General features: G+C 46.5%; 48 protein-coding genes and 1 other annotated feature (2 of these 49 running past the window's edge). Of the genes, 7 read left to right on the forward strand and 41 right to left on the reverse strand.

All coding sequences use genetic code 11. The features are described 5' to 3' along the window. On the forward strand, positions 1-929 hold the 3' portion of the coding sequence (locus EGM68_RS15895) for a glycoside-pentoside-hexuronide (GPH):cation symporter (RefSeq protein WP_129549561.1). 436 nt of this gene lie to the left of the window's left edge; the window shows 929 of its 1,365 coding nt (coding positions 437-1,365); the start codon falls outside the window, past its left edge; the stop codon is at positions 927-929. Between the two features lie 431 nt (positions 930-1,360). On the opposite strand, the gene EGM68_RS15900 is transcribed toward EGM68_RS15895, so the two are convergent. The 4 genes from EGM68_RS15900 to EGM68_RS15915 form a co-directional block, all read right to left on the reverse strand. Continuing rightward, positions 1,361-1,648 carry a stage VI sporulation protein F gene (locus tag EGM68_RS15900; RefSeq protein WP_013371835.1) on the reverse strand — a complete coding sequence of 96 codons (288 nt, stop codon included), beginning with the start codon at positions 1,646-1,648 and terminating at the stop codon, positions 1,361-1,363. A 111-nt stretch (positions 1,649-1,759) separates the two neighbouring features. Beyond that, entirely contained in the window at positions 1,760-3,808 is a 2,049-nt protein-coding gene (gene recG / locus EGM68_RS15905; protein WP_064962888.1) for an ATP-dependent DNA helicase RecG, read from the reverse strand. Position 3,809: 1 nt separating this feature from the next. Then, a complete protein-coding gene (locus EGM68_RS15910) occupies positions 3,810-4,676 on the reverse strand; it encodes a DegV family protein (RefSeq protein ID WP_013371837.1) in 867 nt (288 codons plus the stop codon). 48 nt (positions 4,677-4,724) lie between these two features. After that, on the reverse strand, positions 4,725-6,509 hold the full coding sequence (locus tag EGM68_RS15915; protein WP_058829809.1) for a DAK2 domain-containing protein: 1,785 nt from the start codon (positions 6,507-6,509) through the stop codon (positions 4,725-4,727). Between the two features lie 498 nt (positions 6,510-7,007). Here EGM68_RS15915 and rpmB point away from each other — a divergent pair, with 498 nt between their 5' ends. Then, entirely contained in the window at positions 7,008-7,196 is a 189-nt protein-coding gene (gene rpmB / locus EGM68_RS15920) for a 50S ribosomal protein L28 (protein WP_013310881.1), read from the forward strand. A 223-nt stretch (positions 7,197-7,419) separates the two neighbouring features. Here the strand turns inward: rpmB and spoVM are convergent, their stop codons facing one another. The 19 genes from spoVM to EGM68_RS16020 all read right to left on the reverse strand — a co-directional run bounded on the left by spoVM (position 7,420) and on the right by EGM68_RS16020 (position 29,988). Next, positions 7,420-7,500, reverse strand: a complete 81-nt coding sequence (spoVM, locus tag EGM68_RS15925) for a stage V sporulation protein SpoVM (protein ID WP_010345573.1) — start codon at positions 7,498-7,500, stop codon at positions 7,420-7,422. A gap of 391 nt (positions 7,501-7,891) precedes the next feature. Next, positions 7,892-8,560, reverse strand: coding sequence for a ribulose-phosphate 3-epimerase (gene rpe, locus EGM68_RS15935; RefSeq protein WP_064962887.1), 669 nt, complete (start codon positions 8,558-8,560; stop codon positions 7,892-7,894). A gap of 4 nt (positions 8,561-8,564) precedes the next feature. Further along, on the reverse strand, positions 8,565-9,482 hold the full coding sequence (rsgA, locus tag EGM68_RS15940; RefSeq protein ID WP_025674955.1) for a ribosome small subunit-dependent GTPase A: 918 nt from the start codon (positions 9,480-9,482) through the stop codon (positions 8,565-8,567). A 73-nt stretch (positions 9,483-9,555) separates the two neighbouring features. Then, on the reverse strand, positions 9,556-11,835 hold the full coding sequence (gene pknB, locus EGM68_RS15945) for a Stk1 family PASTA domain-containing Ser/Thr kinase (protein WP_064962886.1): 2,280 nt from the start codon (positions 11,833-11,835) through the stop codon (positions 9,556-9,558). Continuing rightward, entirely contained in the window at positions 11,832-12,608 is a 777-nt protein-coding gene (locus tag EGM68_RS15950; protein ID WP_016822348.1) for a Stp1/IreP family PP2C-type Ser/Thr phosphatase, read from the reverse strand. Before EGM68_RS15950 ends, pknB begins: the two co-directional genes overlap by 4 nt. Positions 12,609-12,614: 6 nt before the next feature. Continuing rightward, complete coding sequence (gene rlmN / locus EGM68_RS15955) at positions 12,615-13,655, reverse strand: dual-specificity RNA methyltransferase RlmN (protein WP_025675760.1); 1,041 nt, start codon at positions 13,653-13,655, stop codon at positions 12,615-12,617. Between the two features lie 186 nt (positions 13,656-13,841). Beyond that, positions 13,842-15,257 carry a 16S rRNA (cytosine(967)-C(5))-methyltransferase RsmB gene (gene rsmB, locus EGM68_RS15960; RefSeq protein WP_129549562.1) on the reverse strand — a complete coding sequence of 472 codons (1,416 nt, stop codon included), beginning with the start codon at positions 15,255-15,257 and terminating at the stop codon, positions 13,842-13,844. Continuing rightward, positions 15,254-16,213 (reverse strand): methionyl-tRNA formyltransferase, encoded by a 960-nt coding sequence (gene fmt, locus EGM68_RS15965; protein ID WP_129549563.1) that lies wholly within the window; start codon positions 16,211-16,213, stop codon positions 15,254-15,256. The genes rsmB and fmt overlap by 4 nt, the downstream gene beginning before the upstream one ends. A gap of 6 nt (positions 16,214-16,219) precedes the next feature. Beyond that, complete coding sequence (gene def, locus EGM68_RS15970; protein WP_058710374.1) at positions 16,220-16,717, reverse strand: peptide deformylase; 498 nt, start codon at positions 16,715-16,717, stop codon at positions 16,220-16,222. Positions 16,718-16,849: 132 nt separating this feature from the next. Beyond that, positions 16,850-19,426: a primosomal protein N' gene (priA, locus tag EGM68_RS15975; RefSeq protein ID WP_129549564.1), complete on the reverse strand. Its 2,577-nt coding sequence runs from the start codon at positions 19,424-19,426 to the stop codon at positions 16,850-16,852. Beyond that, positions 19,426-20,730, reverse strand: a complete 1,305-nt coding sequence (gene coaBC / locus EGM68_RS15980; protein WP_090738807.1) for a bifunctional phosphopantothenoylcysteine decarboxylase/phosphopantothenate--cysteine ligase CoaBC — start codon at positions 20,728-20,730, stop codon at positions 19,426-19,428. Before coaBC ends, priA begins: the two co-directional genes overlap by 1 nt. A gap of 90 nt (positions 20,731-20,820) precedes the next feature. Then, entirely contained in the window at positions 20,821-21,024 is a 204-nt protein-coding gene (gene rpoZ, locus EGM68_RS15985; RefSeq protein WP_013371850.1) for a DNA-directed RNA polymerase subunit omega, read from the reverse strand. A 121-nt stretch (positions 21,025-21,145) separates the two neighbouring features. Continuing rightward, a complete protein-coding gene (gmk, locus tag EGM68_RS15990; RefSeq protein ID WP_013371851.1) occupies positions 21,146-21,718 on the reverse strand; it encodes a guanylate kinase in 573 nt (190 codons plus the stop codon). Between the two features lie 14 nt (positions 21,719-21,732). Continuing rightward, positions 21,733-21,993, reverse strand: coding sequence for an extracellular matrix/biofilm regulator RemA (gene remA / locus EGM68_RS15995; protein WP_005548256.1), 261 nt, complete (start codon positions 21,991-21,993; stop codon positions 21,733-21,735). A 56-nt stretch (positions 21,994-22,049) separates the two neighbouring features. Further along, positions 22,050-22,937, reverse strand: coding sequence for a YicC/YloC family endoribonuclease (locus tag EGM68_RS16000; protein ID WP_129549565.1), 888 nt, complete (start codon positions 22,935-22,937; stop codon positions 22,050-22,052). Between the two features lie 35 nt (positions 22,938-22,972). Then, positions 22,973-24,859 carry a bifunctional homocysteine S-methyltransferase/methylenetetrahydrofolate reductase gene (locus EGM68_RS16005; RefSeq protein WP_129549566.1) on the reverse strand — a complete coding sequence of 629 codons (1,887 nt, stop codon included), beginning with the start codon at positions 24,857-24,859 and terminating at the stop codon, positions 22,973-22,975. A 154-nt stretch (positions 24,860-25,013) separates the two neighbouring features. Further along, complete coding sequence (locus EGM68_RS16010) at positions 25,014-26,039, reverse strand: hypothetical protein (protein WP_129549567.1); 1,026 nt, start codon at positions 26,037-26,039, stop codon at positions 25,014-25,016. A 207-nt stretch (positions 26,040-26,246) separates the two neighbouring features. Continuing rightward, positions 26,247-27,080 carry a diaminopimelate epimerase gene (gene dapF, locus EGM68_RS16015; RefSeq protein WP_016822359.1) on the reverse strand — a complete coding sequence of 278 codons (834 nt, stop codon included), beginning with the start codon at positions 27,078-27,080 and terminating at the stop codon, positions 26,247-26,249. 109 nt (positions 27,081-27,189) lie between these two features. Continuing rightward, positions 27,190-29,988 carry a calcium-translocating P-type ATPase, SERCA-type gene (locus tag EGM68_RS16020; RefSeq protein WP_019687953.1) on the reverse strand — a complete coding sequence of 933 codons (2,799 nt, stop codon included), beginning with the start codon at positions 29,986-29,988 and terminating at the stop codon, positions 27,190-27,192. Positions 29,989-30,218: 230 nt separating this feature from the next. Here EGM68_RS16020 and EGM68_RS16025 point away from each other — a divergent pair, with 230 nt between their 5' ends. Continuing rightward, a complete protein-coding gene (locus EGM68_RS16025; protein ID WP_129549568.1) occupies positions 30,219-31,967 on the forward strand; it encodes an Rqc2 family fibronectin-binding protein in 1,749 nt (582 codons plus the stop codon). 95 nt (positions 31,968-32,062) lie between these two features. On the opposite strand, the gene EGM68_RS16030 is transcribed toward EGM68_RS16025, so the two are convergent. The 9 genes from EGM68_RS16030 to EGM68_RS16070 form a co-directional block, all read right to left on the reverse strand. Further along, positions 32,063-32,932, reverse strand: coding sequence for a PHP domain-containing protein (locus EGM68_RS16030; protein WP_129549569.1), 870 nt, complete (start codon positions 32,930-32,932; stop codon positions 32,063-32,065). A gap of 35 nt (positions 32,933-32,967) precedes the next feature. Further along, positions 32,968-33,885: a selenium metabolism-associated LysR family transcriptional regulator gene (locus EGM68_RS16035; protein ID WP_040103406.1), complete on the reverse strand. Its 918-nt coding sequence runs from the start codon at positions 33,883-33,885 to the stop codon at positions 32,968-32,970. Between the two features lie 202 nt (positions 33,886-34,087). Next, a complete protein-coding gene (locus EGM68_RS16040; RefSeq protein ID WP_013371860.1) occupies positions 34,088-34,525 on the reverse strand; it encodes a hypothetical protein in 438 nt (145 codons plus the stop codon). A gap of 227 nt (positions 34,526-34,752) precedes the next feature. Beyond that, positions 34,753-35,013, reverse strand: a complete 261-nt coding sequence (locus EGM68_RS16045) for a YlbG family protein (protein ID WP_017427798.1) — start codon at positions 35,011-35,013, stop codon at positions 34,753-34,755. A gap of 34 nt (positions 35,014-35,047) precedes the next feature. Next, positions 35,048-35,488: a YlbF/YmcA family competence regulator gene (locus EGM68_RS16050; protein ID WP_013371862.1), complete on the reverse strand. Its 441-nt coding sequence runs from the start codon at positions 35,486-35,488 to the stop codon at positions 35,048-35,050. A 107-nt stretch (positions 35,489-35,595) separates the two neighbouring features. Then, positions 35,596-37,581 carry a helicase-associated domain-containing protein gene (locus EGM68_RS16055; RefSeq protein ID WP_129549570.1) on the reverse strand — a complete coding sequence of 662 codons (1,986 nt, stop codon included), beginning with the start codon at positions 37,579-37,581 and terminating at the stop codon, positions 35,596-35,598. Positions 37,582-37,587: 6 nt separating this feature from the next. Next, complete coding sequence (locus tag EGM68_RS16060; protein WP_025675472.1) at positions 37,588-39,411, reverse strand: DNA repair helicase XPB; 1,824 nt, start codon at positions 39,409-39,411, stop codon at positions 37,588-37,590. A gap of 159 nt (positions 39,412-39,570) precedes the next feature. Further along, the gene (locus EGM68_RS16065; RefSeq protein WP_013371865.1) at positions 39,571-39,999 is read right to left on the reverse strand and encodes a CBS domain-containing protein; all 429 of its coding nucleotides are present in this window, start codon (positions 39,997-39,999) and stop codon (positions 39,571-39,573) included. A gap of 84 nt (positions 40,000-40,083) precedes the next feature. Beyond that, entirely contained in the window at positions 40,084-41,289 is a 1,206-nt protein-coding gene (locus EGM68_RS16070) for a M20 family metallopeptidase (protein ID WP_013371866.1), read from the reverse strand. Positions 41,290-41,537: 248 nt separating this feature from the next. On the opposite strand from EGM68_RS16070, the gene ftsW reads away from it, so the two are divergent. After that, on the forward strand, positions 41,538-42,800 hold the full coding sequence (gene ftsW, locus EGM68_RS16075) for a putative lipid II flippase FtsW (RefSeq protein ID WP_013371867.1): 1,263 nt from the start codon (positions 41,538-41,540) through the stop codon (positions 42,798-42,800). A 226-nt stretch (positions 42,801-43,026) separates the two neighbouring features. Here the strand turns inward: ftsW and EGM68_RS16080 are convergent, their stop codons facing one another. Continuing rightward, positions 43,027-43,392, reverse strand: a complete 366-nt coding sequence (locus tag EGM68_RS16080; protein WP_013310912.1) for an Asp23/Gls24 family envelope stress response protein — start codon at positions 43,390-43,392, stop codon at positions 43,027-43,029. 191 nt (positions 43,393-43,583) lie between these two features. Here EGM68_RS16080 and cax point away from each other — a divergent pair, with 191 nt between their 5' ends. After that, entirely contained in the window at positions 43,584-44,654 is a 1,071-nt protein-coding gene (cax, locus tag EGM68_RS16085) for a calcium/proton exchanger (protein ID WP_025675467.1), read from the forward strand. 230 nt (positions 44,655-44,884) lie between these two features. Here the strand turns inward: cax and EGM68_RS16090 are convergent, their stop codons facing one another. From EGM68_RS16090 to EGM68_RS16110, 5 genes are all read right to left on the reverse strand, one after another. After that, complete coding sequence (locus EGM68_RS16090; protein WP_007431028.1) at positions 44,885-45,175, reverse strand: Fpa/YlaN family protein; 291 nt, start codon at positions 45,173-45,175, stop codon at positions 44,885-44,887. A gap of 140 nt (positions 45,176-45,315) precedes the next feature. After that, the gene (locus EGM68_RS16095; protein WP_013371869.1) at positions 45,316-45,558 is read right to left on the reverse strand and encodes an HPr family phosphocarrier protein; all 243 of its coding nucleotides are present in this window, start codon (positions 45,556-45,558) and stop codon (positions 45,316-45,318) included. Positions 45,559-45,649: 91 nt separating this feature from the next. Beyond that, entirely contained in the window at positions 45,650-46,765 is a 1,116-nt protein-coding gene (locus EGM68_RS16100) for an aminopeptidase (RefSeq protein ID WP_013371870.1), read from the reverse strand. 76 nt (positions 46,766-46,841) lie between these two features. Beyond that, positions 46,842-47,663 carry a hypothetical protein gene (locus tag EGM68_RS16105; RefSeq protein ID WP_129550337.1) on the reverse strand — a complete coding sequence of 274 codons (822 nt, stop codon included), beginning with the start codon at positions 47,661-47,663 and terminating at the stop codon, positions 46,842-46,844. 169 nt (positions 47,664-47,832) lie between these two features. Beyond that, on the reverse strand, positions 47,833-49,818 hold the full coding sequence (locus EGM68_RS16110; protein WP_129549571.1) for a sensor domain-containing diguanylate cyclase: 1,986 nt from the start codon (positions 49,816-49,818) through the stop codon (positions 47,833-47,835). Between the two features lie 435 nt (positions 49,819-50,253). On the opposite strand from EGM68_RS16110, the gene rpsD reads away from it, so the two are divergent. Beyond that, complete coding sequence (rpsD, locus tag EGM68_RS16115; RefSeq protein ID WP_013371873.1) at positions 50,254-50,853, forward strand: 30S ribosomal protein S4; 600 nt, start codon at positions 50,254-50,256, stop codon at positions 50,851-50,853. 77 nt (positions 50,854-50,930) lie between these two features. On the opposite strand, the gene EGM68_RS16120 is transcribed toward rpsD, so the two are convergent. Then, a complete protein-coding gene (locus EGM68_RS16120; RefSeq protein WP_025675462.1) occupies positions 50,931-51,797 on the reverse strand; it encodes an AraC family transcriptional regulator in 867 nt (288 codons plus the stop codon). A gap of 196 nt (positions 51,798-51,993) precedes the next feature. Continuing rightward, on the reverse strand, positions 51,994-53,247 hold the full coding sequence (gene tyrS, locus EGM68_RS16125) for a tyrosine--tRNA ligase (RefSeq protein ID WP_013371875.1): 1,254 nt from the start codon (positions 53,245-53,247) through the stop codon (positions 51,994-51,996). Between the two features lie 65 nt (positions 53,248-53,312). After that, positions 53,313-53,579, reverse strand: a binding site (T-box leader). Between the two features lie 135 nt (positions 53,580-53,714). Here tyrS and EGM68_RS16130 point away from each other — a divergent pair. Beyond that, on the forward strand, positions 53,715-56,738 hold the full coding sequence (locus EGM68_RS16130; protein WP_129549572.1) for a transglycosylase domain-containing protein: 3,024 nt from the start codon (positions 53,715-53,717) through the stop codon (positions 56,736-56,738). Positions 56,739-56,861: 123 nt separating this feature from the next. Here the strand turns inward: EGM68_RS16130 and acsA are convergent, their stop codons facing one another. After that, a protein-coding gene (gene acsA, locus EGM68_RS16135) for an acetate--CoA ligase (RefSeq protein ID WP_025675459.1) crosses the window boundary here: on the reverse strand, positions 56,862-57,671 show its final stretch. It continues 906 nt past the right edge of the window; 810 of the gene's 1,716 nt are visible here — the last part of the coding sequence; the start codon falls outside the window, past its right edge; its stop codon occupies positions 56,862-56,864.

The raw sequence follows: 57,671 nt of genomic DNA on the forward strand, positions 1-57,671 counted from the left end.
AAGATGCTGCAGAACGAACCAAAGTCGTGACTGTCCCTCGTACGGTTGCAAGTGCCGGCTTATGGACGGTCAATGTCGTAGCGCTTCCCCTCGTCCATTTCTTCAACGGATGGGCTGGAGCCGTTGCTGTACTTTGTGGTCTGTTTTTCGTCTGCATGATGTTTACGGTGTTTGGCGTAAAAGAAAAACACGTAGTGCCTCGACATGAAAAACAAACGTTAAAAGGAGTACTCCGCCTTTTCTTCATCGAAAACCGACCTTTGCGGCTGTTGATCATCTCGTTTTTTATTATCGAAATGACTGCCAACATCCGTAATGCATTTACTCTGTATTATTTTAAATACAACCTAGGTGCCGAAGCATTCATTCCACTGTTTATGGGACTAACCGTGGGCTTTCAAATCGCAGGCAACGTCGCAGTTCCGTTCATTGCCAAGTGGATCGGCAAAAAAGGCACTAGCATAGCAGGGGTGCTAATCACCTCCATATCCATGATAGCTCTTTTCTTCTGCGGCAACTCTATTGTACTTGTCTTTATTCTCAGCTGTATCATTTCTTTTGGCGTGGGGCTGAACTATGTTGTCATGTCCACAATGCTAGCAGATTGCGTCGATTATGGAGAGTGGAAAACAGGAAACAGATCAGAGGGGATGGTTTTCTCAGCTAACGTTTTTCGGGCCAAATTGGCGGCCGCAATCGGCAGCGCCGTGGGTGGTTATGCGCTAGCGTTGGCGGGTTACCAGCCCAATATAGTCCAAACAAATACAACCCTTATTTGGCTCACACTACTATTTACGATTATTCCGGGGGTTCTGACATTTCTCTCTGTATTTCCAATGAAGAATTATGAGCTAACAGAAACAATGAACAGAAAAATTGTCCAGGAGGTTCGGGCAAGACGGGAACAAGGTGAACTATCCGTACAGTAACCGGATTTGGTCCTTCAGGTAAGGTTGAGGGTCGAATAAAGCTTTTCTTAAACACATCATTAAAGGAGTCTTCCATACGAACTTATCCAAGTCTGACAGAAGCTGAACTGCATACCTAGACCAATTTGACCGCTTTATCGAACGCAGCTACCGCCCCGTGCGGCGAATTCAATTGTCAGGCGCCTGGGGCAGGGAGCGCCTTCAGCACCGAACAACGGTACGTCTAGGTGCACAGGCCATGGAATGGTCTATCAAAATTAGCGGTCATTACAAATAGAATTTCACACTAAGACCACTGCCTATTGCCCGGGGAATGAAACACAGAAGCCTAAAATAAAGCCAAAAAGGATCGCCTAACATCAGGCAATCCTTTTTATCTATGCTTCACATAAAACATAGAAAGTGCTTTGAAGCACCCATTCGAACAGCAATCAACGGAACATCCCCCATAGCTTGATCAGATGGAACGTATTGGACGGATCAATTTTTTGTGCCAATACGAAGGCGGTCAGTTGCTCCTCCTGTGTAGCCGTCAATCGCTCGTTTAAAATAGCAGAAGTGGTCTTCACAAGATGGCGCACCTTAGCTTTGTTTTGCAGATCTGCTTTGGTCACGCCCTCAATCTGCTGCTTAACCCGCTCCTTGAGCACACGATTTTTCATTTTTAACTTAATCCGCTCCACCAGTTGCGGACTAATTCCATATTGCTGATAGCTCAATGTTGCCACACCTCCCATATCATTCGGTCATTCCCAAATATATGACGGCCAGCCTGTCCATTGTGCCTATCTGTTAAAAACGTTTAGAGCATTCTCATCATTCATCATGGGTCAGTCGATAAGATCCCCTTGGAAAATCTGCTCTTTTTGCAAATAACCGCGAAGTGCTTCATACTGCGGAGATGTCCAAAAAGAGGAGTCTTTGATCAGATCCGTTGCATCCTCACGTGCCTTTTCCAGCACCTCAAAGTCCGCTACCATATCTGCTAACCGAAACTCGGGCAACCCGCTCTGCTTGGTGCCAAAAAAGTCCCCCGGCCCTCTCAAATCCAGATCACGTCTAGCAACCTCAAAACCATCGTCCGTATCGGTCATAACCTTCATCCGTTCCTGACCAACCTCCGACTTAGGATCAGCGATCAGTACACAGTATGAGGCATGTGCGCCCCTTCCAACACGTCCACGTAACTGATGCAACTGGGACAATCCAAAGCGATCTGCATCCATAATGATCATTAGCGTCGCATTGGGCACATCTACCCCCACCTCTACAACCGTGGTTGAAACAAGTAGCTGAACCTCATTTGCATAGAAGGAACGCATAACTTCTTCCTTTTCTGCAGGAGTCATTCGTCCGTGCAACAGCCCAACGCGATAATGTGGAAAAGCCTGCTGCATTTGGATATGCAGATCGATGGCATTCTGTACGTCCAGCTTCTCTGACTCTTCAATCAACGGACAAATCAGATAAGCCTGCCGTCCCTGATCTACCTCACGAGAAATAAAACCGAGCACTCGATCCATCAGTTCGTGCTTCACCCAATACGTAGAAATTGGAATACGTCCCTTGGGCCGCTCTGATATCGTAGAAACATCCATATCACCAAAAGCAGTAATCGCCAGCGTACGCGGGATCGGTGTGGCCGTCATGGTCAGCACATCGGGATTGTAGCCCTTGCGACGGAGTACACTACGCTGGTTGACTCCGAACCTGTGCTGCTCATCCGTCACAACTAGTCCAAGCTGGCGGAAATACACATCCTCCTGAATAAGGGCATGCGTGCCCACCACAATATCCAGCAGACCCATTTGAAGAGCGGCAAGCAACTCCTTACGCTTCTTCCCAGTTGTACTTCCTGTCAGTAATCCCACGCTGATTCCAAAGGGTTCAAACAGCTTGTGAAGCGACCGCATATGCTGCTCGGCCAATATTTCGGTTGGCACCATCAGTGCTCCCTGAAAACCAGAACGTACTGTTGCAAATAAACCGATGGCAGCAACCACTGTTTTCCCCGACCCAACATCCCCTTGAAGCAGACGGTTCATACAATAAGGTGAGCGTAAATCATGCAGTATTTCAAGCTCAACCTTCTTCTGTGCATCCGTTAATTCAAAAGGCAAAGCCCTCACAAATTCACGGATCGTGGCGTTATCCACCGTATGCACCACCCCGTCCGCTCGACCACGATTTAACGCCCGGAATGCCTGCATTTTCAGCTGGAATAAAAATAGCTCCTCATACACCATTCGTCGCCGAGCCTCTTGTCCCTCTCGATTGTCCTGAGGTTGGTGAATACCTGCAATGGCCTGCTTGCGTGGCATCATGCTATACTTGCGTACCAGCAGATCTGGCAATATCTCGGGAATCATTTCACCAAACTGCTGGAGTGTCTGATTCATTGTTTTTCGCATCCAGCTCTGCGTAATCTTGCCACCTATAGAGTACACCGGTTGAAGTGTCCCTGAACGGGCCACTCCTTTATCAGGGAACTCAGAGTCTGCAACAGTCATCTGCATTCGCTTAAGATCCCATTTACCAGTCACCACAATTTCACGACCTGATGTTAGCTGATCCTTCAAAAAATGCCGATTAAACCATGTTGCAGTAAACATCCAATCCTCAGCCATCAATTTACAAGTCAACCTTGATTTGCGCCCGTAACGCTGAAGGACCGGAATGCCCATAATTTTCGCCTGTACTGTAATCTTATCTCCGTCCTTCACTTCGCTCAGCGAGCGCAGCCGGTAATCTTCATACCGAAACGGATAATATTCCAGCATATCTTGCACGTTAGAAATGCCAAAAGCGTGAAGCTCTCCCTCTTTGAGAGCACTCACGCCGTGTATTTGTTTTAATGGTATTTGATCCAATTGCAGCATATTACCTCTCATCTCCGGCCGGCCATGCAAAAATACCAATCGTTCCTGGTCCCACATGAGTTCCGATCACAGCGCCAAGTTCAGTATATATTTGATCGCCCAGCTCAAAATGCTCTGCCAGCTGAGCCACGAACGCTTCTGCCGCCGAGCGATCTGCCGTATGACCCACAGCAATATTAATTTTTTGGCCTTTTAAATCCCGCTCCAGCAGTTCAATAATTCGTGCTGTCGCTTTTTTATTCCCTCTCGCCTTATCAGCCGAATAAATAATACCTTCTTTGTCAATCGAAAGAATTGGCTTAATGTTAAGCAACGTACCAACCATAGCCGCAGCCTTGCCAATACGTCCGCCTTTTTGCAAGTATTCCAGTGTATCCACCAGGAAATACAAACAACGGCGTTCCCCAAGACGTTCCACACCCTGAATAATTTCAGTCGGGGATTGCCCGGCGGCCGCCAGCTCTGCAGCATAAACCACGAGCATACCGTATCCGTACGAGGCTGACTTGGAATCCATAACGGTCACTCTATCTTCATGCTTCTCCAACATGGATTTGCCCAGCAGAGCGGACTGGTACGTTCCGCTCACACCGGAGGATAAATGGATCGAGATAATCTGGCTCTCGGGGTATTGCTCCAACAGCTCCGTATACGTCTCCAAAAAACGGGCTGGTGATGGCTGTGACGTTGTAGGCAGTTCATCAGCCCGTACCAGTTCGCTGTAAAACTGTGCAGCTGACATCTCAATACCATCCAGGTAAGCTGTGCTACCGAACATCACTGTCAATGGTACAATGACTATGCCGAGACGATCTGCTATTTCCTGTGGAATATCAGCCGTGCTATCCGTCAAAATGATAGTTCTCATCAGTCAGACCTCCTTTGTAGTGGACTACCATGGGCGTGCTAAAGCACATCAGGTTTCCACTGAGAACAGATAAGGATAAATCGGCTGACCACCTTCATGAACTTCCACTTCAACATCCGAATAATTTTCTTCAAGCCACGCAACAAGCTGATCTGTCTCTTCTTGTTTTGCATCCGAACCTGTAAGAATCGTAACAATTTCATCGCCATTCACCAGCATTTTCGCCAGCAAAAGACGGGATGTTGCCATTAATTGCTCCTCAGTCGCCACAATTTTAGAATCCTGAATACCAATGTAGTGGCCCGCTGTAATATGCAGATCATCAAGTGTCGTATCCCGTACCGCATAGGTCACTTGTCCAGACTTCACACGGGTAACTGCGTCCCGCATATTATCTTGGTTTACCTCAAAGGCTTCTTCCTCTTGGTAAGCAAATGCTGCTGCAATGCCCTGAGGAATCGTTTTGCTTGGAATAACCGACACCAAACGTTCCACCTCTAGCAATTCACGCGCTTGTTCAGCCGCCAAGATTATATTGGAATTATTCGGCAGAATAAAAATATGTTGAGCCGCAATCGAGCGAGCCGCATTAACGAAGTCCTCTGTGCTCGGATTCATTGTCTGACCACCCGAAAGGACAACATCAACACCCAAGCTTCTGAAAATATCAGCAATCCCTTCACCAGAAGCCACAGCTATAAAGCCAAAGGGTGCCAGCTCATGAGCTGGAGGCTCAGATGGCTCCTCCTCACGTGCAGGCTCTGTTGGTATTTCAGCAAACCACTCAGGCTCAGGAGCACCATCCATACCTGCAGACAGCAAATCACGATGCTGCTCGCGCATATTCAAAATTCGAATCTGTGTAATTTCCCCATAACGCAGCGCAAGATTCAAGACTTCACCTGGAGCCTTAGAATGCACATGAACCTTGATAACATCATCGTCCGAAATAACGATAATCGAATCACCGTCTACTGACAACGCTTTCCGGAAAGCTTCCTCATCAAAATTTGTACCTTGCGCTTCGCCCAATTGTCGATTAATAAAAAACTCCATATCATACAAAAATTCAATATTCTCCGTTTCGAGCTTCGCCTGCGCAGAAATCGGCGCATCTGGGGACGGAGCAACAGGCGCAGAAGTAGGTCTCTCCGATACATAAGGAGCAAAAACCGGACGTACATTATCGCCTTTTGAAGTTGGAGATGTCACCAATCCGCTTCCAAGATGCTGCATAAACCCTTCATAAATATACACAAGCCCTTGTCCACCCGAGTCTACAACCCCTACTTGCTTCAGTACAGGGAGCATGTCCTGCGTCATGGCAAGTGTTTCCTTTGCTTTGGCAAGCACTTCTTCCATCAGTTCTGTGATGTCGTTCGTCCGGCGCGAGAAAAACACAGCATGTCTGGCCGCTTCCTTCGCCACGGTAAGAATTGTACCCTCCACCGGCTTAACCACCGCCTTGTAGGCCGCATCCACCCCGCTCTGCAATGCCGATGCGAACTGAAGGGTATTCAATTCCTCGTATGGGGCAGCGTAACGGCTGAAGCCACGGAACAACTGAGACAGGATAACCCCTGAATTGCCGCGGGCCCCCATCAGCAAGCCTTTGGATAAGATGCCGGACATGACACCGATGGAGGAAGAATCTCCCCTCTTCAATTCCGTTACGCCCGCGCTCATCGTCAGATTCATATTGGTTCCCGTATCACCATCTGGCACCGGGAATACATTTAGTGAATTGACATGCTCCGCATGCTGCTGTAATTGTTCCGCCCCGGCTAAAACCATCGCGGTAAAGTCTGTTCCATTCAAAGAACGATTACTCAAGAGAATTCCCCTTCCTAGCTTAATACAATTGTTTTACAATCCATCTTCACAACACTTGTTCAAGGTTTAATTGAATTATACTAAAGCCAGACGACGAATACGAATGTCACCCTTTCGTAAGCTTCCGTAACCATCCTCTGGTTTCTTTCCACAGCTCATATAATATGAAAAACCAGTCAACTACCCAACAAAAAATCATTGGCCGGAATAATGATTATGGTCCCGCCTCTGAACTGCCCGGCATGACTGGAATAAGAATTCACATTCCATTAAAAAACAAAATAGTCGCAGCAATAGCTATCCCATATTGTACTATAATGCGAAAGAGAAATAAATAAAGTTTTTGAATCAGTTGACGGAGCTTTTTTGACTATGATATTATATTTAAGTATTGTTTTGTTCAGGTTAGTGACTTATAAAGTCCGGCTGACCCAGTCGGCCTGAAGAGCGACCCATTCCATATGGAGTTTGGTTATTTTCAGAATAGGAGGTGGAATCATGTCTCGTAAATGTTCTGTAACAGGCAAAAAGCCTGGCAGCGGTAACCACGTATCTCACGCTAACAACCGTAATCGCCGTACTTGGGGCGTCAACGTACAAAAAGTTCGCATTCTCGTTAACGGTAAACCGAAACGCGTTTATGTCAGCACTCGTGCATTGAAAGCCGGTAAAGTGACTCGCGTGTAGTCGTAAAAAAATATCGTTATAAACAAAAGGCACCTCGTTTTAAACGGGTGCTTTTTTGATTATTCCAATAATATCCCACTGATTCAAGAGGACAAAATGTCAGGCACCTTCCCGCGCGTTTCTGTCGTTTACTGCCGAGCTATCAATCTGCTGTGCTCGGGAAGCGTGCCTCCTGTGTACCTTTGGCCTTCATCCTACATCCTGTGTTAACGTTACTTTGATTTCAGTTCTTCTGGAATGTATTCAAAATGGCTTTGACGAATCCACCCAGAAATTTTGGCAGCTTGATTGTGTAAAACTTCATGCCTCACCCTCCCCATCATCCTCCTGCATCCGTTCTCTGTAGTTTATGCAACCTGTCAAGGGTTGTTGCCCCACAAAAAAAAGGCTACATGAGAATCCCGCTCATGTAACCATATTTATGCACAACCATCCCAGGCTATACCATCAGACAAGTCCGTGAACATAGAGATATGCTGAGAGTATAAAAATAAACAAGATATAATAAAGCACACTACACACCACAAAACCGATGCGCAAACCACGCCGTTCATTTTTACGAAAATAAAACAGGACAATAAGAACAGCCAAAAGTGAAAGAATGGCATTCCAAGGTGTCTTCACTAGCGAGAAACAACTGAGGGTCAAACCGGTCATCATACTCGCTAAGGTCATCCACAGTGCTTCAGTTAGCTTCACTTGGACAAATGAGCGACACTATCCCGAATAGCAGTAATAGCCGCTGCACGGTCCGCTCTGCCGTATACTGCACTACCTGCCACTAATACGTCAGCACCTGCTTCAAATACGGCTGGTGCCGTCTCTTCCGCAATACCTCCGTCCACCTCGATATGTACGTCTGGACGACCCAATTCGTTCAACCAAGCACGGATTTGTCTGATTTTATTCAACGTCTCTGGAATGAAGGACTGGCCTCCAAAACCAGGGTTAACCGTCATTACAAGAATCATATCCACATTGGGCAGCACTTCTTTGATCGCGTATGGTGATGTCCCCGGATTGAGAGCCACTCCCGCCAGAGTGCCTTGCTGCTTGATCAAGTGAATGACACCATGCAAATGAACACAGGCCTCCGCATGAACCGTGATGATATTGGCTCCTGCCTTTACGAAATCACCGATATAACGTTCAGGCTGCTCAATCATCAGATGAACGTCCAGTGGGAGAGTTGTATGCGGCCGAATAGCCTGAACGATAGGGGGGCCCAGTGTAATATTGGATACAAAATGACCATCCATAACATCAACATGAATCCAGTCTGCCCCCGCTGCTTGGACTTCCGCGACTTCACTGCCCAAACGAGCAAAATCAGCGGATAAAATCGACGGTGCTATTTTTAACATATGCTCAATACCTCCGCTTTTTTTCTTTTAATTCCTGATAAAATTGCAGATAGCTATCATATCGTCCTTGTGAAATATGTCCCTCTTCCAAGGCCTCTCTTACTTTACAGCCAGGTTCGTGAATATGCGTACAACCTCGAAATTTGCATCCTTCTGCATATTGTTGGAATTCTCGAAAACAAGGCGATAACTCATCCACACCCAGCTCCAAAAAATCCAGTTGGCTAAACCCTGGTGTATCTGCTACAAACCCACCGTTGTCTAATGGAATCAGCTCCACATGACGAGTCGTATGTCTTCCTCGTCCCAGCTTATTGCTGATGGCGCTCGTCTCAAGCGTTAACCCGGGCTCCAAAGCATTTAGCATGGAGGACTTTCCTACACCTGACTGACCGGAAAACACGCTGATTTGGCCGGCCAACAGCTTCTTGAGCTCAGCCGTCCCCTCTCCGGTACGGGCGCTGGTTACCAGCACCTCGTAACCGATCTTCCGGTACATTTCCTGAACCTTCAGCACCGTATCATCCTCTGAAGGGCTGCCTTCATACAAATCGCGCTTGGTCAGACAGATAATCGTATCCAGCCCGGCGTGCTCAATATGGACTAAAAATTTGTCCAGTAAAGGCAGGTTTAAATCCGGCTCACGCAGGGAAAACAGCAACACAGCCAGCGTGGTATTAGCCACAGGAGGGCGAATTAGCTCCGTCGTACGCTTTCTAATCTCCTTGACCATACCTTCCCCGTTTTCAGTCAGTTCGTAAACGACCCGATCACCGACAAGGGGCGTAATCTCTTTTTTCTTGAAAAGGCCACGTGCTCTGCATTGTACCGTAGCTTCGCCGGATACCGGACGCCCATCCTGATCCAGGCTGGAGACATAATAATATCCGCTAAGCGCCTTGACGATCAGACCTTCAGGCATGTGTAAGATGTCCTCCTTCATAATGTTCAAGTTTCATTGTGTGGAACAGGTTAAGCTTCTTTCTCTAGTAAGTTTACTGATGCTGCACAGCCTCGATCACTTTGTCCTTCTTTTTGTAGGAACCGTGACCAGGGTTGTTCTTTTTGCTAACCGCTAACTCACTGCGCGTAACTCCTGCGGAATCGGTTCCTGGGGCAAAAGCAGAAGGGTCACCATCACCTTCTGTTCCCTCCTGGTTGTTAGAGTCGCCTCCACCATTACCGTTATCATTAGAAGATTCCCCGCTGTTTCCTTCCTCACCGTTTCCATTTCCATTCTGCGAGGAAGTACCACCAGATGAATCAGTCGGTGATGTTCCTGCAGGTGGAGCAATTTGAGGCATCGTCACCGTTCCATTTTTTGCATCAATATAAGAAACAGGATACGTGTCAACAAAAGCACCATCTCTAAATACGGAGACGACACTGTCTTTGTTAGGGGCCATCAGCAGGTTGATCGTAAACGTCTGTGTCGTATTAATCGTACGGCTGCCCCACTCCTGATTTTCTCCACGTGCATCTGTATAAGTGATACGAATTTTACTGTTCTTGCCCTCTTCCTTCGGCGCCACAGGTACATTAAACGGTAATGTAATTGCTTCTGGCGGATAACCCGTACTTACATAAAACGTAATTTCCGTATTTGGAGGCAAATCACTGCCCGCCTCAGACGGCCATTGTTTGGTTACTTTTCCTTTATCCTGCTCATAGCTAAATTCCTCTTTAATTGAGCCTACCTTCAGCCCCGCCTTTTTGACCTCATTTTCCGCCTGGTTCTGCGTCATTCCTACTAGATTCGGCATTTTAACAGTGGCAGCGCCTTTGCTGACTGTGAGCACTACCTGAACCGAATCCTTATCAAATGGCTCATTTGCAGCGGGTGTCTGACTAAGGACGGTTCCTTCAGCCTGATCACTGAACTGCTCATTTTGCTGAATCTGCGTTTCCTTAATTTGCTGGGCGGTCAGTAGCTTGACAGCATTCTCGTAACTTTGCCCTTTGACATCTGGCATCGGGGTGAGCGGCTTGGCAATTCCGACTTTCAGACTAATCTCCGTTCCTTCCTTGACTAAAGAGCCTTCAGGGTAGCTTTGATAAAAAACAACTCCTGGTGCAATCCCCTCTTTATATTCATGCTGGATTGGATCGTCAATGACTAGTCCTGCTTTACTTAGAGTGACCTTCGCTTGGTCTTCTGTTTGTGTCAGTACACTTGGTACTTTCACATCAGCCACGACAAGCACACTTTGCACATAGTACACCACGCCGCCCATGCACAAAAGTAGCACCAACACTAGTGTTACCCAGAAGATCGTTTTTTTTCTATTTTTCTTGGACGATTGCTTGCTCGGAAGCTGTTCAGACTCACGAGGTTGGACAGGCACATCGTCACCACTGGAAGACACACCTAGTTGTTGAGGCTTAATAGCTGGGATAACCCGTGTTTGGTCCTCATCATCCAAATGTGTAAACTCCAGCTTAGATTCATTGCGCCGCCCCGGTAGCAGACAGGTTTCCAAATCTCTTAGCATTTCGTCTGCCGATTGATAACGTTCCTCCGGATTTTTGCGCATCGATTTTAAAATGACATTTTCTACACTTTGTGGAATCAACGGGTTAATTTTACGCGGTTCCTCAAATTCCTCTTGCAAATGCTTGAGTGCCACACTAATTGGGCTTTCTCCCAGAAAAGGAAGCTGTGCCGTTAGCATTTGATATAAGACAATACCTAAAGAATATAAGTCCGATTTTTCACCGGTAATGACACCCTTTGCATGCTCAGGTGAAAAATAATGAACAGAACCCACAACAGAACCTGTCTGGGTAATTGTCGTTGACGTAACAGCTCGAGCAATCCCAAAATCGGTTACCTTAACCCGTCCATTACGTCCAATTAAGATATTATGAGGCTTAATGTCTCGGTGAATAATCTGATTTTGGTGGGCATGTTCCAGCGCATCACAAATCTGGGAAGCAATCCGCACTGCTTCATCCACTTGTAATGGCGCACGTTCTTTAATAATCTCATTCAAATTTTTGCCTTCAACGCATTCCATTACAATATAATGGATTTCATCCTCTTGGCCGACATCATAAATACTGACCACGTTCGAATGAGAAAGTGAGGCTGCTGACTGTGCCTCGCGCCGAAACCGGCGAATAAATTCCTCATCATGAACAAATTGCTGACGCAACACTTTAACCGCGACATTGCGATTCAGCAAAATGTCTTGAGCCTTATAAACCAGCGCCATACCGCCGCCACCGATGCGCTCAATAATTTCGTATCTTCCCCCAAGCAGGTGCCCGATCATGCTTCACACCCCTTTTCACTCAATGAAACCGTGTTGTCGGGCAATTCAAACAAAGCTACAGTAATGTTATCGTCTCCACCGGCAAGCAACGCCAGGTGTAGCAGACGATCCGCACGTTCCTCCAAAGGATTTTCTGCGGCACCTACTACCTTACTGATCTGTTCTTCTGTTACCAAATTGCTTAATCCGTCACTGCATAGTAATAGCACATCGCCTTTTTCCAGCGTAATGGTGTCAATGTCCACCTTCACCTCGGAATCAGTTCCCAATGCCCGTGTCAGCACATTGCGACGGGGATGGTTCTCCCGCTCTTCCTTACTGATCTGACCGTTTTTGAACAACTCATTAACCAAAGTATGGTCTTCTGTAAGCTGACGTACCGTGCCTTTGGATATGACATAGGCGCGACTGTCACCGATATGTCCGATAATTCCAGATGCATCGTTGAGCAAAACGGCAACAACCGTCGTTCCCATATTATGATACTGGTCATCGCGCGCAGCCGTTTGGAAGATGACTTCATTGGCATGCAAAATAGCGTCGCTGAGCGCCGCCGTCAAAGAATGTGCGGATAACCCGCTCTCCAGCGTCGCCAAATCAGCGGCAAGTGTCTCTACCGCAAGGCGGCTGGCCGTATCACCGGCCAGATGCCCCCCCATACCATCGGCAACAATTCCAAGAATATAGCCTTGCTCCAAGTGCCTGATCCAGGCAGAATCCTCATTTACCGAACGCACACGTCCGACATGGCTGACATGAACTGTTTTGATCAAATGGTTTCACCCCAACTCCATATGCTTTGCACGCAACTGACCGCAAGCAGCGGCAATATCGTGACCCTGTTCACGCCGGATCGTCACATTGACGCCTTTTTCGGCAAGAATACGTTGAAAATTAAAAATATCACTGCGCGATGTGCGCACATACTTGCGCTCAGGCACATGGTTGACTGGAATCAAATTGACGTGACACAGCATGTCCTTCAACACATCCGCAAGCTCTTCAGCATGTTCTGCCTGGTCGTTTACCCCACCAATCAAGGCATATTCGAACGAAATTCTCCGCCCCGTCTTAGCAAGATAATAACGAAGAGAATCCATAACATCCTTAAAAGGATAACGCCGATTTACAGGCATTAGCTTCGAACGCAGCGCATCATTAGGCGCATGAATGGATATTGCCAGATTAATTTGTGTATCCTCGTCAGCAAATTTATAAATATTGGGCACAATGCCGCTGGTTGAGACCGTAATATGACGTTGACCAATATTTAAGCCCTTTTCATGGATCATTGTACGTAAAAACGTCATTGTCGCTTCATAGTTCTCAAAAGGCTCACCCGAGCCCATAATCACGATACTGCTCACTCGTTCATTCGTTTTATCCAGAATTTTCTGAGCCTGCACCACCTGTGCAGTAATTTCGCCAGCCGTCAGGTTTCTTTTGAGACCCCCAAGCGTCGAGGCACAAAAAGTACAGCCAATCCGGCAACCCACTTGAGTCGTTACACAAATACTGTTTCCGTAATTGTGTCTCATGATAACCGTCTCAATAGCATGGTCATCATGTAAACCAAACAAAAATTTAACAGTACCATCTTTCGATTCCAACTTTGTAATTTCGTGAAGCGTCACAAAACTGAATTGCTCCTCCAGCTTTTCTCTCAGCGCCTTGGACAAATTCGTCATCTCGCTGAAATTATTGACCCGCTTTACATACAGCCAGTCAAAAATTTGTCCTCCCCGAAAGGCAGGCTCACCATTATTTTTGGCCCAGTCCTGAAGCTCTTCCAGTGTTAAATCGTATATAAAAGGTTTCATCAATATTTGCACCCGTTCCTTCTTCATTAAGTTCTGTTTAATCGTAGACAGTGTTTTTCATTCTTCCTATTTTAGCACAAATCCCTGAGGGGGTAAAAATTTTTCATCTTCATGCAAAAAACCGCCGGAAGTGTCCGGCGGATTGTGGAAATACTGGTGGGCAGCTACCTGGAATTCTCTTCCGATCTACTTTACCCGGCGCAGACGCGCGATATAAAATCCGTCACTGTGAAAATGCTGCGGTAACAGCTGTACTGAGCCTTTCTGTATACCATCCATTTCGTGATTCACGTCTGGAAAAGAATGATCCTTTGCCAACTCATACTCTGGATGTTCGCTTAAAAACCGAGCCAATTGTCCTTCATTTTCATCAGGCTCAATCGTGCAAGTGCTGTATACCAGAATACCACCCAGCTTCAACAGTCCGGCCACACTATCCAGCAACTCGTGCTGCAGTTGAGTAATATCGCGAACATCCTCCGCAGTTTTGCTCCAACGCAGATCAGGTTTACGGCGAATTACCCCAAAACCGGAGCATGGTGCATCCAGCAAAATACGGTCAAAAGAAGCCGGAGCATATCGTTCCTTTAAGTCCAACGCATCACCGGTAACCGTCTCAACAGCATCCAGACCAAGCCGACTCGCTTGCTCACGGATTAATTGATGCTTATGGGCATGCAGATCATTCGCAACGATCCGGCCGCGATCCTTCATCAGCTCAGCCATATGAGCTGTTTTGCCGCCTGGAGCTGCGCAGCAATCCAGCACTGTCATGCCAGGCTCAGGAGCGACCGCTTCGGCAACAAGCATGGAGCTTTCATCCTGTACAGACAACAATCCGTCCGTATACCACGAGGTAAGCGCCATATTTCCGCCGCTACGAACAACAATCCCATAGGGGCTAACGGGCGAAGGAACGGCATCAATCCCTTTTGCAACCATCTCGTCCAGCAGCTGATCACGACTGGTCATCGTCGTATTCACTCGTACACTGACCGCAGGGGGCTCGTTATTAGCCTTGCAGATAGCCTCAGCTGTATCGGCACCGTATTGCTTGATCCAGCGCTTAACTAGCCACTGTGGATGGGAATGTTCTAGAGAAATCCGTTCCTCTGCTGACAAATCGTCAGGAATGCGCAGCTTGTCCGGCTCACGCAGCATGCTGCGAAGTACGCCATTGACCATACCGGAAATCCCCTGATGCCCGCGCCGTTTGGCAATGGTCACTGCTTCACTAACAACTGCATGATCCGGAACTCGATCCAGATACACCAGCTGATACACGCTCATCCGCAGCAATGAACGTACCCAAGGCTGAAGCTTGGCCGTTCCTTTTTGAACAAATTTATTCAAAAAATAATCCAGTGTATTTCGGCGTGCCACTGTACCGTATACAAGTTCCGTCGTCAAACCAACGTCACTTGCAGATAAACCTGCCTGCTGAAGCCGGCGATTGAGCTCAAGATTGCTATACGCGCCCTCTTGCTCCACACCGGTCAGCACATCAAGTGCAACTTCCCGCGCCGTCTGTTTGCGAGTCTTGCCTGATCTGGTCCCCACTCCCTTGCGTTGGTCTCCCTGACGGGAGTGTCCCCCGCTCATCCGAGCACCGTGCCGGACTTCATCTGTCCACCGCGCGCAAAGGTTCCGGCTTCCATAACCTTCTTGCCTGCCGGTTGAACCTGGGTCAGCCAGAGGGTGCCTTCACCTGTCTGCACCTCAATGCCACGAGCGGTTAATTGAAGAACCGTGCCGGGTGCTGGAGCATTTGAGCCACTCACTTCATTATTTATGGAAGGCTGCTCCGCAGCCCATATTTTAAAAACATTGTTCTCCCAAAGTGTAAACGCGCCAGAAAAAGGAACCAGACCGCGAATCCGGTTGTATATTTGCTGCGCATTATCACTCCATGTAATGCGCTCATCATCACGGTTCAGGTTAGGGGCATAGGTCGCCTCGTCCTCATTTTGCGGCGTACGGTCTGATTGCCCTGCCAGCAACTTGGGCAGCTCGTCCTGCAAAAGTCTCGCTCCGGCTACGCTTAGCTTCTCAAAAATTGTGCCAGACGTATCCTCCGGCTCTATAGCCACCTCAACCCGCGATATCATATCACCGGTGTCCAGCCCTTCCGCCATATACATTAGCGTTACACCCGTCACTGTTTCACCGTTAATAATCGCACGCTGGATCGGTGCACCTCCCCGATATCGGGGAAGTAACGAACCATGCACATTCAGACAGCCGAAACGAGGCAAGTCTAATACGGACTTAGGCAAAATTTGACCGTAAGCTGCGGTGACGATCAGGTCGGGACGCAACTCTGCCACCTGAGCCACTGCTTCCGGCTGCCGCAGGCGGGTCGGTTGCAGCACAGGTAATCCGCGCTTTTCAGCCGCTTCCTTGACTGGTGTAGGCGTCAATATTTTTTTCCGTCCCTGTGGTTTATCTGGCTGAGTAATTACGCCGACCACGTTATATCCGTTGTCCAGCAACATATTCAGCGATGGGACTGCAAATTCAGGTGTACCCATAAAGATAATACGAATGTCTTGACTCATCGAACCTCACTCCCCTGCCTGACGGTTCGGTCCTGGCTGTTCCAGAGCAACCTCATATACTTTTTCTGCAATATCCGTGAACAATACTCCATTTAGATGATCAATTTCGTGCTGAAAAGCACGAGAAAGCAATCCTGTCGCTGTAACGGTAATAGCCTTGCCCTCGCGATCCAGTCCCTTGACTGTAACCTTCTCGGCACGACGTACATCTCCGTTCAACCCTGGAATACTCAGGCAGCCTTCAGGTCCCAATTGTTCTCCTTCTTCGGCCACAATTTCTGGATTGATCATTTTAATCAAGCCATGCTCGTCTCCAGCATCTACAACGATGAGTCGCTTCAAAATACCTACTTGTGGAGCAGCAAGACCTACTCCTTCTGCTTCATACATCGTATCAGCCATATCGTCCAGCAGCTTTTGCACATTAGGCGTAATTTTTGTAACTTCCTTTGCTACTTTATGCAATACGTCATCCGGCTCCAACACTATAATTCTAATTGACATGACAACAGAACACCTTCCTCTTTTTCCTTCATTTAGGCTTTACTGTATTCATCACAAAAGCGACTGCTACATTATCCTATGTACGGACGGCTTGTCCGCATTAATTGTACTAATAACTTTAGTGTTAACACTCTACATAAGCATTTGCGGATCAACATCCAAACTAATCAGCAACTTTTGTGCCTGTGCAGATTCGGCCATTTCATCAGCCACTTGCTGAGCCAAACCAATCGCGTCGATATTTCCACGCCATTTTATCATACATTGAAATCGGTATCTATTCTTGATTCTCGAAATGGGTGAAGCTACTGGCCCCAAGATGTCCAGCACATCCGATGTAAGCCGGTCCATATTCCCGAACCAGCCCCGTTGTCTGGCTCGTCCTTGTAGTGTCGCTGAATAATTTTCAGCCAGTCGGACCAGCACCGGGAGCTGTTCATGAGAAAAGGTCACCAAGATTAGTCGGCAATATGGCGGGTAGTGCAGATTGCGACGATGTTTCAACTCTTCTCTCACAAAAGATGCATAATCATGACGACTTGCGTGAATCACCGAATAATGCTCTGGAGTGTAGGATTGTACGAATACTTCCCCCGGCAATTGATGCCTTCCAGCACGCCCGGCTACTTGTGTTAACAGCTGAAATGTCTTTTCCGCAGCCCGAAAATCCGGTAAATTAAGAGCGGAATCCGCAGTAATGACACCTACCAGCGTTACATCGGGAAAGTCCAGCCCTTTGGCTACCATTTGAGTACCCAGCAGTACGTCTGCTTTTTTATCACGAAATTGCTTGAGCAGCTTTTCATGAGCGTTTTTTTCAGTTGTGGTATCGACATCCATTCGGACAACACGTATGCCGGGGAATAGCTTAGCCAACTCTTCTTCCACTCGCTGCGTACCTGTACCGAAGTAACGAATATGCTCACTACCGCACTCCGGGCAAGTCTGAGGTACAGGCTCGGAATAGCCGCAATAATGACAACGTAAATTGTTCGACCGCTGATGATAGGTAAGCGAAATATCACAATCCGGACATCCTGCCACATAGCCGCAGCTCCGGCACATGACGAACGTGGAGTGACCACGCCGGTTCAACAGCAATACCGTCTGCTCCTTACGCTCTAATCGCTCTGCGATTCCATTATGCAACGCACGGCTGAACATGGAGCGGTTGCCGGCCCGTAGCTCCTCACGCATGTCCATGATATGGACTTCGGGTAACGTGTTCCCTAATGCGCGGGTCGGCATTTCAAGCAGCAACGGCGCGAATTCGTCGTTGCTTTGGGAGCGGGCAGCATAATAGCTTTCCAATGATGGTGTAGCTGAACCGAGAATAACGACAGCCCCGTGCTGGTGTGCTCTGCGAATGGCTACATCACGCGCATGGTATTTGGGCGTCTCTTCCTGCTTATAGGATGTTTCGTGCTCCTCATCCATAATAATGAGCCCTAGCTCACGAAAAGGGGCAAATACCGCCGAGCGAGCGCCGATTGCGACTTTCACACGGCCTTCGCGTATTTTGCGCCACTCATCGTACCTTTCTCCCCCCGACAACCTACTGTGCATCACTGCGACCAGGTCGCCAAAACGACCTTTGAAACGTTCGACCATTTGTGGGGTTAATGATATTTCAGGTACGAGCACAATGGCCTGGCGATTCTGCTCGATACAGCGCTGAATAGTCTGCAGATAGATTTCCGTCTTACCGCTCCCTGTAACTCCATGCAGCAAATAAGCTCCTTGCTCACGCATGTCCAGCTGACGAACAATCCGTTCATACACCGACTGCTGCTCTGCCGTAAGCGGAAGAGGATCTGTAGGCTTGAAGTGTCTGCCCCGATAGGGATCGCGAAAGACTTCAACGTCTTCCTGTAACACATAGCCCTTATCTTCCAGTGCCTTAACCGTCGCAGCCGATACACCTAGCGAGGTCATTACTTCCTTCAGCGGCAGAGGCAGAAACTCGCTACGTTCCAGCAAAAAAGCAAGTACCTCCCGCTGACGCTGTGCCTTGGCAGAAAATTGCTCCAGTGCCATGGATGCCTCATCTATGCTGATAGCCAAATCAACAGCTTTCATCGTCTTTTTGCCAAGCTTGTCTTTTATAACCTGACTTTCCTGAAGCACTCCGCGGCGCAACAGCGATTTAATAACCTCCGCCTCCTCGGGGAAGCGTCTACTGAGTTGCTGCAACGGGACTTGCTCCTTATTCTGAATGAAGCTGACAATCTGACGCTCCGCCGGGTCACTCATACCGTCGTCAGTCAGAAGGGCCCATTCGATCTCATCCTCCTGATTAGACAGCATAGACCGCTGTGGATTCGTAGACTCATGCTGTTCGGCAATTGAGATATAACGTTCCGCCTTGCCCTTAAGCGCGGTAGGAATCATCACTTGCAGTGCCATAATCTGATTACAAGCATAACGTTCGCTCATCCATTTGCCCAATTCAACCAAATCTGGAGATAAGGGCGGTACCAGATCTAGCAACTCCTGAATCGCCCTCATCCTGTATTTTGGCGGCTCCTCAGCTGGAACTACCGAGATAACAAAAGCCTGCACCGTCCGTTTGCCAAAAGGCACAGCTACCCGACTACCTGGCTCAATCCAAGGTTTCATTGAATCCGGTATCAGGTAATCGAAGGTACGATCTGTATCTTTGGCAGGTACATCGACAATAACCTTGGCAACTAAATTGCCTGTTTCCATTAATGCAACACCCCACCCATGCGTCCCGCGGCTAGAGTAAGCAATTTACGCGCAACTTCTTCCTTTGACTGTACAGGGATCTGCTCTACCATCCCGCTTCGGTCATATATTTGAACAGCATTTGTATCAACACCAAAACCTGCACCATCCACAGTTACATCGTTTGCCGCAAGCAAATCACAATTTTTACGTTCTAATTTATCTATTGCATACGTCTCCAAATTCCCCGTTTCTGCTGCAAAGCCAATTAAAAATTGATGTTTCTTGCTGCGTCCGAGTGATTCCAAAATATCGACGTTCTTCACTAACTCTAATGTAAATACACTATCTTTTTTCTTGATCTTAGTCTGTGCCACCTCACGTGGTCGATAATCTGCCACAGCAGCAGCCATAACGACCATGTCACTCGTTTCCCATTGTTTTAGCACAGCCTGGTACATATCTTCAGCTGACTGGACTCTTTCAAGCGAAATACCTGAAGGCGGCTCCGCGCTGGTATTGGCAGCAATCAAATGTACCTCCGCCCCCATCTCCTGAGCCACTTTCGCAATAGCAAAGCCCATTTTACCAGATGAATCATTCGTAATATAACGGACAGGATCAATTCGCTCAATCGTGCCTCCAGCCGTGACAATGACTTTTTTTCCTGAAAGCGCTAGTTCATTCTTATTTACAAGTGGCTCAGTTACTTGATTCTCTGTAGATTCTTCTCCAAACCACCGTGATTCAGATTTGATTGCGGCTTCAGGTTCCAGAGCCTGCTGATCAAAAAAGCGCTCAATCGTTTGCACAATAGTTTCTGGCTCTTCCAAACGTCCTTTGCCAACGTAACCGCAAGCCAGTAATCCTTCCCCAGGTTCAATCATCTTCACACCACGTGATACCAGTGTCTCCATATTTTGCATGACTGCCGGATGAGTGTACATATGTACGTTCATCGCAGGGGCCACCATAATAGGTGCTGTCGTAGCCAGTAACGTTGTCGATAACATATCATCAGCAAGACCATGCGCCATTTTTCCGATGATATTCGCTGTTGCAGGAGCAACTAGCACCAAATCAGCCGCATCTGCCAGATGAATATGAGATACGATGGACGGCTCTCTTTCATCAAATGTATCACTGTACACCGGATTGCGAGAGAGTGACTGCAGTGTAAGTTCGGTAATAAACTCCTTGGCAGAAGCCGTCATAATCACATGAACATCGGCTCCCTTTTGCGTCAACTTACTGCAGAGCGCAGCCCCTTTATAAGCAGCAATTCCACCGGTTATACCAAGAATAATAACTTTCCCCTTCAACATCGTTAACTCCCCCTGACCGAAAAAAATAACAACCTTGCGGTTGTCAAAGGAATTGGCATTGCGCCTGGTTATAATGATTGTCTATAATTCTTATTCTTCTTCGCCGCTTTCAAGCAAAAGATGATCTGCATAGATCTCTTCCAGAGCTACTCCAACCTGTTTGTGAGATTTAGGACTCTTCAAGCTCGTCTTCTCGCCCTCACGCAACTGTCTAGCACGGCGTGATGCCGCTACAACCAGCGAATATTTACTATCTACCTTTTTCATCATTTCATCAATGGAAGGATACAGCACGAATAGACACCTCTTCATGTAGTTTTAAGCTGTATAAGCTGAACTCCAGTGTACACCTTCAAGCTCAGCTTATACAGTATTATTTCTCTTTTGGTACGCTTGGCATATGTAAAGCCCTCGATTAAGGTCGAACCTTACAATGTTCGGCGATAATAATGGATTCTATTCGTTTACAAGCGAAATCAATCTCATCATTGACAACCGCATAATCATAGTGACGTAACAGGTTCATCTCGTCCACAGCTACCGACATACGGTGATCAATGGTTGCTTGAGTTTCTGTGCCACGTCCCCGAATTCTATCCTTCAATTCATCCAGTGAAGGCGGAAGCAAGAAAATGAATATGCCTTCCGGGAATTTTTCTTTAACCTTTAGCGCGCCCTGAACTTCAATTTCCAGAAAGATATCTTTACCCTGCGCAAGCGTCTGGTCTACAAAATCACGTGGAGTGCCATAGTAGTTACCTACATACTCTGCGTACTCCAGCAATTCATCTCGTTCAATCATGCCTAAAAATTCTTCACGCGTTTTAAAAAAATAGGTCACTCCATCCTGCTCGCCCGAACGAGGTGTTCGAGTTGTAGCAGAAACGGAATACGTTATCTCAGGTAGCTTTTCGCGCAATGCATTGCCTACCGTCCCTTTACCGACCCCCGAAGGTCCGGATATTACAAATAATAATCCCTTAGCCATAGTACACTCCATTTTTATTCGTCATTGTCATCATCTTTAGTGGATAGGCGATGAGCGACCGTCTCCGGCTGCACCGCAGACAGGATTACATGATCACTGTCTGTAATAATAACAGCCCGTGTCCGGCGGCCATAGGTAGCATCAATTAACATATGACGGTCCCTGGCTTCCTGTATAATCCGCTTGATCGGAGCAGACTCCGGACTGACGATGGAGATTATTCGGTTGGCCGACACGATATTGCCAAAGCCAATATTGATCAATTTGATTGCCATATTCAGGTCTTTCCCCCTATACATGTGACTATTGCAGCCGTGCCGCTACCAGGTAGCTACTCAATATTTGCAGCCTGCTCACGAATTTTTTCGAGCTCTGCTTTCATCTCAACGACCAAATTAACTAATGTGAGATGATTAGCCTTAGAGCCGATCGTGTTGACTTCCCTGTTCATTTCCTGGATTAAAAAATCTAATTTGCGACCGGCCGGCTCGTCCGACAGCAGCAACCTTTTGCACTGTCCAAAATGACTTTGAAGCCGGGTAAGCTCCTCATCAATATTGCTGCGATCCGCGAATAACGCAATCTCCATTCCGAACTTATGTTCATCAAGCGTAAATGAACCGTCCTGAAGCTCTTTAAGCCTGTGCTTCAGCCTGTTACGGTAGTCGCTCACAACATGAGGAGCCAACACCGTCATTTCATGATGAAAGGATTCCAGACGTAAGATACGGGATTCCACATCTTGTGCCAAATGCCCGCCTTCTCGCCTTCTCATCTCCAGCAATCCTTGCAAAGCTTCGTTCAAAGCTCGCTGTAAATGCTCTGCCCAGTCCTCTTCGTCTCCATTGCAAGCCTCTCCAGGCTCACCCAGAACATCAGGCAAAGCAAGGATATCACTTATACCTAACGTTCCTTTCACGCCATAACGATCCGCCAGCTGCTCCGCTGCACGCAGGTAAGCCTGCACGACAGTGTCATTCAACCGTGCGGCGGGTATCTGTTCTTCATCACGTTCCCTGTGGATGAAAACATCGATACGACCGCGTTTAATCTGCTGTTGAACCGTTCTTCTCAAGCCATCTTCATAACGAGTCCATTCACGTGGAATTCTCATCATCACTTCGCAATAGCGGTGATTGACCGATTTCAATTCCAAGCGCACTTTATACCCCTCATGATGAAGGATGGCTTGACCGTATCCGGTCATACTCAATGACATCGGCATCACATCCATTATACTATTGTAATTGATTATTATAGTCGAAACAAGGGGGCCTGTACTCGGCCTGATTTTTGCCACACATATGAAGTCAGCTCAGCTGTCATTTCATAGAACATGAAAGGAGTCATGAAATAGATCCCATTAAAATGTTCCATGGCCGTATCAAGCAGCTCCTTGGCAATAGACACGCCCATAGCTCGTCCTTCCGGGCCTTCCAGCCCCGACATGCGTGCACGCACCTCATCGGATAGCTGAATGCCTGGGACTTCATTGTGCAAGTATTCTGCATTGCGGCCACTAGCCAGCGGCATAATACCGATAAAAATCGGTATCTCCAAATGCCGTGTCTGTTCTGCGATGGCTGTAATCAGCTCGGGATCGTAAACAGGCTGGGTCATAATATAATCGGCCCCGGAGGCAATTTTCTTTTCCAACCGCTGTACGGCTTTCCCCAAATGCTTAACATTTGGATTAAAAGCAGCTCCCACCACAAAATTAGCTTTCTGCTTGAGTGGCTTACCAGAAAATGCGACACCATCATTTAGTTGCTTGATCATGCGTATGATTTCAAACGATGTCATATCATACACCGAACTGGCGCCTGGTAAATCACCGAATCGCGCTGGATCTCCAGTAACCGCCAGTACATGGTCAATACCCAGTGCGTCAAAACCCATCATGTGGGATTGCGTACCAATCAGATTACGGTCACGACATGCGATATGAATTAATGGACGCAAGCCTGTTTCAATACTAACCAGATGCCCAAGCGCCATATTGCTCATACGAGTGACTGCGAGCGAATTGTCAGCAAGTGTAAGTGCATCGGCTCCGGCTTTCTTCAAGGCATGCGCACCTTGCATAAACCGGGTAATGTCGAGATCTCGCGGAGGGTCCAGCTCTACAATAACCGTATGCCGTTCCTTAACCAGATCCACAATGTTGGGTTCGCTGGTATGTCTGCCATTTCCTCGTCCCCCTTCATCTGCTGTCTGCTCCACCACATGAATGACTTCCGTCGAAAAGGTTTCTTTTGGAGCCAACGGGGGCGGTTTCAAATTGTTTAAAGCTTTGGAAATAGCAGCAATATGGTCTGGTGTCGTTCCGCAGCAACCACCAATCAGTCTCGTACCGAGATCTACAAAGGACGTAGCACATTCTCCGAAATATTCAGGTGATGCACCGTATACATAGTGACCGTCCACATAATCTGCCAATCCCGCATTCGGATATACAGACAGTGGTACAGACAAGGGACCGTCCAGTTGCTCCATTACACTCATAATTCCCTGTGGACCGGAGTGACAGTTAAACCCGAGGATGTCAGCTCCTTCACTACGCAGTGTTGAAAAGGCTTGTGCCATTAAAAACCCATCTTGGGTACGACCAACTTGGTCAACCGCAAATTGACAAATTACCGGAATGTCACTGTATTTACGTACACTGTGAAGCGCAATGCGCATTTCGTCCAGTGAATAAAACGTTTCGCATAAAATGCCGTCAACCCCTTCGGACAGAAGAGCATCAATCTGCTGTTCGTAGTTTCTTGACAGCTCTAGCTTGGATATGCTGAGACGTTTGCCTCCGCATATGGAACCGACCGCACCTACTACATAATGTTCGGGTCCAGCCGCAGCCCTGGCAATCCTCACACCAGCACGATTGATTTCTTCTACCTTAGATTCCAATCCAAAGCGGGCTAATTTATAATCATTTGCAGAGAATGTATTGGTCTCCAGCAATCGTGCTCCTGCATTTAAATACTGACCATGCACGTCTGATATGACGCCAGGCGAAGTAATGTTCAGTTCTTCGTAAGACGTATTTACTGGAAATCCTAGCTGGGACAAAAAAGTCCCCATAGCGCCGTCTCCGACAATAATTTCACCATTCAGCACAGTACGCAAATCCGGTTTCATGTCCTCTGCTCCACCCCGCTCTTTATTTTCATACTAATGTAACATAAAGAGACTACAAACATAAGCCAAAAACAAAAAAAGCCGCCTCACGTCCCGACAATATGATATCAGGAGTGAAGCAACTTGATTGATCATTTTCTATCCCACTACATTTTCATTGCATTTTCCCATCAGAAGAATGGAGAGAAAACTCGTAAAAAGTCCCTTTTTTATTTACTTTAGCCACAATAGAATCCGTCCCCTTTTGCTGCTTGGAGAACGTATATTGATTTCCTTGAACTTTCACTTTATAGCCGGACACATTGATATTAAACAACAGCCGAACCTTAGGCTTGACCAGCTTCAATGCTTCGGCGGCAGTATATTTTGGACTTGCAAAAGATTTTTTGAAATCTGCGTCATCATTCCAGTCCATCCCTGATGTGGATACAGCCAGCACTTTACCGGTTACCGCACCAATTTTGACTTCATTCGCCTCGCTTGCATCCTCGAACGACCAATAAGAAAGCCCCTTTTTCTCATCCTTGTACCGTGAGACATGCTGCACTGTGATTCGCTGTCCACTCACTCGCTTAAACGTGTTCATTGCACGGTTCAGTAACACAGGATCCACCTGCTTCAGTGCATAGTCCGCATTGACGGTAATAGCATTACCTTGATCCACATCAACATACAATGAGGAAGCTTTTTCTCCTGCCCCCCAGAATACCCAGTAATTTGAAGGCTTGTTGGACTGATAAGGAGATTTGACTCGCCAGAATGCTTCAAATTGTAAGGGGCGCTTGCTGTCAAACGCTTTGGCGCTGTTTAATACTTTTGCCTTGAGTGGCGCGTTCATCGCCTTTCCCAAACTACTTATTTTATATCGTATGGTTGTAGAATCTACTCTGTTTTTCTCTTTATTATATTCTGTCTGTAACGTAGCTGTTCCATCTTCCAATTCACCCTCGACAATCCAGGTTTTCCCCATATCCGTTACATCGTCAAATTGAAATGCAGTTTTTGAACCGATAAGTTCTTGCACTGCTTTTTCTAAACGGCTTACGACTGTCGGAGTTAGCGAACCAACCTGCTTGTCCGTCGTTTCTGTGGCAGCAGGAATAGTCGCCGCTTGAACCGGAAGCGCGGTGGCTATAAGAATGAGGATTGCAATTGCTGATACACAACGAAATTTCCGCACTATGAACGGCCTCCTTATCGTTTTCTCATTTTCTATATTATACATCGTTCAGGCGTCAAAAAAAGACAGAATATCGCTTGGTTCACCATTTCCCCAGTAAACAGCGGCATAAAAGGACAAAAAAAGAAGACCTACTCAGGTCTTCTTCCCCTTCACTTCTATATATTCTTAGGTCATTTAGGGGCTATTCTTATCATTCACATCAATTCAGAATAGACGACCTTCGAATACAATCTCAGCCGGACCTGTCATATAAATGTGATTATCATCCTCGCTCCATTCAATATCCAGATCGCCGCCCTTTAGGCTTACCATGGCGCGGCGGTCGCTGTATCCATTTAGTACAGAAGCAACAAGCGTAGCACAGGCTCCAGTTCCACAGGCTAGCGTAGGTCCTGCTCCCCTCTCCCATACCCTCATATCTATATGCTTCCGACTCCGTACCGTGGCGAACTCAACATTTGTTTTTTTAGGGAACAATGGATGACACTCCAGCTTTGGCCCCCAGGCCTCCAGATCAAAACTAGGCGCATCCTCAACATAAATGACACAGTGCGGATTTCCCATAGAAACAGCCGTAAAGCGAAAACCACTTCCTCCAGCTTCAATGGGCTCATCTATTACGTTAGTCAAATCGAGTGTAGTTGGAATTTTCAATCCTTCCAGAATCGGCTCTCCCATATCTACCTTTACCATTCGTACAGTTCCGTTTTCCACAGTCAGTTCAACCTGCTGCACACCTGCACCCAGCGTCTCAATCGTGATCTGTTCACGGTTGATATGCTTACGGTCATACACATATTTGGCAGCACAACGAATAGCGTTACCGCATTGCTCGGCCTCCGAGCCGTCCGAGTTAATGATGCGCATGCGAAAATCTGCTTTTTCAGACGGCAATATATATACCAATCCATCGGCGCCAATACCAAAATGTCGATCACATAGCCGAACAGCTAATTCCGAGGCGTCAGACGGCAATTCCTGATGCCCGTACCAAACGATAAAATCATTACCCAGACCATTCATTTTAGTGAATTCCATAGCTTCCCCCCGCCGTTGCTGCTGATCTCATGCTCCTCTTGAAGCTTTGATCCCATAATATCATACAGGGCAAAAGCGGGAAAGCGATGCGATATGCAAGACCCGAATTCTATGCTGAGAACTTTGTACGTCCCGCTGAAAATCGTGTATTTCCGCCGTGACGACGGTTACGTCGACCGCCCCATACACTTCCCGCTCCCATCAGGAACGTAGGAATTCCAGCTGCGACAATAGATAGTGCCCATTCACGTAAACCAAGGGGTACCGTTTTAAAAATAGGTTGCAGCACAGGCACATACATTACAACCAGCATCAGTACAATGGAGGACAGTACGGCAAGCACGAGATAACTATTTTGAAACGGATTACGATGGAAAACGGAGCGGGAGCTACGGCAATCAAATACATGAATTAACTGCGCCAGCACTAACGTAGCAAATGCAACCGACTGTGCTTTGATCAATTGTCCTGCATCATTCGGAGCAATCCGTAATGTCAACCAGAAGGCCGCAAGTGTACATAAGCCGATCAACAGACCGCGACTAATAATTTTCCAGCCCAGTCGACGTGCAAAAATATTTTCCTTTGCGCCACGAGGCTTATGCTCCATAAGATCCTTTTCCGGCTGATCCACACCCAGAGCCATCGCTGGCAAACCGTCAGTTACCAGGTTCACCCACAAAATCTGAATGGGTAACAAAGGTAGCGGCAGCCCAGCCATCATGGCAAAGAACATCGTCAAAATTTCGCCAACATTGGAGGCGAGTAGATAACGAATGAATTTACGGATATTCTCGTAAATATTTCGCCCTTCCTCAATCGCCGCTACAATCGTGGAGAAATTATCGTCACTCAGTACAAGTGCAGCTGCTTCTTTGGTCACGTCTGTTCCTGTAATGCCCATGGCAATACCGATATCCGATGCCTTGATCGCAGGTGCGTCATTGACGCCATCTCCGGTCATAGCTACGACATGTCCGCGTCTTTGCAGCGACTTGACGATTCTCAGCTTGTGTTCCGGCGACACCCGCGCATACACAGAGACGGTATCAACAACGTTATCCAACGCCGCATCATCCATGAGAGACAGTTGCTGTCCTGTCAATACATTTGAGCCGCGTTGGAGAATGCCCAGCTGCTGTGCAATGGCCTCCGCGGTTGTACCATGATCGCCCGTAATCATCACCGTGCGAATGCCGGCACGACGGCACTTGCCAATGGCCTCGCGAACCTCGCGGCGTGGCGGATCAATCATGCCGGTCAGGCCGATAAAAATCAGCTGTGTTTCAGCCTCCTCAACCGTAGAGACACGCTCATGCGAGCGGATATCACGGTAAGCGACGCCAAGTACACGCAGCGCCTCCGATGCCATACCTTCATTGGCTGCCAATACCTTTTGGCGCAGCGTACCCGTTAACGGAACGACATTCCCTTCCCATAAAATGTAAGAGCACTGACCCAGTAGCACGTCTGGCGCTCCTTTGGCAAATACAATATGTCCTCCCTGGTGGCGTACGAGTACCGACATCCGCTTCCGATCTGAGTCAAAAGGAAATTCTCGCTCCCGTGTGTACAGTTCGTATAGCCCTTGTCGCGTGACTCCGCCTTTGGCAGCTAACGTGACCAGCGCTCCTTCTGTCGGATCACCTTTCAGCTCCCAAACAGCGGAAGGCGTCGGCTCTTTGGTTTTCTTTTTTGAACGCAGCTCATCTATGTCAGCTTGAACAATCTCCGCATTATTACAAAGTACACTAGCTTGCAGCAATCTACGCAAGGATTGTCCGTTTTTTAGGTCGGCCGGAAGATCCCTGTCCATAATATGACCGTGTGGATCATAACCTTCCCCGGTAACTCCCCAGAAACGACCATCCAGCCACAGCTTGGTGACTGTCATTTTATTTTGGGTCAGTGTGCCCGTTTTGTCAGAGCAAATGACAGACGCACAGCCGAGCGTCTCAACGGAAGGCAGCTTGCGCACAATGGCCTTGCGTTTGATCATACGCTGTACACCCAAAGCGAGGGCAATGGTTACAATCGCGGGCAATCCTTCTGGTATAGCTGCCACAGCCAAGCTCACGCCGGCCAAAAACATGCTCATGGCTGGCTGACCATGCAAAATACCCGCTATGACCACGAGCACGGTTAGCGCTAACGCCACGATAATCAAAATTTTGCCCAATTGTTCCAGTCTGTGCTGTAACGGTGTCTCCTGCGACTCCGTATTTTCGATCAAGTCTGCGATCTTTCCCATTTCGGTACTCATGCCTGTGCGAATGACCACGCCTTGTGCGGTGCCTCTGGTCATCATGGTGCCCATAAAACCGATGTTCTTTTGGTCCCCAAGAGGTACTTCGGCGGCATGAATAGGACGGGAATGCTTACTCACCGGAACCGATTCACCTGTCAGGGCAGACTCCTCGACATCACAGCCGTTTGTACTCAACCACCTTACATCTGCAGGGATACGATCACCACTTTCCAGCAGCACGATATCGCCCGGCACCAGCTCTCTGGCCTGAACATGTATTCGTTTGCCGCCTCGCAGCACCTTGGCGGTTGGAGCCGAAAGCTGTCTTAAAGCTCGCAATGAACGTTCAGCTCTGAATTCCTGCACAAAGCCGAGAATTCCATTTAGCACAACGATAGCAATAATGGTAATCGCATCCAGATACTCGCCGAGTAGGCCAGAGATCAGGGTCGCTCCCATCAATACAAGCATCATAAAATCCTTGAACTGGTTGAGCAGCAGCAAAATTGCCGAAACACGCTTGCCCTCGCTCAGCTCATTCCAACCCGTCCTTTCTCTTCGTTCCGCAATCTGTTCCTCCGAAAGACCCTGCTTCGGGTCGACTTCCAGACTAGTTGAAAGCTGTTCATTGCTTAATTGGTGCCAGTGTGCTTGTTCCATTCTCCCCAATTCCCTCCCGGTCAGATAGTCCGTTTCCGTCGGTTGTGCGTAGGATGGCTGCCCGTTATTCTATTTTTGTGCCACGATTGCTGATATGCTGGACAGACTTTCTTGATTCAATCTATTCGGACAGGACTCGAAATATCACAAAGCCGCTTAAGTTTTGTTCCAAAGTTATGTATCATAGAAGGAAGGCGAAAATACATTTGCTTCAAAGGAGAACATAAATTATGGCATTGGACGGAATCGTAACCCGCGCTATCGTACACGAACTGCAAGCCATCCGGGGCGGGCGCATTAATAAAATACATCAGCCAAACGAACGCGATATCGTGCTGAACCTGCGGGCACAAGGCGGGAGTGTAAAGCTGTTGCTGTCGGCTAATCCGACATTTCCGCGCGTACATTTTACAGAGCAAAGCTTTCTCAATCCGACAGAAGCTCCCATGTTTTGTATGCTTCTTCGCAAACATTGCGAAGGAGGCATTATTGAGAACATCACGCAGGTGGGCATGGAGCGCATTATTCATATGGATATACGTCAGCGTGATGAGCTGGGAGATATTTCATTGAAGCGCATTATTATTGAAGTGATGGGTAGACATAGCAATATTATTTTGCTTGACCCGGAAACAGGTATGATGCTGGATGGCATTCATCATGTCACACCCTCTATCAGCAGCTATCGGGTCGTTATGCCAGGCTTTCAATACACAGAGCCTCCTGAACAAAATAAGCTGAATCCACTAGAAGTCGAAGAAGCAGCCTTCATCTCCTCGTATCAAGCAGCCCTTGAGGCCGAAGAAGCTCCCAAACGCTGGCTCGTGAACACTTTTACCGGACTTAGTCCCCTTATTGCTGAAGAGATACTAATCCGAGCATCTAACGAAGAAGCATCTGGTGACAAGGATCGTCGACTGTGGAGGACATTCAGTGACATTATGGATGACGTGCGGAATCATCGTTTTCAGCCAGTATCTGGACTGAACGCACAAGATAAAGTAATATTTTCAGCCATTCCACTGACGCTGATCGAAGGAGAACGTAAGGAATACGCTACCATCAGTGAGTGTATGGAGGACTTTTTCGGTGAAAAAGCAGAAAGGGACACGGTTAAGCAAAAGGTTAGCGACCTACTGCGGTTTCTACAAAACGAGCGGAGCAAAAACGTAAAAAAACTCGATCATCTCCATCAAGATTTGGCTGAAGCGGAAGATGCCGATCAATTTCGGATTTACGGAGAGCTGCTGTTCGCTTCACTGCATGAGGTAAAAAAGGGAGACAAGGAAGTAACACTCACTAACTTTTATGACGAGGAACAGGGTGCGATCACCATTCCATTGGACCCGCTACTCAACCCTTCAGATAATGCACAACGTTATTTTAAAAAGTACAACAAATATAAAAACAGCCTGGCTGTCATTGACGAACAACTAGCAAAAACACACGAAGAAATTCGTTATATGAACAATCTTCTTCAGCAGCTAGCCCATGCCTCTATTAACGACATTGAGGAAATACGTGAAGAGCTGGTTCAGCAGGGCTATCTCAGAGATCGGGTTAAAAAAGGAAAGAAAAAGAAGAAAAATGACCGCCCGACCTTGCACGTATATACATCATCCGAAGGCATTGAGCTGCTGGTCGGCAAAAATAACTTGCAGAATGAATATGTGACCAACCGACTGGCCGGACCCAATGACACGTGGCTGCATACAAAGGATATTCCAGGGTCACACGTCGTTATTCGTGCCGAGAAATTCGGAGACGCAACGTTGGAGGAAGCTGCTCAACTGGCTGCCTATTTCAGCCAAGCCAAGCAGTCTAGCAGCGTACCCGTAGATGCCACCTTGATTCGGTATGTACGCAAGCCAAGCGGTGCGAAGCCCGGCTTTGTCATCTACGATCATCAGCGTACGCTCTTTATCACACCTAATGAGGAACTGGTCAAAAAGCTGCCGAACCGCATCAAAAACGGCTAAGTTCCACCAGCATTTGGAATCTACAAAAAAAGCCCTTTGCCCGTTGCACGTACACTTCTGGTGTTCCATGCGGTAGGCAAGGGGCTTTTTCTCATTTACTTTTGTCCAACAGCAGCCTTTCTCAATTCCTCGACAACCTGACCATCCACACTACGGCTACCCAGATCACCGTGGAAAATCACACCTTGGCGCGCACCGTGAAAATCCGAGCCGCCTGTTGCGATAAGCCCATAATGCACCGCCATAGCAGTATATCGGCTCTCAGCCTCAGCATCATGGTCTGAATGGCTCACCTCCAACCCTACAGGCTTCGCTGCCTCTATAATGGAGCGTACCAGTTCATCATTTCCATACAAGCCAGGGTGGGCCACTACAGGCACACCTCCTGCTTCACGAATCCAGCTTATAGCCTCCGCAGGCTCTACACGGGGTACAGACACGTATCCGGGCGCACCTTCTGCCAAGTAACGATCAAACGCATCCCGCATATCCTTCGCGTAACCTTTTTGAACCAGGGTATCTGCCATATGCGGACGTCCAATACTTTCATCCGGCGTTAGTGGTCTGCCCATTGTAGCCACCACCTCATCTAGCGTGATTTCCACGCCCAAGCTACACAATTGACTCAAAATCAAATCATTACGGGTATCCCGCGCCTGTCTCAGCTTTTCCAACCGTTCCAAAAACATTTTATTACGGTAATCCATAAAATAACCTAATATATGAATATCTTTGCCACCAGCACGTGTACTGATTTCCACACCCGGCACCACGGTCATCCCAATGCGTCTTCCCTCCTCCAAGGCTTCCTCCAAACCGGCCACCGTATCATGATCTGTAATAGCCACACCGGCCAGCCCTTTTTCCTTCGCCCAGCGCACATTATCAGCAGGTGATTGCATACCGTCAGATGCTTGGGTGTGTGTATGTAGATCATATCGTTGCAAATTATTCTGTTCCTTCATGTAGATTCTCCTCCTCTTCATCTCTAAAGCTTGTCCTACGAGTCCTCGAATACGTCCATTCCCTGATCATGACGACGCAAGTAAGACAGAAAAGTTACTACCGGGATCGGCAACAACGCTGATTTCAAATGAATTGCATAAAATTCTCGTTTGAAGGTAATATCTGAAATATTTACAATTTTCAATAACCCGAGCGCAACCTCATGTTTGACTGAAGAAGGTGACAGCATAGTAATCCCCAGTCCTGCCTCTACCGCTGATTTGACCGCTCCAGTGCTGCCCATCTCCATTACAATATCAAGTCGAGAGGCATCCGCACCACGATTTTTCAGCCCGTCTTCTATGACTTGGCGTGTACCAGAACCTTTTTCTCTGGCTACAAAGGGATGCTTGAATACATCTTCTAAAACTACTTTTTTGGCCTTGGCCAGCACATGCCCCGAAGGAACAATCAGCTTCAGTTCGTCCTGCATCACAGATTCTACCACAATATCCGGGTGTTGAACCGGGGCCTCAATCAGCCCTAAATTCAACTGGTGCTTTAGTATATCATCCATAATTTGAGTCGTATTCATTACATTCATTGCCATGCGTATGTGAGGGTACTCCTGACCAAACGGTCCCAGCATTCTTGGCACAATATATTCACCAATCGTTAGACTGGCACCTATATGCAATCTTCCCTCCAGCATGTGAGTAAAAGCAGACATCGCTTCGTCAGCTTCCCTGATCAGTTGCATACTTCTTTTTGCAAAAGGCAGTAATGTCGCTCCTGCCTCCGAAAGCTCAATTTTTTTAGTCGATCGGTGCAGCAGCTTCGTGCCAAAATAATCTTCCAAAGACTGAATTTGCATCGTCACCGCAGGTTGCGTCATATGCAGCGCTTGCGCCGCCGCCGAGAAGCTTCCGCGCTCCGCTACGGTATAAAAAATGTGCAGCTGATGAAAGTTCATACTGACAGCCCTCTCCCCTCTGATCTCCCTATTTTAACATAAGAAAAACATCTGGCGAACAATTTCCGAGTAAACTTACCGAAATGGGGAGTTATATGCTTGCAAAATAAAAAAGCATGCAGCTGATAACTGCATACTTCTACTCAAACTCGACGGTGTCAATGTGCCCGCTTTCTAATGGAACCGTCCGTCAAATCACCGTCTATTTTTGCTTACGAGTGCTTTTCATCAGTGTCATGCGCCGTGAATGGCGCAACCATGAATAGTAGGACTTCAAGTCCCTTAATTCGATAGTCTCTGACATCCGACCCAAAAAGGTAATAATAATCATCTTATGAAGCGGATTCCCCGCAATGTCCATCTCACCTGGCAACTCACCAAATTCGGCGACAACGACCAGATCACCATCAATTAAATATACATCCTCTTCATTATGATAGTAGGACTCCATCCTGTTTTGCTTTAGGCACTCCCAAAGCCAGGCGGCGATATGATTCGTCTCGGACTGTTTCTGCTCTACCCGATCTAAATAACGTGTTTTCGCATGATTTGTAATCACGATATCGGCGACTTTCTTATCGCCCATCTCCACGTAGAACGGTTCGTATGTACTCCATCGCTGCATTGCCTTGTCACGCACGGGATCACTCTCCCCACCAGATAGGTCTTTATATCTACCAATATATTCATATGTTACCTCAACAGACCCGGGACTACAAGTTACAAAATTGAAGTTTATGGGTGTTTTTTAAAGAATTTTTAGGTCTAACAGCATTAAGATTAGTATGAAAAGTCCTGGCTTCACAAAAAAAGTCAGCCCGTAGGCTGACCTTTTTCAAGAAATTTGAATGTATAGACAATCAAAGCTTATATTTCATATTCTTTCATCTTTTCCTTATCGTCGTTGTACTCCGTCCTAATCTCATTTCGGAAAGAGCGCTCAACCTTACGTACATAGGAAAGTCTGCGAATATTTTTAACGGTGTCCTCTGCCCGATCCGCATTCATATATATAACTACATAATGCATACGCTTTGAAATATAGTGGACATTTCCGTATTTCTCCAGATTGCGGGCAGCCTTGATATCGCTTACCCAAATGATGTACCCTGTCCGCTCGGCAAACATTCGCTTCATCTCCCCTCCGTATCATTCCTATGGCCTATCCGCAGGAGCATTTCCCTCCGCTGCCGCATCCGCCCTTTTTCACATTTGGGTCGTTGCTCGGCACCTTAATGGTTTCGGACACGGAATATGCAATCGTTTCAGACATGGCATGAAGCATATCATCCAACGCCTTTTCGGCCCGCTTGAACTCCTTAACAGCCTCAAATTGTTCCAGCTCCAGTTCAACGGCCTGCACTGCGTCCTTTGCTTCATGATAGTTGGGATGAAAATGCCCAAAACGCTCCGTTTCAGCGAAAAGCTCCTTTTTGGCATCCAGCTTGCGTACACACGCCTGAATAGACGGGTTCAATTCCACACGCTGCTTCCAATATAAATAATCCGATACCTCAAAGGACCGGTTGACCATATCGCCCAATTCATAGGCGTTAATAAGCACTTCTGCCATATTGACCGTGTTCAATTCGGCTACGCTCATGAATGTCATCTCACTTTATATAAAGTTCTACCCAATAAAAGTAGACTCATTTATCATACCACATCCTTCTTTTGAGAAGAAGAAATTTCATGCACTTCCTGACACGACTATGTAAAAGGAACCAACAGCCTCATATCGGACCAATCACTTGGCTGCAAGGTCGCACGAGAAGGCGTTTCCTCATCCATTCCTGAGGCGTACCAGCCTGTGACACTCCAGGGATCGCCGGAAACCACCGATTCCGGTATCCATTTAACCTCTTTCCCACTGATTCGCAATCCCACCGCCGCCTGCCAACGGATCGCTTGCTCCATCAACTGCCTGGAAGTGGACGTATGGTAACTCCTCCATTCTTTTGTCCATGAAGAGGGTACTGTAGACCTTTCTGGAAAATAGCCAGACGGGTCAGGCAGGGTGTGCTCTTGTTCATAAAAATGCAACGTGCGCCCTGTGTAAACCAGACCAGCTCTTCCCTCTTGTGAAAATAGGGAACGGCCTGCATCTAGGTTCTCTGTCTCCGTCAAAAGTGGATAATGGTGAGCTGGCTCATCCGCATTTTTCGGTTCAAGACGCGGACTTAATCCAATTGCAGCGAGTGCTTTTCGTATTTTGTCAGCAGAGTGTGCCGGGATCATAAAATCTTTGTCGCCGAGTCGCTCCAGTAGTCCTTCAAGTGCAGGATGACGCGCAACCATGTCCGCATCCTCCTGAGTACCGCATCGCAAAAGTGTTACCGTCGCAAAAGCCGTTCGTCCGACATTGCCTGCCCACTGCTCTACTGCCAGCCGTACATGTTCTGGCACCCCTGTCCGACTGTACTTGTCCAAAAGAGCAGGAATCTCCTTGGCCTCCATGCCCAGCTCGATTGCCTCTGTAATACTCTCTCTGGTAATCCGATACACTACCATCCGGTCTCCTGTCACACGTTCACAGCAGCATTCCAATCGCCAGCGCACATCATATGCGACATCTGGCGGTACCAATATTTCAAAATCAGGCTGCACATAAAAGGCACCTTGTTCTTGATGTGTATCCTCGTCATTATAGGGACGAAGCAGATCTGTCACAGAGACATTCCAGCGAAAACAGATTTCGCCTGATGTAGTCTGACCCCAATCCCCCATTCCAAAAGCCGTCAGGGCCTTCAACCAACCCATTATATCTCCCGTAAAAGATCCATTGAAATTAAAATCAGATACCGTCTCGTCCGCAAGCCCTTTGAGATTTGCGATTGTAGGAACAATATCTATAAAGGCACTGTTCGTAGAATCATCTCTACTTAAACTATTCTGCGGTATTAATCCTACCTGAAGCATCCATTGCAGCAGATACTGAATAGATATCCATCCATCTGTTCCTCCATACTGCGAGACGGCACACAGCATATAGCGAAAATGCTGCATAGGCGCTTCAGCCTTGCCGTACCTCTCCATGAGGGTGTCAAAAATATGCTTGCGCATTTGCCCAGCAGACAAACGAATCCATGTCGCCAGTTCCGCCTCCTGAATGCGAAAAGACACTGTTTCTTTCACTAACAGCCCCAAACTGAGTAGTAAATCGACCATTACCACCGTTTGTACTGGATATAGCTCGGCATGCGCATAATGCAACCCAAGTCCCTCCAGGTCCTCCGGACGAAAGGGGGTCAGTTCATTCAATTTTTGCAATGACCGTTTATGTATGGTTCCTTTGGCCGTCAAAGGAACTCCCTGTATCGCAATACGTGACAACACATGCAGTAACTCTGACTCCAGTCCTGTCATTGCTTCATGTACCGTTATTGGATGATCCGTATGTATCCTGTTTATTGGAGTTTGCTCTAACAACATATCGTGCAGAGCGGGTAGCCGATCAACCGGAATATATAAAATCCGTTCGCCCCACGATTTGGTGACTGCCTCCAGCCACCCCCGAGAGCGAAGCCCATGCAGTGCCAGTTTTGTTTCGACTCCGCTTAAGGCACCTTGGGTAAGCTGCATAGGCTCCTCTTCCTTCATAGGCTGTGCCGCATACCGGACAAAGCATCGTCTAAGCACCAGCAGCTCATCCGCTGAAAGCTCATTCCAGTTGCCTTGCGTACTCGTTACGTCCATCCTTGGTTAGGCCTCCTTTTTCTTTCCGCCATCTTCAATCTCATCCTCCTGGCTTCTGCCAGCCATCGTCCCATCAAACCTGCGAATCGCATATTCATAGCCCTGTTCAATCAGAAACAGCTGACGACGTGCTGCAAAATCCATCTCTTTACTGTTCTCCGTCACTAATGCATAAAAATAAGCTTTATTGTCGCCTGGCTTTGGTCGTAAAATGCGGCCAAGTCGCTGCGCCTCTTCCTGACGGGAGCCAAAGCTGCCCGATACCTCTATCGCTACTGCTGCATCCGGCAAATCGACTGCAAAGTTTGCTACCTTGGATACTAATAAGGTTTGAATATTACCCTTGCGAAACGCATCGAACCAACGCACCCGCTCGCTCTGAGTCATGGAACCCGTAATCAGTGGGACGTCCAACTCCTGAGCCAATTTACGTAACTGGTCTAAATATTGACCAATAATAAGTGTTGGTATCCCCTTGTGTTTCTCCACCAAACTACGTACTGCCTCCATCTTAGCTGGATTTTCGGCTGCAATTCGGTATTGCTGTCTGCCTTCAGCACGCATACTTTGCTCCAAAAGGTCAGCGGTCATGGGCAAACGCAGTTCTACACAATCGACCTGAGCAATCCAGCCCTGTCGCTCCAGTTCCTTCCACGGCATATCGTACCGTTTGGGTCCAATTAAAGAGAACACATCCCGCTCACACCCGTCCTCTCGAACTAACGTAGCTGTTAATCCCAAACGACGGGTAGCCTGAATATCGGCCGTGGCTCGAAATACTGGCGCAGGCAGCAAATGTACCTCATCATATATAATGAGTCCCCACTTCCGCTCACTCAGCAGTTTCATATGTTCAAACTCTCCGTCTTTGTTGCGCCGATGCGTCAAAATCTGGTAGGTTGCCACCGTTATCGGTCGCACCTCCTTTTTCTGACCACTGTATTCCCCAATAGAATCGACAGGAATATTTGTCTTTTGCTTCAGTTCCTCGATCCATTGCCGCACAGAAATAGTATTAGAAGTTAAAATAAGCACCTCGCACTGAAGTCGATTCATCACTGCCATACCGATCACTGTTTTTCCGGCTCCGCATGGGAGCACTAGTACACCACTCCCCCCTAAGCCGTCTGTGCCTTCAAATGCATCAGCAGCTTTCACCTGGTAATCACGAAGCTGCAACTCCGTTTGTCCCTTCCCCAAGGTAAAACGAAGCAGATTCCCCTCAAGATAACCTGCCGTATCCACAACGGGATATCCCAAGCGAGTTAATTCCTGCTTGAGCAAGCCACGATTTTCGGGCGGTACGGATGCGCTTGTCTCATTGGTGCGAAGCAAACCAAGCTGTTTTAGCTCTTTCTTGTTCAATAGCTCATCCAGTAAAGTTGGAGTCTCTACTGCCAAGATCAAGTGATCACCTATTGTGTATGTGTTGGCTTTCCTCGCCTTTGTATCTCTGTCTGACTCTTGCTCATCACGATGCGCGTCAATCGTATCTGTGCCGTAAGTTTGTTCTTCTTTTGCACTCGCCCGTGACAGCGTCAACGTCCCATAACGAGAAACAAGCTGTTCAATATCCTTCAACAAATCACGCGGAATATCCCAACGGGACATAGAGTGCAAACTATTTTGAATGTCCTCAGCACTCCACCCGAGAGCGGCTGCGTTCCAGAGCGACAATGGAGTGATGTGATATGTATGAAAAGCGGACGGACTTTTTACCAGCTCCGCATAAATCTGCAACTGTGAACGAGCCCATTCCGAATCAGGCAAACCCATTTCCAGCAAAACGGTAAAATCACGTTGTACAATACAAGGATGATCTGGATTCATGACTACCTCCTGACACTCAAAAGTTCTATAATAATAGCTTATCCGTTTATTCGCAGATCAACCGGAATAGCAAGGAGTCCAACCCACACTCGGGTTGAACTCCTGATCAGAAGCTCGGGATAAAAACCGTCCCAAACTGGTGCCTACTTTATTATCCTTCTAGTGAACCTGCTCGGAAATTTGGCTAAGCGCCTCTCCAGCATTGTCTGCAAAAATATTACGAACAGCCAAATCCCCGATCGAAACAATCCCGATCAGACGATCTCCTTCCGTCACGGGCAAACGACGGATTTGCTGCTCTGCCATCAGTTCAGCTGCTTGGTCCACTGACATGTCAGCACTGGCTGTACGAATACCTGTTGTCATTACCGTATCCACCGAACCAGAACCAGAATTTTTAGCTGCGTAGCCGCGAATTACAAGGTCACGGTCTGTTACCACACCGATCAACTTATCACTGCCTTCGCTTTCCACAACTGGGATAAAGCCAGTATCATTGTCTTTCATTTTGACCGCTATTTCGTAAATATTGTCCTGCGGGGTAACCGTTACACATTTTTTAGTCATAACTTCCTGAACCTTTTTCATGGGTACTCCCTCCTTTTCAAGAGTAGGGTACCCCATTTCATTCAGCTCATACTCCAGATTGGACCGTTCCCAATTTAGCTCGTATTAGCCGTTAATTGCCCCTTCTTTGCATTCAGCAGCATATCCGGTAGACATGGCAATAAACAGACGAACTGCGTTGATCATGGCATCCTCATCAAAATCAAATTTTGGATGGTGGTGCGGATAAATTGCTCCTTTGGCCGGATTACCCGCCCCTACGAACATAAAACAACCTGGCACACGTTCCAAATAATACGCAAAATCTTCTGCTGGCATCAACTTTGGCGCTTCCTGTACATTCCCCTCGCCGAACACAGGCTTGGCTTCCTTAAAAAAGCGAGCTGCTTCTCGGGCATCATTAACAACTGGCGGGTATCCCATAATGTAACGAATCTTTGCTGATGTCCCATATGTTGCTGCTGTAAGCTCAGTTACCTCATGCAGTCGCTCCTTCATGACCGTCCGGGTCTGCTCATCAAACGTACGAATGGTTCCACTCAAGCGACAGGTTTCCGCAATTATATTTTGCGCAGAGCCCCCTTCGATGGTTCCCACCGTCAACACAGCAGGCCTTAACGGGTCGACTGAACGGCTTACGATACTCTGCAGTTGCATAACAAGAGCTGAGCCTGCCACCACACTATCATTTGTAGATTGGGGCATACCACCATGCCCACCCTTACCTGCAATTTCAATATAAAAATCGTCGGCCGCCGCCATCAACGGCCCTGCACAACTCGCAGCGGTCCCGACCGAGAATGGTGTCCATAAATGGATGCCATAAATAACATCCACACCTTCCAGTACACCATCTTTGATTACATTGACCGCACCTCCAGGCAACAATTCCTCCGCAGGTTGGAACAAAAATCGGATTTCTCCTTCCAGCTCATCGCGGTTCAGACTGTAATAGTAAGCTGTCCCAAGTAATACGGACGTATGCCCGTCATGTCCGCAAGCATGCATGGCCCCATCCACGATGGAGCGATATTCACATTCCTTTTCATCCTGAATAGGAAGAGCGTCCATATCGGCGCGTAACATAACAACAGGTCCAGGTTTGGCACCACGAATGGTACCTACAACACCGTGTCCCCCTACCTGTCGACGAACATCTAATCCCCAGCTCTCTAGCTTATCTGCTACAAAAGCGGCAGTTTTACTTTCCTGAAAAGAAATTTCGGGATTCTTATGTAAATGTCTACGCCACTCTACCATGTTTTCTTGTAATTGATCGAACCAGGTTTGGTCCATCGCCTGTTGTGTCATTATGTTCCACCTCTCCTTTTAAAACATCGGGCAAATTTCCGATAAATCATGCAGCTTTTCCACGTATGCGCCGTTTCTCTCAAGTCTTTATTTTTATCCTATTGTAGCAGATATGGAATTGTTGTGATATCTGTTGCTCCAGATGGTTGCAGAAGCCTATCAAACATACTATGATAAAATGGATAAACGATAAAATGATAAACGTCTGCGAGGAATGTACCTTGCGGCGAATACCGGGGGAAGCTGATATGAGAAATACGAAGCCGGAGACTCGAAGAAGAGGGACACCGGATTTCCAATTGCTGATCCTCACTTTGTTGCTGGTTGGATTCGGTGTAATCATGGTATTTAGCTCCAGCTCCAGCGTAGCTCTGCTGAATAAAGAATACAATTTTGACTCTTTATATTTTGTGAAGCGTCAGTCCGCATTTGCTGTACTTGGACTCTTCATTATGTTGGTAGCTATGAATATTAAGATGGAAAAATATAAAAAGCTTTTTGTGCCTTTATTTTTCATAACCATATTACTGCTAATCATCGTTCTTTTTACAGGCTCTCTGAATGGTGCAAAAAGCTGGCTCAGATTTGGTAGTATTGGCTTCCAGCCAACGGAACTTGCAAAAATCTCCATCATTCTTTACTTATCCGCACTGATTGTGAAAAAAGGAGATCGATTTAGAGATTTGCGGACTGGCTACATACCTGTAACTGTCATTGTAGGCTCTGTCGCAGGACTCATCATGCTTCAACCGGATTTAGGCTCCTGCTTTATTTTGGTAGCCACCAGTGGCCTGATTATTTATGCCGGGGGAGCCAGCGTCAAACACATTACCGCATCAATCATCCTGCTCGTGCTAGGCGCTTCCATCGTATTTGGTATTGGGTCATTGTTTGGAGGAGATTCCGAAAGCGCAAATGGACAAGCTACTGCTGCCAAGCAAGATTATAAAATCGGACGCTTTCAAGCCTTTCTTGATCCTGAGAAGTATAGACAAGGAACGGGATACAATCTGGTGCAGTCTTTGCAAGCTATTGGCGAAGGCGGCTTAAACGGATCAGGATTTGGTAAAGGCATTATCAAGCTTCATTATTTGCCCAATTCATTTAATGATTTTATCTTTTCTGTCATTGGTGAAGAGTTTGGATTTATCGGAACAGCCATTTTCCTAATGTTATATTTGTATTTCATTTGGCGAGGCATGCTCATTGCTCTGCGTTGCCATGATCCGTTCGGAACGTTGGTGGGCACTGGCATCATGGGTTTGATCGCCATTCAGGCCTTCATTAATATCGGCGGAGTAACCCAAACGATTCCAATCACTGGCGTAACCCTTCCGTTTATTAGCTTTGGTGGTTCCTCCCTGCTTGTTATGATGTTCTCCATGGGCATCATGCTCAGTATTTCTCGTGAGAACACCAAACAAGCAGTGCAAGAACGCACTACAGGGGTAACTGTCCGTAATGAAGTCCCTACTCGCTTTCAAACTCGTAGAACCAACCGTTACCGCTAAAAAAAGAACTTCCATATGGCCACTAACCACGGTGGCATTGGAAGTTCTTTTTTTGTATATGTATATAACTACAGGTCCGTATGCAAAATGTTATCCAGCAGATTCACAAAACGAAAACTGGCGTTTTATAACCACCAGTTTTCGTGTAACTTATTCGGATTATCGCAGGGAATTCCGGCATCTATACCATTGGTGAAAAATGTCCATTTAGCATGTGATGGGTCTATTACACTGCATCGTCCTTGAAGGCGACACCTTCCACTTTTACGTTCACTTCCACGACCCGCAATCCCGTCATACTTTCGACGGCTTCTCGCACATTTTGCTGAAGAATTCGGGACACCTCATGAATAGGTGTTTCGTAGAGCACGATAATACGTAGATCAATGGCAGCTTCCAGTTGTCCAACCTCCACTGATACGCCCTTTTGTACATTTTTACCGCTCAGCCTTTTGGCCCAGCCTTCCGATAAGCCGCCTGACATTGCAGCAATGCCTGGTGTCTCTAATGCGGCCATCCCGGCAATTTTTCCTACGACATCGTTGGAAATCTTGATGTTTCCTGCTTCCAGTTGTTGAATTTGCTCTGCCATGACCTATGTCCCCCTTCATCCATCCTTTATTTGTATTGTAAAGCCTCAGCCACTCCAAATGCAAACCTTACGTATAAAAACATCGTTCGTTTACAACCTATATCATTTTGGGTATATTAATTTAGAAAATCCATACAAGTGACAGTATTCACCAAACTTGTACACAACTATTGATATCGAGGTGCTCTTCATTGAAAAAATGGTTATCTCCCGCTTTGCTCCTAGCGACATTTGCTCTTAGTGCAGTCGCTCATTACACACATTGGAATGCCATAGCCCAATTTGTCATTTGTGCGATTTCTGTTGTATTCGTAGCCGGTTTTCTCGGTAGGGCGACTGAAAGTGTTGCTCATTATGCTGGTCAACGTTTAGGTGGATTCTTAAATGCCACCTTTGGTAACGCAGCCGAACTGATCATCGCCATTTTTCTCGTCAAAGAAGGTCTTTACGATATGGTAAAGGCCAGTCTTACCGGTTCGATCATCGGCAATCTGCTGCTGGTGCTCGGAGCGAGTCTGTTTGCTGGCGGTTTGAAATATAAAGTACAAAATTTCAATATATCGCTGGCTGGATTAAGTGGCTCCCTGATGATTGTGGCTGTTATTGCCTTGTTCGTTCCAGCTGTCTTTCTGAACACGCATGTGATCACGGATAGCGAGTCAGATACACTCAGTCTTATCGTTGCAGGCACGCTTATTGTCGCGTATATTGCTTGGCTTATTTTTTCTATGATTACGCATAAGGACTATTTAGCTGACGTGACCGAACAAAAAGATGAAGAATTGCCGCATGAGCATGCCCCTGTATGGTCTAGAAATAAATCCATTGCCTATTTGGTACTCGCTACCGTTATGGTCGCTTTTGTCAGCGAATGGCTGGTAGGTACACTAGAAGTATTTACGACTCAATTTGGACTCAGCGAATTGTTCGTGGGTGCATTTCTTGTCGCTATTATTGGTAATGCGGCCGAACATAGCGCTGCCATTTTACTGGCTATGAAGAACAAAATCGGTGCATCTGTTGAAATTGCTGTCGGCAGCAGTTTGCAAATTGCCCTATTCGTTGCCCCTGTGCTGATTTTTGTCAGTTACTTTATGGGAAACACGATGAATATTGTTTTCACAACCATTGAATTGGTAGCCATTGCCGTCGCTGTATTTATCGCCAAATCCATCACCCAGGACGGATCAACCAACTGGTATGAGGGACTTATGCTGCTGGTAGTGTATGTATTGTTAGGTGTATCCTTCTTCCTTGTGTAGCTTCCAAAGTTTTAAAATGTAGATTAAATTGTAGTGACTGCTTCGCGTTTCATTTAAACATCTGATCACTATTGCCCTTGAATTTTTAAGACAATATAATCCTGTAAGCTGTTAAAATTCAAGGGCAAAGGTGAACGCTAAAAAGCGACCTCTCATCCTCTTTTTAAAAAATGGCATCAAAAAAAGCATGCTCTCAAATTTCGCATGCTCTCATCAATTCAACCGTCTTCCTAATTAGCCTTATTATTCATGGCCTCATATAGAATAGCCAGATTGCGTTCCAGCTCACTGACCAGCTGTTTACCTACCATTTCCGGAAGAAGTCCGGCGCGAACCGCAAAATCCACTTCCTTGGAAAATCCGTACATCTGAGTATCCAGCACTTCCTCATAGAGAGGGCAATAACGGGTTGCCAGATTCTCCATCTGTACTTCAATAAGCTTCTTTATTTTATCTGCATCTTCCTGAAGCAGATTAATGGCCTTGATATTCAATTGTTCCTGCAAATCAGATGAAGTCATGGATTCTTCCCCCCTATGTCTCAATGTCGCACAAGACGTCCTAACCTTAATATTAGACGAAATTGCAGGCTAATACAAGAACCTGACAAAAAAAGCATCCCTACAGTTACAGGTAGGGATGCTTTTGCTTCCTCAATAAGTTAGGTGGCTACTGAAATGTGCAGCCCGTGCTTCTGGAACACCTCAATAATCGCTTTTTTGGCTTCCTCGGCGTCAGGCCCGTGAACATGCAGCTCATAACTGTGACTGCTGACCAAGGTCGTAAACAAGCCCAGTATACTTTTCACATCAATATACTTATTTTCGGAATGAAGGACGATGGAAGAAGTGAATTTGCTTGCCGTCTGTGCAATTTCAACAACCGCCGCATTATTGTTGGACATAGTGAGATCCCTCGCTTTACTGGATTTTCATATATCAATGCTCATTCATTATGATACATTGAAATCGCTTTCTCAGCAAGAACAGATATCGTTATTTCAAGTTTTCAGGATTTAACGGCTCCAGCTCAGGCAGCACAAAAATACCGTCCTTACGGATTAAAACATCATCAAAATAAATTTCACCGCCACCATATTCCGGACGCTGGATCAATACCAAATCCCAATGAATCGAAGAACGGTTACCGTTATCCGCCGTTTCATAAGCTTGACCTGGTGTAAAATGCAAGCTACCAGCAATCTTCTCGTCAAACAGAATATCCTTCATTGGGTGTAAAATGTGTGGGTTAAACCCGATGGCAAACTCGCCAATATAGCGTGCTCCCTCATCGGAATCGAGAATATCATTTAACCGCTTGGTATCGTTGCTTGTCGCTTCCACGATTTTACCATTTTCAAAACGGAATTTAACATTCTCAAAGGTAATTCCATTATATAGGGTTTGTGCATTATAGCTAATGGTTCCGTTAACTGAATCACGTACAGGCGCGCTATATACTTCGCCATCCGGAATATTGCATTGACCCGAACACTTAATGGCTCCGATTTGCTTGATAGAGAAGCTTAGGTCAGTACCTGGACCGCTGATTCGTACTTTGTCTGTCCGGTTCATCAGGTCTGCCAATGCATCTTGAGCCTTGTCCATTTTCGCGTAATCCAGGTTACATACATCGAAATAAAAATCTTCGAATGCTTCAGTGCTAATATTGGCCAATTGAGCCATGCTGTCATTCGGATAACGCAGCACTACCCATTTGGTGTGTTTCACTCGTTGTTCGCTATGTACCGCATGCTGATAAATGGAATTATACATTTTCATTTTATCTTCCGGTACATCTGACAGATCATTTACATTTTCGCCTGCACGAATTCCGATGTAACAGTGCATTTGTTTCATCCGGTTGAGGTCAATTTCAGCCCAAGTTTCCAGCATTTCCTTTGTTGCATTGCGAAGCATAGCGCTCTGCACCTTACGATCTGTAAGCTGAACAAAAACATTTCCGCCTTTTTTACCAACTTCATGAATGATGGCGTTAAGCAAGTCACGCTCTGTACCAATCATTTCGATCAATACATTTTCTCCAGGCTGCACTTCAACAGAGTAACCTACCAGATTTTCCGCCAGCTTAAGTATTCTAGGATCTTTCATGTAGTGTCTCTCCTTCTTTATTTCGCTCTTTTTGAACAACGGTTAATTCAAATCCCATTGTATCATGCCCGCTCCGTTACTTGTAGTCCTCAAAAGCAACTCTGGTTATCAGAGCCTCTTGGTGCAGCTTTTCATTCGCAACTTGTCGGGAAATTCGGCATTCTGACGACAGCTTTAAAGGCAAACCCGTCTGGCGGTCTATAGTTAAATGGTACACAGTCCGCACATTGGAATGCTCCAGCTGATTGTTCATATCCTCACAACTCTGCTTCCATACTTGACTCAGCTTTTGTTGCAGCTCTTGGTTCGTTTTTGTATGCTGCGTTTTTAATATCCTGATTTGAGGATTTAACGTATTCATTTCTTCCATTAAACGTTCTTTCAACCAACGCTTTGCTGAGGCAGGTTCTAGTTCAATCCTCACCATCCAAGTTCCCCGGGCAGCTCCCTTTTCCATACGAATGCTCTTATTCAGTGTGTTTAATTCCTCAAGCTCCTGTATCGGATTGAAGCGATTTAACATGCCATTTTGAACCATAGAAGTATCCCCAGATGTCAGCGCAATCCATTTTCCATTTTGACGAAGAAACCGTTCATGTGTAACACCAGGCTCAAACTTATCTTCTTTCAGTGCTACATAGTCGCCTTGCTTACGCAAAGCCTCTGCAGATCCCCAGTGCATGATTAGTTCATCGTGATTTTTTAGCTTCCCGCGATATTCAAACTGTTTAGTCGTAGGCAGGCCGTCAGTTCTGATTCTAGTCTGTCCGATAAACGTTATCCTCTCTCTGCCAGCCATTCCTGCAACAGCTCTTCTAAAAATCTGCTCAGGAGTATATTGCCGATCCAGTGCACAACCGCTTAACACACATATAATCAGAAACATACAGCCCCGCATTACCCATTGCTTTCTCCAATGCATACCATCATCCGTCCTATCCTAAACATGACTATAAATCATGATAAAAATTCTGTTTCAGAACATCCAGGTTATAGCTATGCTTAGGATTACCTGTCTACAATCGGTTATGCAAAACAAAAAGAGAACATTCCCTAAGGAATATTCTCTACATATCGCCTACATGATCAATAACTATACGATTACGTCCTTCATTTTTCGCTTCATACAAGGCCATATCAGCCCTATAAAATAAAGATTCGATGCTGATTTGCTCGTCCAGCCAGTTCCATTCGGCAATCCCGCAAGAAACAGTCACCTGAGGATTAGTTTCATGCTGTACACAGCTACGTATTTTTTCTGCATATCCCAGTGCCTGTTGAACCCCCAACTGCGGCAAATAAATGGCAAGCTCCTCTCCGCCCCATCTGGCACATACATCCTCATCACGAGTCGCCGAGCGAACAATATTGCTAACGCTTTTCAGAATTTCGTCACCCGTCTGGTGCCCATACGTATCATTCACCTGCTTGAATTGATCAATATCAACCAAAATAAGAGAGCCACAGAAATCCTTTTCCTGATGTTCCTGAATAATTCGGTCTACATAATGACGTACATATAAACCTGTTAACATGTCCATATTAGCCAGACGCCGCACCTCGGCATGTAGCATAGCATTGGTTACGGCCAGTCCGATATGAGGAGCTAGCATTTGCAGCATCTTGTAATTATCGTAAGAAAAAAAATGTGGAAGCTTGCTCGACAATAATATAACCCCTCTAGGAGTCCCCCTGTTCTTCATAGGCACAGCCATCAAAGACTGAGAGTCCGTCGTATCCATAAACCGAGAGGATATCTTCCCATCCTTTCTATAGTCAGACACAATCACGGGTTCTCCTGTTTTGCATATCAGTCCAGCAAATCCACCTTCACGAGGGTAACTCTCCAGCTTTAAACTTTCCACATTGCTTGACATCACCCTAAAGCAACTTCCATCCTGATCCAGCTGCACAATACAACAAAAGTCGGCCATGAACATTTTTAATAATTCCTGCACGGCAAACTCAAATATTTCATTTAATTTCAGGCTCTGATTCAAACGCTGAACCAACTCATTAATGAGCCGTAATTCATGGATAAGTACATTCGATTGCTCCAGCAGCTTCGCATTTTCAAATGCGGTGCCAGCTGTATCTGCCATCATCGCAATCAGCTCTACGTCCACTTTTTCCATACTATCCGCACCTGCCGGAAGAATCATATGGAAAACACCATATACGCCCTGCTTGCCACGTAACGGGATACCGATTTCAGTTATTTCATCTTGTGGACCGGCAGGCTCATTCACAACCATTTGCCCTTTCATAAATGCACGGACACATACATCCTCGTCCCGTTCATGTAGCAACAAAGGCTTGACCTGAGGATTTCGACTGTGCCGATCCTGACTCATATACAACGTGATATCCACATGGGGAAACAAATAGGCGATACTTCCAAATACTTCATCCAGCACGCCTTCCACATCAATCTTGTCATGCATCCGTTTTACAATCTGAAATAAAATAGAGCGGCGTCTGCCTTCACGTTCACTCCGATTCTGCATCCCTAGGATATCTTCCATAAATATATACTCAAACTTCGAGTAAAAGCAGGATCTAAAATGCAAAGAAGCCACTAACAATGCGTCCTGATTCGAGACAAAATGTTGAGCAGGCCGTGTAAAACGAAGAGCGGCGAAAGGCTCTCTCTTGTAATTGCGGCATAGTATGGGAACCATGTATACAAATGCAAGGCTCCCATCTCGAAGTTTACGCTGGCTCACTTCCATCTCTCTAGATATGCAACAACGCTCGACCAACTCTAAATCCTCGTCATCATCCTCTTCCCTACCAGCAACCCGAACACCTGTAAAATTAAAGACAGCAGTATACTCTTCACTGATCCAGGATATACCATTGCTCTGCTGTAACCAATTCCGATATCCTTGGACGAGAAGTTGATTAATATAGGGGTAATCATAGGGTGTCATATCCATGTTCTGGAGCCAGGCAAAAGACGTATATCCTTTATCATCAAACAGCGGAGCACCGCTAGCCTGCACTGTTTTACTGTCAAGCGTTTGCTGATCCGTTGTTGAAAATTCCGACATATTAAGGCGCTCCTTCACAGCAAAATTAGCTGTACCAAGACAGCGGCTATACACCACTATAGCTCATAATATGATCTATTTTACTCTCAACTTTAGAAATTTGCATCCATTTTTCAGAAATTCGTCCCACCTTTTTAGTTCTTAAGCCCTATCGACAAATTTTGACGTTTTCATTCTTTTTCTCTACTTGACATTGACCCACTATAACATATAATATATATTATTGAAAAAGACTGTACGGCAGAACTATCTACTGTGCGGATCTTAAATTTTGGGCGTAACAGTTTGTGTCACCCTCATCTTATTTGTTGCTGACAGGACAGCGGCTGAACTTTTCTGTCAGTAGTGCGTCTCACCTTCTAGGTAGCGCCGAACAAATTGGAGCGCAAAGAGAGCCCCAACTCAAATTTTAATTATGAAGGAGTTAACTCTATAATGGCACGTTACACTGGTCCTAAATTTAAATTGAGCCGTCGTCTCGGTATTTCCCTGAGCGGCACAGGTAAAGAATTGAAACGCCCTTTCCCTCCGGGACAACATGGTGCAAACCAACGGAGAAAAATCAGTAACTACGGTATGCAGCTTCAAGAAAAACAAAAGCTGCGCCACATGTACGGTTTGGGTGAAAAACAATTCCGTACCCTGTTCAACAAAGCTCAACACATGCACGGTATCGCTGGTGAAAACTTTATGTTCTTGCTGGAAAGCCGCCTGGACAACCTTGTATTCCGTCTTGGCTTTGCTAATTCCCGTGCAGGCGCACGTCAATTGGTAGCTCATGGTCACGTTACTGTGAACGGCAAAAAAGTTGACATCGCTTCTTACCAAGTAAGCCCTGGCGATGTGATCGGTCTTCGTGAAAGAAGTCGTTCCCTGTCTTCCATCAAAGAAGCTTTGGAAAACCGTAACCACTTGGTAGCTTACCTGGAGTACAATGACGCAGCTCTGGAAGGTAAATACATTCGTTTGCCTGAGCGTGCTGAATTGTCCCAAGATATCGATGAAAAACAAATCGTCGAGTTCTACAACCGCTAATCCTTGCATTAGCACCAAAAAGCACCCGAATTCATTCGGGTGCTTTTTATATTCCCCACATATTAAGCCTGAGATTTTTATTCAATGGGGATGTACACTTTCATATTCAAATGATCAGGATAGGAATTCATCACGTCCGTAATTTCAAAATCAGGCCCCTCCCTCCGTTCAAAATTAGAATTAGGAAGCCATGTGCCATAGATAAAATCTCGTATATTCTGAACTCGTCCTTTTGAACCTGAAGCGTCAAACTCAGCATACTTGCCTGCTGGAATCTCCATATATATGAAACCCTCTGCCAGTTCTTTTGACTCTTTTTCAACTTCCTCACCCACCACAAATGAAAATGCACCGTTATCTTCAAATCGACAGGCAATCCCATATGACATTCCCGGAGCGATTTTATTCGGAATACACATAAAATATTCATGTGCGCCAAAGTGTTCATAAAATCCTGGGATTTCTTTATAGTGCTGCTCATTATTCAGATTTGTTTTATATTCATATCCTACAATTTTGGTCGTTTCGAGTTGCAATATTACAGGCTTGTTCACCTCTAATTCCTCCGTTGCGTTTTTTTGGTAATCCAAAAAATTGATTTTGCTTTGACCAGAAAGCTCAATGTCACAGTTACGATATTTCCCAGGGGTGATCCCAAAACTTTTTTCAAAAGCGCGAGTAAAAGCTTCTTGCGAGTTGTACTGATACTCAATAGCAATGTCCAATACCTTTTGATTGGATTGCTTTAGCCGTTTAGCCGCCTCGGACAATCTTCTCCTTCTTATATATTGTTGCACTGTAAAACCCGAAATGGCCTGAAAAACCCGCTGGAAATGAAAAGCTGAAAAGTATGCCTGTGAAGCAACCTCGGCAATTTTTAAATCTTCCCGGAGATTCAATTCAATAAACTCAATCGCACACTGAATTCGTTTAAAGTAGTCCATATAATCCTTCCCCGCACTTGTAATTTATCTAGCCTACATCCACATTGGGTAACCCACGTATTCATTATGTATAACTCTTTACCTACTTGTTTGATTATTTGTGCTAAGTTTACCACGGCTTTTCATTTGGCAGAAATAAAAAAAGCAGCACTGAGATGTAAAATCAATCTCAACGCTGCTAGTGAATGTATTTTAATTATCCGAGCTTGATTTTAGCAAATTTCCGTTTACCTACCTGTACAATGTCGCCTTCTTGCGGCTTGTATGCTTCGTTCACATCAGTCCACTTCTCTTCATTAATTTTAACCGAACCCTGCTGAATACTACGCTTGGCCTCACCGTTAGATGCTGCAAAGCCTAGATGAGTCAGCAACTGGATCACACGAATGCCGCCTTCTTCTAGCTGATCTGCTGTCAAGGTGAATTCTTCAATATCATCAGGAAGCGCGCGTTGTTGGAATACGGTCACAAAATGCTGCTTGGCTGCTTCCGCCGCTTCTTCACCGTGGTACATGCGGACTAATGTTCCGGCCAGTTTCATTTTGGCATCACGTGGATGCACTGAACCTTCCTTAACACCTTTCGCCAGCTCTGCCAGCTCCTCATTGGTAATATCCGTTGCAAGCTCAAAATATTTCAGCATCAGCTCGTCAGGAACGGACATTGATTTACCGTAAATTTCGTTTGGCTCCTCATCCACACCAATGTAGTTCCCCAAACTTTTGCTCATCTTCTGAACGCCATCAAGACCCTCAAGCAGTGGTAATGTAATAGTTGCCTGCGGCTCCACTCCGTATTCTTTTTGCAGCGTTCTACCCATCAGCAGATTAAACTTCTGATCTGTACCACCCAATTCTATATCACTTTGGAGAGCCACAGAATCCATGCCCTGCATCAGCGGGTAAAAGAACTCATGGATGCTGATCGGCAAGCCGTTTTGGTATCTTTTTGTAAAATCATCCCGCTCCAACATACGGGCAACCGTTACTTTAGCAGACAGAGTTACCACATCCGCAAAAGACATCGGGCCTAACCATTCAGAATTGTAGTATACCTTTGTCTTTTCAGGATCGAGAATCTTAAAGATTTGTTCCTTGTATGTTTGTGCATTGCGCTGTACATCTTCCTCAGTCAGTTGCTTGCGGGTCTCCGATTTACCTGTCGGATCACCAATTCTGCCTGTAAAATCTCCGATAATCAGTTGCACTTGGTGCCCTAATTCCTGAAACTGGCGCAGTTTGTGCATAACAACCGTATGTCCGATGTGAATGTCGGGCGCAGACGGATCCAAACCCAGCTTAATTTTGAGTGGCTCGCCGCTAACAACCGATTTAACAACCTTACGCTTCAGCTCATCCTCAGGTACAATTTCCGCTACTCCACGACGTATCACTTCTAGTTGTCGTTCTACCTCTGCCTGTTGCTCAGGCTTCAATTCTTCCCACTTCATCCTGAATCCCTCCTATTTTTCATCCAAAAATTACTATTTTAACAAACCAAAAAGCCCCTTTCATCCCAAGGGACGAGAAGGAGCTGCTCGCGTTACCACCCTAATTAAAGAAACGTATGCAAAAGCAAACGTTTCTTTCACTTCATTCCTATAACGGGTCTACACCCGGTACCGGATTACTATGATGAGCTTCGCAAACCTGCAAAAGCCTTCCATTCATCCAGACAGCTCCAGACGGTAATTCAAAGGAGGGACGCTACCGATTCACACCACCCATCGGCTCTCTGCACAACGTGATTCCGCCTTCTACTGAAGTCTTTCTCTGCTTTTCACGATATTTACTTTGACCTATTTATAACACACTGTTTTTATGTAGTCAACGACACCAAAAGACAGGCTTTTTAGCATATGGGTTCATTTTGTAATTTTATGCTATAATAATGGCTGTTATAAAGGAGGAAGACTTAATGGTTGAAGAAAAAAACAATGTATCAGAGCCAAAGCCTTCCCGCTTACGGAGAACCATGCGAAGGCTCGGCCGTGTCATAAAGTGGGTCGTTATCATCGGTTTTATGGGAGCACTATTCGCAGGAGGAACCGCCGCCGGCTATATTGCTTCTATTGTAAAAAACGAGCCCGTGCGTTCCAGATCTACGATTCTACAGGAAGTAGATAAAAATGCAATTACAGGCTTCGCTTATTTCAATGATGGCTCTCCCATCGGGCAGCTTCGGACCGAGGAAGATCGAAGACCTGTTACATTTAAGGAGATTCCTCAGCTCGTCATTGACGCAGTCATTGCTATTGAAGATAACCATTTTTACGAGCATAAAGGTGTCGATTTGTCGGGAACGCTGCGTGCTGTGAAGCAAAAGGCACTACATGAATCCGTACAAACTGGGGGGAGTACTCTTACCCAGCAGCTTGCACGTCGTGTCTTTTTAAATCTTGATCGTACGGATGACCGCAAGGTCAAAGAAATTTTACTATCTCTGCGCCTTGAGCGCTTCCTGAGCAAGCAGCAAATAATTACAGCCTATCTCAATAAGGTACCCTTTGGTAACGGATCAAGCGGTTACAACGTCTTTGGTATTAAAGCAGCGGCCAAAGGTATTTTTAATGAGAATGATTTGGGCAAGCTTAATGTAGCCCAAGCTGCCTATCTGGCAGGCTTGCCACAACTCCCTTCTTCTTATTCTGCTTACAACGGTAAAGGCGAATTTAATGAAGCTGGTTTTAAAAGAGCGATCAACCGCCAGCACCTGGTGCTCAGCCGAATGCTGGAGGAGAACAAAATCAATAAAGCACAATATGATGAAGCGATGGCTTTTGATATCAAAAAATCTCTCGCACCACGCACTGTTAAGGCTTATAACACCTATCCATATCTTATGATGGAAACAGAGCGGCAAGCTGCGCAGGCACTCATGTCTGTCACCAATCCGAGTCAAAAGGCTAATGCCAGTGCGGATACCAAAACCAAGGATGATAACGACTTGCTCAAAGAAGCCGAACAGCAGCTTCGCACAGGCGGTTATATGGTATATACCACCATTGATAAGAGCGTGTACAAATCCATGCGTCAAATTGCAGAAAATAAGGACAACTTCTCTGCTACTAGTAAAACCAAGGGTGACGAGCAAGCGGCAGCCATTCTGATTCAGCATAAAACCGGCGCCATTCTCGGCATGATGGAAGGTCGAGACTTCCAAAAGGAGCAAATGAACTATGCTACCCAGATGGTACGCCAGCCGGGTTCAGCCATGAAACCGATTGCTGCTTATCTGCCTGCTTTGGACAGCGGTCTCGTACAGCCTGGCACGATTGTGGACGATGCTCCTATTATTTTGAAAGATGGCAGTAATGGATATCACATCCCGAAAAATTCCAACAACCGCTACCAAGGATTGGTCACAGCGCGTTATGCACTGAATCAATCGCTAAATACGATAGCACTCAAGCTGTTTAACGAAAAGGTAGGGATCAATAAAGCTTGGGCTTTTGCTAAAAAACTGGGTATCACCACCTTGGAACCAAGCGATAACAACGCCCAAACTGGTGTACTCGGCGGCTTGGCACACGGGGTAACCGTTGAGGAACTAACCAATGCATATGGAGCTATCCCAAATGGCGGTGTGTTTAATGATGCCTACATGATCGAAAAGATCGTGGATTCGCAAGGCAATATTGTATACAAGCATCAGCCTAATCCTGTACAAGCCTTCACACCACAAACCGCCTACCTGATGACAGATATGTTACGTACAGCCGTATCGGAAGGCACAGGCAGACTGGTGAGACGTAACTTTAATCAATCCGGCAAGATTCCGATTGCCGGTAAGACAGGCACTACGCAATCCTACACCGATGTGTGGTTCGAGGGCTTTACACCTGACGTCACGCTGGGAGTGTGGGTTGGTTACAAGCAACCTGTCAATAAACTTGAAACGAAAGCACAAAAAGAGCGGGCTCGTCGTCTATGGGCTCTAATCATGAATGAAGTAACGGCTAAAGATTCTCAGTTATTCCAAACGGATAGTTTCAAGAGACCTGACGGTATTGTAAGCCGGACAGCATCCGCTTATGGTTCAGACATTTATAACAGTAAATATTTACCCAAAAACAGTGAAAATGGCGTTACCCGTGCGAAATATATTACCTATCAGGGTGTAAATTACATTCCACGTGATGGTACGCCAGATGATATGTTGTATGAACGGACCGTTAGAAAACGGGAAAAGCCAATCTCAGAATTGATTAAAGAGCTTCAGCAAGCCTTTACAGTGATGAGACGGCATAATTCGTTGTCCTACTATCTGCCTCAAGATGCAGATAAAGAAGCTCCTACTCAGATTGATCCACGCAAGGACGATGGGGCAGCTCCTAACGCTCCATCTAGCGTCAGCGTAAGCTATAGCGACGGCAAGGCCATAATTAGCTTTAGCCCAAGCGGAAACAGTGATGTTGTAGGTTACCGTCTATATCGTTCTACAGATGGAGGCAGCTTCGAGCGGCTTGGCAAGGTTGTCATGGCTGATGGCTCCAAGGTATTCTCTGACAGCCCTGGTGGAGGCAGTGCAAGTTACTATGTGACTGCCGTTGATGTGGGAGGACATGAATCTGGGCCAAGTACCAAAGCAAGTGCAGTGCCTGTAGTGCCACCTGCAGATTCTGAGTCACCAGATATTCCGGGCGAGGGAGATGAAACAGGTGCGCAGCCTACAGAAGTTCCTACTGCTCCTGAACAGCCCCAAGCTAAAGCGGCAGGCACGTCCGTAGTGCTCCAATGGAGTGCAGGAAAGCCTGCGGACGCTATAACAGGCTATAACGTATATTACAGTGAAAGCGGTGCGGAGCCTTTTAAAAACATAGGCTCTACCGCAAACACCAACTTTGAGTATAAACCAGGCCGCAAGCCCAAAGGCTGGTTCCGTGTTACTTCCATGAATACCATGGGGGAATCGGCTCCTTCTGGAGCCGTTCGTCCATAGTTCAAGACAAAAACAAGAAGCAATATTTTGGGTGAGATGAATGAGTTCACCCTAATAAAAAAGGGAGTCTTCATAGCTATAATGGCTATGGAGACTCCCTTTTTAGTGCAAACATGCATCAATTCAATCCTCAATGGTAGACAGGTCACCTGTAGGAAGGTTAAGCTCCCAGGCTTTCAGCACACGTCTCATAATTTTACCGGAACGGGTTTTGGGTAACTTTTCCTTAAATTCAATTTCACGCGGAGCAGCATGAGCAGACAGCCCTTCCTTGACGAAGCGGTAAATGTCCTGTTGTAACGCTTCCGACGCGGTATAGCCATCACGCAGGGCGACAAATGCTTTAATGATCTCTCCTCGAACAGTATCTGGTTTCCCAATGACTCCAGCTTCCGCTACAGCAGGATGCTCCAGAAGCTTGCTCTCCACCTCAAAAGGTCCGATGCGCTCTCCGGAGGAGTTGATAACATCATCAATTCTTCCCTGAAACCAGAAATATCCGTCCTCATCCATATAAGCTGAATCACCGGATACATACCAACCGGGAAAGCGGAAATATTCCTGAAACTTATTTGGGTTGTTCCATATACGATTCATCATGGATGGCCATGGTGTACGAATCGCCAAATGTCCCATCCTATTAGGAGGCAACACCTGGCCTCTGTCGTCCAAAATAGCAGCTTGAATACCTGGAAGTGGCTTTCCCATCGAACCTGGCTTAATCGGCAGCTCTGGGTAATTACAGATCAACTGGCCTCCTGTTTCCGTCATCCACCAAGTATCATGAATACGCTGTGTGTATACTTGCCACCCCCATCTCACTACCTCGGGATTCAGTGGCTCCCCAACGGATAATACATGCCGCAAGCTGCTGAGATCATAGTTGGAAACTACCTGCTCCCCTGCGCTCATCAACATCCGAAACGCCGTAGG

Origin of the sequence: Paenibacillus sp. M-152 (assembly GCF_003856555.1) — a bacterium.
Lineage (GTDB): Bacteria > Bacillota > Bacilli > Paenibacillales > Paenibacillaceae > Paenibacillus > Paenibacillus polymyxa_C.

What these genes read in the sequence shown, in the direction of transcription:
- EGM68_RS16050 (WP_013371862.1), bottom strand. Translation starts at nt 35,488, where the DNA reads ATGAGCGTAGCCGAATTGAACACGGTCAATATGGCAGAAGTGCTTATT.
- priA (WP_129549564.1), bottom strand. Translation starts at nt 19,426, where the DNA reads ATGGAAACAGGCAATTTAGTTGCCAAGGTTATTGTCGATGTACCTGCC.
- tyrS (WP_013371875.1), bottom strand. Translation starts at nt 53,247, where the DNA reads ATGAAGTGGGAAGAATTGAAGCCTGAGCAACAGGCAGAGGTAGAACGA.
- EGM68_RS16055 (WP_129549570.1), bottom strand. Translation starts at nt 37,581, where the DNA reads ATGGACGTAACGAGTACGCAAGGCAACTGGAATGAGCTTTCAGCGGAT.
- rpe (WP_064962887.1), bottom strand. Translation starts at nt 8,560, where the DNA reads ATGTTAAAAATAGCACCGTCGATTTTATCCGCTGATTTTGCTCGTTTG.
- EGM68_RS16090 (WP_007431028.1), bottom strand. Translation starts at nt 45,175, where the DNA reads ATGACTTCATCTGATTTGCAGGAACAATTGAATATCAAGGCCATTAAT.
- EGM68_RS16080 (WP_013310912.1), bottom strand. Translation starts at nt 43,392, where the DNA reads ATGGCAGAGCAAATTCAACAACTGGAAGCAGGAAACATCAAGATTTCC.
- EGM68_RS16100 (WP_013371870.1), bottom strand. Translation starts at nt 46,765, where the DNA reads ATGAAAGATCCTAGAATACTTAAGCTGGCGGAAAATCTGGTAGGTTAC.
- rsmB (WP_129549562.1), bottom strand. Translation starts at nt 15,257, where the DNA reads ATGAGCGGGGGACACTCCCGTCAGGGAGACCAACGCAAGGGAGTGGGG.
- EGM68_RS16005 (WP_129549566.1), bottom strand. Translation starts at nt 24,859, where the DNA reads ATGAAACCGGATTTGCGTACTGTGCTGAATGGTGAAATTATTGTCGGA.
- EGM68_RS16095 (WP_013371869.1), bottom strand. Translation starts at nt 45,558, where the DNA reads ATGTCCAACAATAATGCGGCGGTTGTTGAAATTGCACAGACGGCAAGC.
- ftsW (WP_013371867.1), top strand. Translation starts at nt 41,538, where the DNA reads ATGAGAAATACGAAGCCGGAGACTCGAAGAAGAGGGACACCGGATTTC.
- EGM68_RS16105 (WP_129550337.1), bottom strand. Translation starts at nt 47,663, where the DNA reads ATGCGGGGCTGTATGTTTCTGATTATATGTGTGTTAAGCGGTTGTGCA.
- EGM68_RS16110 (WP_129549571.1), bottom strand. Translation starts at nt 49,818, where the DNA reads ATGTCGGAATTTTCAACAACGGATCAGCAAACGCTTGACAGTAAAACA.
- EGM68_RS16025 (WP_129549568.1), top strand. Translation starts at nt 30,219, where the DNA reads ATGGCATTGGACGGAATCGTAACCCGCGCTATCGTACACGAACTGCAA.
- EGM68_RS15910 (WP_013371837.1), bottom strand. Translation starts at nt 4,676, where the DNA reads ATGAGAACTATCATTTTGACGGATAGCACGGCTGATATTCCACAGGAA.
- pknB (WP_064962886.1), bottom strand. Translation starts at nt 11,835, where the DNA reads ATGATCGGGCACCTGCTTGGGGGAAGATACGAAATTATTGAGCGCATC.
- remA (WP_005548256.1), bottom strand. Translation starts at nt 21,993, where the DNA reads ATGGCAATCAAATTGATCAATATTGGCTTTGGCAATATCGTGTCGGCC.
- EGM68_RS16020 (WP_019687953.1), bottom strand. Translation starts at nt 29,988, where the DNA reads ATGGAACAAGCACACTGGCACCAATTAAGCAATGAACAGCTTTCAACT.
- rpmB (WP_013310881.1), top strand. Translation starts at nt 7,008, where the DNA reads ATGTCTCGTAAATGTTCTGTAACAGGCAAAAAGCCTGGCAGCGGTAAC.
- rlmN (WP_025675760.1), bottom strand. Translation starts at nt 13,655, where the DNA reads ATGAAACCTTTTATATACGATTTAACACTGGAAGAGCTTCAGGACTGG.
- dapF (WP_016822359.1), bottom strand. Translation starts at nt 27,080, where the DNA reads ATGGAATTCACTAAAATGAATGGTCTGGGTAATGATTTTATCGTTTGG.
- fmt (WP_129549563.1), bottom strand. Translation starts at nt 16,213, where the DNA reads ATGAGTCAAGACATTCGTATTATCTTTATGGGTACACCTGAATTTGCA.
- EGM68_RS16000 (WP_129549565.1), bottom strand. Translation starts at nt 22,937, where the DNA reads ATGTCATTGAGTATGACCGGATACGGTCAAGCCATCCTTCATCATGAG.
- rsgA (WP_025674955.1), bottom strand. Translation starts at nt 9,482, where the DNA reads ATGCCTGAAGGTCTGATCGTCAAGGCGCTTAGCGGATATTATTATGTC.
- EGM68_RS16045 (WP_017427798.1), bottom strand. Translation starts at nt 35,013, where the DNA reads ATGTTTGCCGAGCGGACAGGGTACATCATTTGGGTAAGCGATATCAAG.
- spoVM (WP_010345573.1), bottom strand. Translation starts at nt 7,500, where the DNA reads ATGAAGTTTTACACAATCAAGCTGCCAAAATTTCTGGGTGGATTCGTC.
- def (WP_058710374.1), bottom strand. Translation starts at nt 16,717, where the DNA reads ATGTCAATTAGAATTATAGTGTTGGAGCCGGATGACGTATTGCATAAA.
- EGM68_RS16060 (WP_025675472.1), bottom strand. Translation starts at nt 39,411, where the DNA reads ATGAATCCAGATCATCCTTGTATTGTACAACGTGATTTTACCGTTTTG.
- EGM68_RS16070 (WP_013371866.1), bottom strand. Translation starts at nt 41,289, where the DNA reads ATGACACAACAGGCGATGGACCAAACCTGGTTCGATCAATTACAAGAA.
- EGM68_RS16120 (WP_025675462.1), bottom strand. Translation starts at nt 51,797, where the DNA reads ATGGACTACTTTAAACGAATTCAGTGTGCGATTGAGTTTATTGAATTG.
- recG (WP_064962888.1), bottom strand. Translation starts at nt 3,808, where the DNA reads ATGCTGCAATTGGATCAAATACCATTAAAACAAATACACGGCGTGAGT.
- EGM68_RS16065 (WP_013371865.1), bottom strand. Translation starts at nt 39,999, where the DNA reads ATGAAAAAGGTTCAGGAAGTTATGACTAAAAAATGTGTAACGGTTACC.
- rpsD (WP_013371873.1), top strand. Translation starts at nt 50,254, where the DNA reads ATGGCACGTTACACTGGTCCTAAATTTAAATTGAGCCGTCGTCTCGGT.
- EGM68_RS16130 (WP_129549572.1), top strand. Translation starts at nt 53,715, where the DNA reads ATGGTTGAAGAAAAAAACAATGTATCAGAGCCAAAGCCTTCCCGCTTA.
- coaBC (WP_090738807.1), bottom strand. Translation starts at nt 20,730, where the DNA reads ATGTTGAAGGGGAAAGTTATTATTCTTGGTATAACCGGTGGAATTGCT.
- EGM68_RS16030 (WP_129549569.1), bottom strand. Translation starts at nt 32,932, where the DNA reads ATGAAGGAACAGAATAATTTGCAACGATATGATCTACATACACACACC.
- gmk (WP_013371851.1), bottom strand. Translation starts at nt 21,718, where the DNA reads ATGGCTAAGGGATTATTATTTGTAATATCCGGACCTTCGGGGGTCGGT.
- EGM68_RS16035 (WP_040103406.1), bottom strand. Translation starts at nt 33,885, where the DNA reads ATGAACTTTCATCAGCTGCACATTTTTTATACCGTAGCGGAGCGCGGA.